The following is a 57,671-nucleotide window of genomic DNA, read 5'->3' on the forward strand; positions in this document are numbered from 1 at the left end:
CGTGCGGTACACCGGACTAACCGTAAGGCATGCCGCCGCACCTCCCGGGACTTGTCGGCGTCCCGCCCTACACTCGCGGTGCCCGGCAAACACGACGAGGGGAAGGCGGCGCTGAGATGCGATTCGTGCACACCGCCGACTGGCAGCTCGGCATGACGCGGTACTTCCTCAATGGTGAGGCGCAGCCCCGTTATTCGGCGGCGCGCCGCGACGCGGTGGTCGAATTGGGCCGGGTGGCCGCCGACGCGGGCGCGGAGTTCGTCGTCGTCGCCGGCGACGTCTTCGAGCACAACCAACTGGCACCGCGCGACGTCAGCCAGTCGCTCGAGGCCATGCGCGCCATCGGCGTTCCGGTCTACCTGCTGCCGGGCAACCACGACCCGCTGGACGCCTCGTCGGTCTACACCAGCCCACTGTTCGTCGCCGAGTGTCCCGGCAACGTGCGGGTGCTCGACCGCGCGGGGGTGCACGAGGTGCGGCCCGGCCTCGAGCTGGTCGCGGCGCCGTGGACCTCGAAGGCGCCGTCGTCGGACCCCGTGGCGGGCGTGCTCGAGGGTCTTTGCGCCGACGGGGTGACGCGGGTCGTCGTCGGCCACGGCGGTGTGGACATCTTCGTGCCGGACAAGGACCGGCCGTCGCTCATCCGGCTGGCGGCGCTGGAGGCGGCCGTCAACCGGGGCGCGGTGCACTATGTGGCATTGGGCGACAAGCACTCTCGCATGCAGGTGGGGTCCACCGGGCGGATCTGGTACTCCGGGTCGCCGGAGGTCACCAACTACGACGACATCGAGGTGGACCCGGGGCATGTGCTGATCGTCGACATCGACGAGGACGCCCCGGGGCGTCCGGTGACCGTGGAACCGCGGAAGGTGGGCCGCTGGCGGTTCGTCACGCTGCGCCGTGGGGTGGACAGCGACCGCGACGTCGCCGACCTGGACATCAACCTGGATCTGTTGCCGAACAAGGAACGTACCGTGGTCCGTCTCGCGTTGACCGGATCGCTGACGGTCACCGACAAGGCCGCGCTCGACGTCTGCCTGGACAAGTACGCCCGGCTCTTCGCCGCGTTGAGGGTGGACGAGAAGCAGAGCGACATCGCGGTCGTCCCCGCCGACGGTGAGTTCGACGACCTCGGTATCGGCGGCTTCGCCGCATCGGCCGTCGACGAACTCGTCGCGACCGCACGGTCGGACGGTGAGGCGGCCGACGACGCCCGGGCCGCCCTGGCGCTGCTCCTACGGCTGTCGGAACGAGGTGTGGCATGAAACTGCACCGGCTGGTCCTGACCAACTACCGCGGCATCACCCGCCGCGAGATCGAATTCCCCGACCATGGCGTGGTGATCGTCAGCGGCGCGAACGAGATCGGCAAGTCGTCGATGATCGAGGCGCTGGACCTGTTGATCGAGGCCAAAGACCGCTCGGCGAAGAAAGAGGTCAAAGAGGTCAAGCCGACACACGCCGACGTCGGCGCCGAGGTCGAGGCCGAGATCTCCACCGGCCCCTATCGTTTCGTGTACCGCAAGCGCTTCCACAAACGCTTCGAGACCGAACTGACGATCATGGAGCCGCGCCGCGAACAGCTCACCGGTGACGTGGCGCACGACCGGGTCCGGGCCATGCTCGACGAGACCGTCGACACCTGCCTGTGGCAGGCCCAGCGGGTGCTGCAGTCCGGGTCGACGGCGGCAGTCGACCTGTCCGGATGCGATGCGCTCTCACGTGCGCTCGACGTGGCTGCCGGTGAGGCCGTGCAGCTTTCGGGTGCCGAACCGCTGCTGGTCGACCGCGTCGAGGACGAATACCTGCGTTACTTCACCCGCACCGGCAGGCCCACCGGTGAATGGGCCGCTGCCACCACCCGGTTGCGCACGGCCGAGGAGGCGTTGGCCGAGGCGGCGGCCGCCGTTGCGCAGGTCGACGACGCGGTCCGCAGGCACGCCACGCTCACCGACGAACTGGCCCGGCTGACCGAACAGTGCACCGATGCGGCACGGCAGGTCGCCGTCGCGCAGCAGGCCGCCGAGGAGGTGGCCGCGTTGAAGGCACAGCTCAAGGAGGCGGAACTGGTTCTCGCGGCGGCGCAGGCCAACCACGACACGTCGCGCGCCGCGGTCGAGGAGCGCCGGCGCCTACGTGCCGACATCGAGCAGCGGGCCGCCGCGATGGCAGACCTCGAGGCCGAGGCCGTCAAGGCCGACGAGAACCAGGCGACGGCCGCCGAAGTCGCCGAACTCGCCGAGGCGGCAGCCGAGCAGGCACGAAAAGCGTTGGAGGGCACCCAGGCTCGCGTCGAAGCGGCGCGAAGTACCGTCCAACGGCTGGCCGATCGCGACGAGGCAGACCGCATCGCCGCGCAACTGTCGAAGGTCGAGACCGCCCAGCGTGACCTCGAACGCGTGCAGGGCGAACTCGCCGAGATCCGGGTGACCGGCGAGAAGATGCGGGCCATCGACGCCGCCAAGGCGACGGTCGACGCCGTGACGGCCCAGGTCGAACTGGCGTCGGCACACATCGAGCTCATCGCGTCGGCGGCCGTCGAGCTCCGCGTCGGGGGCCAGACGGTCACCCTCGGCGCCGGTCAGGCGTGGACGGCCAGCGTCAGCGCTGAAACCGCCATCGAGGTGCCCGATCTGCTGACCGCCCGGCTGGTGCCCGGCACGCCGGCATCGGAAACCCAAGCCAAACTCGATGCGGCACAGGATGTGCTGGCCACGGCACTGACGGCTTGCGGCGTCGACGACGTCGACGAGGCGCGCGCTCAGGACCAGCGTCGGCAACAGCTGGTCACCACCAGGGACCGGCTCAGCGCGACGGTCGAGGCGCTGACGGGCGACGAATCGGCCGACCGGCTCAGGGCGCGGCTGGCTGACCTCGAGGCCCGTCAACCAGAGGTGGCCGATCTGTTCGAGGTCGACGCCGGCGCCGCCCGTGCCGAGCTCGACGCCGCCACAACCGCGCACAAGCAGGCGATCGGCGACTGCGACAAGCAGCGCAAGGTCGCCGAAGAGGCCGCTAAGCGCCTAGGGGAGTGCGACATTCGGCTCACCGTGCTGCGCGAGAAGCTGGCCGGTGCGCGGTCCGAGCTCACCCTGGCCCGTGAACGGTTGCAGGGGCAGCGCGCCACCGTCGGTGACGACGAGTTGGCGCACCGGGCTCAGATGCACGCCGAGGAAGCGTTGCGGGCCACCAGCCTGGTCGAGGAGTTGAGCGAGGAAGTGAACCGCGCGGCGCCCGATGCCGTGGCCGGGGCCCTTCGGGAGGCAACGCAACGGGCCGACGCCGTGTCGGCCGGGCACCACCAGCTCGCTGAGGAATTGCGGGAGGTCGGCACGCAGCTGAAGGTGTACGGCACCGAAGGCCGCAAAGGCAAGCTCGACGAGGCGGAAACGGAGCGGGAGCACGCGCTCGCCGAGTACTCGAGGGTGCAGCGCCGCGCGCGGGCCGCCGAGCTCTTGCGGTCGGTGATCGCACGGCACCGTGACTCCACCCGGCAGCGTTATGTCGAGCCGTTCCGCGGCGAAGTGGAACGGTTGGGCCGCATGGTGTTCGGTGACAGCTTCGAGGTCGAGGTCGACAGCGCACTGCGGATCTGCGCCCGCACGCTGTCGGGGCGCACCGTGCCCTACGACTCGCTGTCCGGCGGGGCCAAGGAACAACTCGGCATCGTGGCGCGACTGGCCGGCGCGGCGCTGGTGGCCAAGGAGGACAGCGTGCCGGTCGTCATCGACGACGCGCTCGGGTTCACCGATCCCGACCGACTGGTCAAGATGGGGGCGGTGTTCAACGCGGTGGGCGGCGACGGGCAGGTGATCGTGCTGACGTGCAGCCCGCAGCGGTACGCGGCCGTCGACGGAGCCCAGCACATCGCGCTCACCGCATAGCCGCTCGCGGGCGCGGACAGCCGTCCGGCGACCACGACTTTCCGTGCGGGTTCGCGCACTTTCCGGGTTCGCGCGTCTCGGAAAATCTAGACTCCGGCGGATGGAAGCCGACTACATCGTCGTGGGAACGGGCTCGGCCGGGTCGGTGGTGGCCGCCCGGCTCAGCGACGATCCGTCTGTGCGGGTCGTCGCGCTCGAAGCCGGTCCGCATGACAAGGACAAGTTCATCCGCATCCCTGCCGGCTTCGTCAAGTTGTTCCGCGGGCCCATGGACTGGGACTACCTGACCGAACCGCAGAAGGAGCTCGACGGCCGCGAAATCTATTGGCCGCGAGGCAAGATGGTCGGCGGGTCGTCGTCGATGAACGCGATGATGTGGGTGCGCGGATTCGCTGCGGACTACGACGAGTGGGGGCAGGCCGCCGGCGAGCAGTGGGACTACGCGCATCTCGAGCCGTACCTGCGCCGCATCGAAGCCGGTCCGCTCTCCATCAGCCCGCAGCGCAGCCCGCGCAGCGCCACCGCCAAATGGCTTGCCGCCGCCGAGCAGTGCGGCTACCGCATCGAGAAGCCGAACCAGGCGGCGCCGGAAGGGTTCTGCGAGACGTTGGTGACCCAGCGCCGCGGTGCGCGGTGGAGCGCCGCCGACGCCTACCTGAAACCGGCCCTCAAGCGCGGCAACCTCACGCTCGAAACGGAGGCGTTGGCGACCAGGGTGGTGTTCGACGGACACCGCGCCGTCGGCGTCGAGATCGAGCAGAACGGCGCCCGCCGCATCATCAGGGCCCGGCGTGAAGTCGTGTTGTGCGGCGGCGCGATCAACAGCCCTCAGCTGTTGATGCTGTCGGGTATCGGTGACGGCGAACGGTTGGCCGAGCACGGCATCCACACGCTGGTCCACGCACCGAACGTGGGCGCCAATCTCCTCGACCACTTCATCGCGGCGCTCGGCTTCGACGTTCCCGACGACAGCCTGTTCGCCGCCGAGAAACCGCTTCAGCTGCTCAACTACCTGTTGCGACGTCGCGGCATGCTCACCTCCAACGTGGGAGAGGCCTACGGTTTCGTCCGCAGCCGACCCGACCTCGCGCTGCCCGATCTGGAGCTGATCTTCGCCCCGGCACCGTTCTTCGAAGAGGGCATCGGCGACCCCTACGACAAGCACGCCGTCGTACTGGGCGCGATCCTGCTCAAACCGTCCAGCACCGGCACCATCGAACTGCGCTCGCCCGACCCGGCGGACAAGCCGATCATCGACCCGCGCTATCTCAGCGACCCCGACGGCGCCGACCGAGCGGCGATGATGGCCGGGCTGCGCATCTGCGCGACGATCGCCCAGGCACCGGCGCTCGAGGGAGTCATCGGCAAGATCGCGCGACCTCTCGACTCGGGCGCCCTCGATGACGCGACGCTGGAACGCGCGCTGGCCACGTTCTCGCACACGCTCTACCACCCGGTCGGCACGTGCCGCATGGGTCGCGACGACGCGAGCGTGGTCGACCCGCACCTGCGCGTCCGCGGTGTCGAAGGGCTGCGGGTCGCCGACGCGTCGGTGATGCCGACCATCATCCGCGGGCACACCCACGCGCCCAGCGTGCTGATCGGGGAGAAGGCCGCCGAACTGCTCCGCGCCTGAGCAGTGCCAAGATGGGTTCCATGGCCGAGCGCGACCGCGACGACGCCGGGCGTCCGCGCAACACCCGCCCCCGCGATGCGCTGGGACGGCCGCTGCCCCACGGCAGCGAGGGGGTCGCGCGGATCCCCGACGACCTCGACCTGCCGCCGGCCGAAACCCTCGCCTATGCCCAGGAGCTCCTCGACAAGGGCATGGCGTTCCACGCGCACGAGGTGTTGGAGGCGGCGTGGAAGAACGGCCCGGACACCGAACGCACCCTCTGGCAGAGCCTCGCCCAGCTCGCGGTCGGCATCACCCACGTGCAACGCGGAAACACCAAGGGTGCGCTGGGGGTGTTGAGCCGCGCCCGCGCCGGCCTGGCCGACGTAACCTCGGTCGCCCACGGCGTCGACGTCACGGGGCTCGTCGCCTATGCCCAGACGCTCATCGACGACCTCGAAGCGGGAGCGCAGATCGACGCGCAGCGATTGCGCCCGCGCCTGTCGACCGGTTAGCTCGCAGACTGCAGCCGCTGCGCCGGCCCGAAGGTGACATCACCGAGCCCCAGGTGTTCGCGCAGCGTGTCGCCCGTGTACTCGGTGCGGAACAGGCCGCGCCGCTGCAGTTCGGGAACCACCGAGTCGACGAAGTCGTTGAAGGTGCCCGGTGTCTGCGCGGCCGACACCATGAACCCGTCGGCCTCGCCGGCGTTGAACGATTCCTCTATCTGGTCGGCGACCTGCTCTGCGGTACCGACGAATTGGGGCAGGAGCACACCCTGTGCGTACCACTTGCCGATGTCGCGCAGGGTCAGGTTGTCCCGGTTGGCGACCCGTCGCGCCGTGTCGAACAGGCCCTGCGTCCCGGTCACCTGGACATCTTCGACTGGAGCGTCGAGGTCGTAGACCGAGAAGTCGTGGTCGGTGTGTACGGACAACGTGATCAGACCGGAGATCGGATCGGCCAACTCGTTGTGGAACGCCGCCTTCTCCCGCGCGATCGACTCGGTCTCCCCGATGAACGGAATGAACGCAGGGAATATCAGCACCTTGTCGGGGTCACCGCGCCGATGCTGGCCGCGACGATCGACGGGTCCAGCGTCGCCGTCGCCTGGGTGCCGCGGCGCAGCGGCTCGGTGATGTCGTCACCGAAGCGGATCGGCGCGGCGAGCAGATCGGCGAAGAACACGAAGTCGAACTTGCCGCGCTCGAGGATGCGACCGATGCGGTGGTAGTACTCCGGCGTGGTGAACCCGGTGTCACTGGCGGGATGACGCCACGCCGCATGCGAATGGGTGACCTGTGAGGCGATCTGAAAACCGCCCAGGTGTAGTTGACGCGACATGGAGCACTCCTAGATGCGATTCGTGCGTGAAAACGTTCGCTGAGCGATCGAAATCACGCACAAATCGCTTGGGTGGGTGAGGGGTCAGAAGTAGGCGTTCGACGGAATCGGGGTGTCGTGCAGCAGGTTCTGGCCGATCACCCTGGCCTTGTAGACGACCGGGTTGTGCAACGTGATGGTGCGGATGTTGCGCCAGTGCCGGTCCAGATTGCGTTTGCGGCTGGCGGCGCTGGCCCCGCCGAGCTCGAGCAGTCGCGTGGCGGCCTCCGGCGCCACCGCGTCCAGATGCACCTTGACCTTGGCCACCTTCAGCTGGGCCTCCGCGGCGAGGTCGGCGTCGGGAACCCCGTCGACCTCCGAGGCCGTCGCGGCGCCGATGGCCGCCGCCGCATCGAGCACCGAGGCCCGGGCGATGTAGGCGGTACTGGCCAGCTCGCCGAGCAGCTTCTGGTACAGCGGATCGTCGCTGGGCCGCTCGGTCAGCGCGTGGCTGAAGCTGCGGTCACGGGACCGCAACAGCGCGACGCCGTCGTCGACGACGGACTCGAGGATGCCCGCCACGACCGCGTGGATGAACAGCTGCAGCGAGGCGTACTGGACCGTCGGCACCGGATCGGCGTCGTAGGGTGTGTCGCTGAGCACCTCGTCGGCGGCGACCGCGACATCGGTGAAGACGGTGGTGCCCGTGCCGGTGCGACGCTGACCGAAGCCGTCCCAGTCGTCGATGATGCGCACCCCCTCACGGTCGGCGGGCACCACCACGTTGGCGACCGAGTCGTGGTCGGTGGTGGCGGTCACCGTGAGGTAGTCGGAGAACAACGTTCCTGTGCTGTAGAACTTCTCGCCGTCCAACCGGTACGCCCCCTCATTGGTGGGGTCGGGTAGCAGACGCGTCTTGAACACCAGGCTGCCGACGGCCAACGAGCCCTTCTCGCTGAACGCGTTGCCGAAGATTTTGCCGGCGGCGACCTTCTCCAACCACGCCTTCGACGTCGGCAGATCGATCGTGCGCAGTCGTTCCTCGACGAACCAAAAGTGGGTGCGGAAGATGTGCGCGACAATCGGATCGGCGTGCGCGACGTCGATGACGGCAGAAAACAGTTGCGGGACGGTGAATCCTGCACCACCTGCCTCGACCGGCAGTCGAAGGGTGCCAAAGCCCGCGTGCTTGAGCGCGGCGACCGCGTCGAAGGGATTCTCGTCGTTGAGGTCGCGGTCGCTGGCGCCTTCGGCGATGCGGGCGAGCAGCTGCGTCCACTCCGGAGTTCCGGGAAGCGCGCGTGTGGGGATGTCGGCCGTTGTCATGGCGTTTGTTCTACCGACCGCCGACACCGCGAACACTGCTTTGGCTCACCGAGAGCCTAAGGCGCCGCGGTTCTCAGTCCGCCAGCGCCAGGACTTCGTCGAACCCCTCAACCATGCATGTATGGAAGAGGTCGTAGTCGGGGATCGCGCCGGTGTCGACGTTCAGGCCGAGATGACAGGTGTCGGTATAGGTCAACAGCGTCACGTTGACGGCCGCGCCGATCGTCGGTCCGAATGCGTACTGGGCGCTCACGCGGGCCCCACCGAGATACACGGTGACCGGGATCCCCGGCACGTCGCTGGCGACGAAATCCACGTGGCGCAGGATGGAGCCGATGTACCAGCGCGGCATGAGGTTGAGGACCCCGGCGATCGTCTGCGTATACGGAATCGAACGCTCATGACGAACATCGCTTGTGCGGGAACGGATTTCACGGATCCTCTTAGCCGGGTCGGGGAGCCCCGCGGGCACATCGAACCGCATCAGCGTTATCCGATTGCCGCCCATCTCCTCTCCGTCGGTCCGCAGGTTGATCGGCATGGTCAGGTGCAGGTCGCCGATGACGATGCCGTGCGCTTCGTGGTAACGACGCAAACCGCCGGCGACCCCGGCCACGAACGCGTCGTTAAGTGCGCAGTCACACCGGTGCGCCGCCTCGCGGAGTCCACGCAGCGAGACCTCGTGCACCCCGAGGCGACGGACCAGGCTGCGGCGGGTGATCAGTGGCGATCCGGTGCTGTTCACCGGGCGGACCGTGCGGTAGACCGACGCCGCCGTCGCCGTTGTCGCAGCCAACGCCTCGAGCGGATTGCGAATCCCTCGCTGCAGCCACTTCGGCGCCGACTTGGCCGCGATGCCCGCGGCGGCGCCGGCCAGTCCCGCGTTGTAGCGCAATGCATCACGGTAAGCACCGAGCCACGAGTCGGTCGTGGGTGCGGGCGGCGGTTCGGGCCAGGGCGGGTCGGCGTTCGGATGCGGTTCGAGGTCGAACAGGATCATGCCGATCTGGATGCCGCCGACGCCGTCGGTCAAGGCGTGGTGGAACCGGCACAGCACCGCGGCCGCCCCGTTCGGCAATCCGTCGATCAGCGTGACTTCCCAGAGCGGACGAGCCCGGTCGAAGTCGGCCATCTCCGCCACGCGCGCCATCTCCAGCACGGTGTCCACGGTGCCCGGAGTCGGAGCGGTCACCCGCCGCATGTGAAAGTCGAGGTCGAAGTCGGGTGCCGGCTCCCACCGCGGAGGTGCCGGCGGCGGCGACTGTACGACTCGCTGCCGCAACATCGGCAGCATGCGGCTCATCCGGTCGAACCGGCTGCGCACCGCGGTCCAGTCGGGTGCCTGCTCGAGCAGGATCACCGTCACCACGGTCGACCGCAACCGCGGGTCACTTTCCATCGCCCAGGTGAAGGCGTCTGTATTGCGCATGAATGCAGTCATCATCGGCTCCCGCACCCACGCTACGACGGCATGTGAGCTGGGCGAAGCTCCTGCTCCCACGAAAGGACCGAAGCCCCCGGAGGTGTCGACGAAGGTCCTCAGACCTGAGGGTCTTACGGCTTCATGAAGCCGATCTTGGTGTAGTCCGCGTCGGCCAGGCCGAACGCACCGAAGTTGGCCAGATTGCTTCGCACCGCGACGTTTCCGGGCGACTGGGTCAACGGCAGGCTGAACACCTCGTTGAACAGCATCTTGTCCAGCTCGTTGGCCAGGACACGGGCTTTGGCCGGATCGAGTTCACCGACGGTCTGCTCGATCTTCGCGTCGATCTCCGGGGTGCCGATCTGCCCGAAGTTGCTCTCGGCTCCGGTGCGGTAGATCTGTGTCAGGCTCGCGAGCGGGAAAGCGTCACCGCTCCAGGAGAATTGGGCGATGTCGAAGTTGCCGACGGTGACGTAGTCGGTGAAGAAGCCGGCGGCCGGGCGGACGTCCAGCTCCAGTTTCACGCCGATCTGGGCGAGGTTGTTCTGCGCGATCTGCCCGTACTGCCGGGTGCTGAGGGAGTCGAACAGCACGTCGCGGATCACGAGTTGGCGGCCGTCCTTCTCCCGGAACTGGCCGACCTGCCGCCAACCGAGCGCGTCGAGTTCCTGCTTGGCCTTCTCCGGGTCGAAGGCCAGCGCGCCGCTGTTGTCCTGGTAACCCTCTTGGCCCGCGACGAAGATGTGGTTGTTCAGCGGTGCGGGGTTGTCGGCGAGCCCGCGCTGAGTGACTTCGGCGATGGTCTTGCGGTCGATGCCCTTGGCGATGGCGCGTCGCAGCGCGGGGTCGGCCAGGATCGAACCCGGGGAGCCGTTGAACGTGAAGTGATACCAGGCCAGACCGGGCGCCCGCCGGATGGTCACCCCCTGCGTGCGTCGCGCGATCTCCATCTCGTCGAGCGTCGCCAGCCCGGTGGCGTCGATGGTGTTGTTCTGCAGCGCGGGGATACGCGCGGCGTCGTCGAGGACCAGGAAGGTGATGCTGTCCAGCAGCGGCTGCTCACCCCACCATTTGGGGTTGCGAGTCAACGTGATTCGCTTGGCACCACGATCGAGGTTGGAGACGATGAACGGTCCCGCCGACGGGCCGGGGCCGTTGAGCTGTCCCCTGTTGAAGACCTCCGGATCCTCCGTCGAGCTCTTGGGCAACAGCATGCTGGTGCCCGCGAACATGCCGCGCCAGTCCGACCACGGCTTGGCGAAGGTGACGACGGCCTGGCGGTCGTCGACGCCCCGCTCGACCTTCTCGACCCGGTCGCTGCCGTTGGTCGCCGCGATCGCGAACCGGTCGTCCCTGCCGCTGGTCGCGTTGATCTGCGACCGGATGTCCTCCCAGGTGATCGGTGCGCCGTCGCTCCACACCGCGTCCGGGTTGATCGTGTACGTGACGACCTGCGGGTCGGTGCTCGTCAGCTCCACATCGGTGAAGTAGTCGGTGTTGACGGTGGCCGAGCCGTCGGGACCGATCCGGAACGCGCGCGGCATCGTAGGTTTGAGGACCGAGTTGTTGTCCCCGGTGTTGCCGTCGATGTGCAGCGGGTTGAAGTTCGGCGAGAAGTCGTTGAGCGCCAGCCGGAGGTTGCCGCCTTGCTGCAGGTTGGCGACGTCCTGCGGGTTGACGTCGTTGGTGCTTCCCACCGTCGCCTCGCCGCCGGCGGAGGGGGCCTCCTCGGATCCGCCGGAGCAGGCGGTCAGGGTGAGCGCGGCGATCATGGCCACCGCAGCGAAGCGTCGGATATTCATGCGCTCCGACTTTAGCGGCGATTCACCTGCGGTTGCGGAACCGCGGCCAGCAACCGGCGGGTGTAGTCGTGCTGCGGGTCGGTGAACACCTGGTCACCGTCGCCCTGTTCGACGACGGTGCCCTTGTACATCACCGCCACCCGGTGGGCGAGGTGCCGCACCACCGAGAGGTCGTGCGAGACGAACAGATAGGAGAGCCCGAACCGCTGCTGCAGATCGAGCAGCAGGTTGATGATGCCGGCCTGGATGGAGACGTCCAGGGCCGACACCGGCTCGTCGAGCGCGAGGATCTTCGGCTGTAGCGCGAGCGCGCGCGCAATGCCGATGCGCTGCTTCTGCCCTCCGGAGAACTCGGCCGGATAGCGGGTGGCGTCTTCACGGCGCAGCCCGACAATGCCGAGCAACTCACCGACCCGTTCGTCGCGTTGCCGCCTGTCGAAGCCGTTGGCCTGCAACGGTTCAGCGAGCACTTCGAACACGGGCAGGCGTGGGTCCAGGGAGGCCACCGGGTCCTGGAACACCACCTGCAGGTCTCCTCGCAGCTCTCGGCGGGCGCGCCGGTCCAGCGTGGCCACATCCTTGCCGAGCACCTCGATGGAGCCGCCTTCCGGGGCGGTCAGCTGCAGGATCTGGTGCAGCGTCGTCGACTTGCCCGACCCGGACTCTCCGACGATGCCCAACGTGCGGCCCTGATGCAGTTCGAAGCTGATGCCGTCGACGGCGCGCACCTCACCGACCTGGCGGCGGAACACCACACCCTTGGTCAGTTTGTAGGTCTTGACCAGATCGTCGACGCGCAGCACCACCGGGGGTTCTGCCGTAGACGGCGCGTCGGGCGCGGCCGTCGATACGCCGTAGATCTCGGCGGCGCTGCGGCCGACGACGTGCTCGGTGCGGATGCACGCGGCCGAATGGCCCGACCCGGAATCCATGGGCAGCAACTCGGGCTCGGCGGCGCGGCAATCGTCGATGGCAAGCGGACAGCGCGGCGCGAAGGGGCACCCCGGCGGCAACGCGGCCATCGACGGCGGTGCCCCCGGGATGGGGATCAGGCGCGCGCCCTGGGCGGCGTCGAGGCGGGGAACGGAGCCCAGCAGACCCACGGTGTAGGGCATGCGCCGATCGCGGTAGAGCCGATCGACGCCGGCCACCTCGACCGCACGCCCCGCATACATCACCAGCGCGCGGTCGGCGAACTCGGCGACCACCCCGAGGTCGTGGGTGATGATCAGGACGCCGGCGCCGGTCACGTCGCGAGCGGTCTTGAGCACCTCGAGGATCTGCGCCTGCACGGTGACGTCCAGGGCGGTCGTCGGCTCGTCGCAGATGATCAGGTCGGGATCGTTGGCGATGGCGATCGCGATCACCACCCGTTGGCGTTCACCACCGGAGAGTTCATGCGGAAACGATTTGGCCCGCCGGTCGGGTTGGGCGATGCCGACCAGTTCGAGCAGTTCGACCGCGCGCTTCCTGGCGGCTTGTCGGCCGACGCCGCGCTGGTGGATCTCGATGGCTTCGGCGATCTGGTCGCCGACGGTGTAGACGGGGGTGAGCGCCGACATCGGGTCCTGGAACACGGTACCGATGGCCTTGCCGCGGATCGCCGACATCCGCTGATCGGACAGCCCGATCAGCTGGTCGCCGTGCAGCCGGATCGAACCCGACACCTCGGCGTACTCGGGGAGCAGGCCGACGACGGCCATCGCGCTGGCCGATTTACCCGCCCCGGATTCGCCGACCAGCGCCACGACCTCGCCCTTGCCGACGTCGAAGTTCATGCCGCGCACCGCTTTCACCGGTACCGAGTCCGTGGGGAACTCGACGGTGAGGTCACGGACCTCGAGCAGGCTCATCGCTTGCGCCCCCGGAGCTGACGGGCACTCGGATCGAGCGCGTCGCGCAAGCCGTCGCCGACGAGGTTGGCGCACAGAATGATCAGCACCAGCACACCGCCGGGGAACAGGAACAGCCACGGGAACGTCGTCGCCGACTTCGTGCCGTCGGCGATCAGCGTTCCGAGCGACACATCGGGTGGCTGGATGCCGAAACCCAGGAAGCTCAACCCTGTTTCGGCCAGCACCGCGACGCCGACGTTGAGCGCCGTGTCGATGATGATGATCGACGCGACGTTGGGCAGGATGTGGCGGATGATGATCCGCCAGTTGCTGACGCCCATATAGCGTGCGGCCGCGACGAATTCGCGGTCGCGCAGGCTCATCGTCATGCCGCGGACGATCCGGGAGCTGATCATCCAGCTGAACAACGACAGCAGCACGATCATCCAGAGAATGTCGCCTTTGGTGCGCTGCACGACGATCGAGATCAGCAGGAAGCTCGGCACCACCAGCATCAGGTCGACCAGCCACATCAGGGCCGGGTCTCGCCAGTCGGCGAAGTACCCCGAGATCGTGCCCACGGTCGCCGCGATGATCGTCGAGATGAACGCGACGCAGACACCGATCAGCATCGACTTCTGCATGCCCCGCAGCGTCTGGGCGAACAGGTCCTGTCCCAGCGCGTTGGTGCCGAACCAGTGGTCGGGGCTGGGCGGCTGCTGCAGCGCGAAGTAGTCGAGATCGTTGTAGCTGTAGGGCAACAGGGGAGGCAACGCGTAGCACCCGACGAACAGCACCAGCAGCAGCACCAGGGAGATGACAGCCGGCTTGTTGCGCAGGAAGCGGCGGAACACCAGCGACCGTCGCGACGCGAAACCGGCTGTGTCGAGACCGGACTGCGCGGTGGTCGAGGTTTCGTTCGTGGCCGGTTCGGTCATGACACCCGCACCCTCGGATCGAGCGCGGCGTAGACCACGTCGGACAGCAAGCCGGCCAACAGGATCATCGCCGCCGACAGCACGGTGATCGCCGCGACGATGTTGATGTCCTGGTTTCCGATGCCGGTGACGATCCATTCCCCGACGCCGTACCAGCCGAAGATCTTCTCGGTGAACACCGCGCCGGTCACCAATCCCGCGACGCTGTAGGCGAACAGCGTCGCCATCGGGATCAGCGCGGTGCGCAGGCCGTGTTTGACGAGCGCGCGCCGCCGCGTCAGGCCCTTGGCCCGCGCGGTGCGGATGAAGTCCTGCCCGAGGACGTCGAGCATCGCGTTGCGCTGGTAGCGGCTGTAGATCGCGATCGAGGAGATGGCCAGCGTCATGCTGGGCAACACCAGGTGCTGCAACCGGTCGACGAACTGATTCCACGCCCCCTCGATGGGGAATGGCGAAGTCTCGCCGGTGTATTCGAAGATCCGGACGCCGAACACGTTGTTCACTCCCAGCGCGGCCAGGATGAAGAGGTTGGCCAGCACGAACGTCGGCGTGCTGATCACCAGAAGGGACAGCACGGTCACGACGCGGTCGCTGAGCCGGTACTGCCTGATGGCGCCCCACGCCCCGGCGGCCACACCGATCACGGTCCCGACGACCGAGCCGATCACCAGTAGGCGGAGGCTGACGCCTACCCGTCGCCACAGCTCGTCGGTCACCGGCTGCCCGCCGATCGTCACCCCGAAGTCCCCGCGGATGGCGCCGGACGCCCAGTGGACGTACTGCTCGAGCACCGGCTTGTCGAGTCCGAGTTCGGCGCGCTTGGCGTCGATGACGGCCTGCGGCGGACGCGGGTTGCGGCTCTCCAAACTGTCGAGGGGGTCGAACTGCCACGACGCGAGCAGGAAAACCAGGAACGACGCCAGTGCCAGCAACACCAGGTAGTTGAGCAGTCGGCGCGTCAGGAACCGCGTCATGCGGGGGGTCTGTCGGTCGGCTGCATGCGCTCAGGTTAGGAGATGACGGCCCTGATGGCCGTGATGCGGGCCGTCGCAGCGCGCCGAGCTGGCCGTTTTGGCGAACTCTCACCGCGGTCGCAGCGGGTGTCCAGCAACCGCTGGTTCAGTCGGGGGGCGTCTGCGATTTCACCGGTGGCCGCGCCGACGGGGCGACTGGGCAACCACGAACGGAGAACTCAGATGACACGTCGCGGTGTGCGACCCGGTGCCGGAATGCGGGCAGTCGCGGCGGTGATCGGCGGCTGTGCGCTCGTGGCCATGGCCGCGCTCGGGTTGCTCGCAGCGCATTCGACCAGCCGCCCCGCGACCGCCACACCAACCATGACGGTCGGTGCGACGAGCAGAAACTCAACCCCGGCCACGGCTCCGGTCGTCGGAATCGCGAAGCCCACCATCAAGGGACCGGCGCCGTTGCCGTCGGAGGAGGAAGCCGCCAAGTAGCGCCTCCGTTCGTTTCGTCGGCCGCCCGTTCGGTTATCCACCACGCAAGGGTTCGACGACGAAGCCCTGTTTGCGCTGTTAGACGGGCCGCGACGGTGATCGCGCCCACCGGACAAACGGAGATCGAAGTGAACACGAAACAGGTGAAGTTGCTCTCGGCGGCGGTCGGGACGAGTGCGCTGCTCGCGATGGGGGCGTTCTCGGTCGCCTCCACGACGGCCGCGCAAGATGACGAACCTCCCGTGACCCCGGGGCCGGTGACGACGTCGGAGATCACCACCGGCGAGACGGTCACCGACAGCAAGGCTCCGGAAACCCCGACGACGTCGGTGGCCACGCCCCCGGTGACCGCGGAGCCCGCACCGACCGGCTAGCCAGGCCGTGTGTCCCCGGCGGCTTTCGTGCCGTCGCCGAGGATGTGACCATGCAGTCCCGCCGGATGTGCTCCGGGCATCTGCGGGAGGCAGCCGGGCAGACCGGGAGGTCCGTCGGGCGGCCCGTGAAATGCCGGCGGCCGGGAGGCCGACGTGCCGTCCGTGGCGGCGTAGATGGCCGCGCCGCCCAGACCGGCGATCACCATCGCGACGGCAAGCGCCAATACCGTTTCGCGCCGGCCCCATCGCGATGCCTGCGGGTCGGGGGCACCCCATCGGTCGTCCTGGTTGTCGATACTCACGCCTCAACACTGTCCGCGATCCATATGTGCGGGCTGTGCGTCGGCTCGGTCGTCGCTGTGCATCCATTCACAGCCGACGCATAGAAACGACACAGGAACCGCTCATGGCGGCTGCGGATAATGGGCCCGTGGCCAACTCCGTTCCCCCAGGCGTCAGCGAACAGGGATCCGGCCGCGTCGACATGCGCCGGACCGACGGCAAGCCGATTCACGTGCTGGTGGTCGACGACGAACCGGTGCTGGCCGAACTGGTGTCGATGGCGCTGCGGTACGAAGGCTGGGAGATCGCGACCGCGACCGACGGGGCGTCGGCCATCGCGTCGGCCCGCGAGACGCCGCCGGACGTCGTCGTACTCGACGTGATGCTGCCCGACATGAGCGGACTCGACGTGCTGCGCAAACTGCGTGAGGAGATACCCGGCCTGCCCCTGCTGCTCTTGACGGCCAAAGACTCGGTGGAGGACCGCATCGCCGGCCTGACCGCCGGCGGCGATGACTACGTCACCAAACCGTTCAGCATCGAGGAAGTGGTGCTGCGGCTGCGGGCGCTGCTGCGGCGCACCGGCGTGGCGAGCGAATCGGGCGGCGCGAAGATCGTGGTGGGCGATCTCGTCCTCGACGAGGACAGCCACGAGGTGACGCGCGGCGGGGAGCTGATCTCGTTGACCGCCACCGAGTTCGAGCTGCTGCGGTTCATGATGCGCAATTCGAAACGCGTGCTTTCCAAGGCGCAGATCCTCGACCGCGTATGGAGCTACGACTTCGGCGGCCGCTCGAACATCGTCGAGCTGTACGTCTCGTATCTGAGGAAGAAGATCGACAGCGGGCGCGAGCCGATGATCCACACCTTGCGCGGAGCCGGGTATGTCCTCAAGCCCGCGCGCTGACGGGCCCGTAGCCGGGCCGTCGACGCGGATCCGTTCGGCGCGGACGTGGTCGCTGCGGGCCCGCCTGCTCGCCTCGCAGGTCGTGCTACTCGCACTGGTGTGTGCGGCGGTCGGGGTCGGCACAGTCCTTGCACTGCAACACTTTCTCACCGACCAGCTGGACGAGCGTCTGCTCGAGACGGGTCGGCGCTCGGCGGGACTGTTCGAGTTCGGCCCGCCACCTCCACCGCCCGGCTTTCCGAGGCCCGGGTTCCGCGAACGCATGATCTTCCGGCAGGACTCCGGGCCGGGACCCGCCTTCCTCAACGCGCCGGGACAGGCCGCCCGCACGCTGGGCGCTGTGATCTCGCACGGCGAACCGGTCGACGCGGGAGTCATCACCGCCGACGGGACCCGCAGCGAGATCAGTGTCGCGGCTGCACAACAACTCGCGCGGGTGGCACAGGGTTCGCCCGCGACGGTCGACCTTGACGGGCTCGGCCGCTACCGGGTGCTCGCGCTATCGGTCCATCGGCCCGGCGAGGCGATCGTGACCGGGCTTCCGCTGTCCGATGTCGATGACACGTTGCTGACCGTCGCCGTCATCTTCGGAGCGGTCGGCGCTGTCGCGCTGGTCGGGGCGACAACCGCCGGGTTCCTCATCATCCGGCGCCAACTCGCGCCGCTGGCAAGGGTTTCCGATGCGGCCCGACAGGTCGCCGACCTGGAACTCGAACGGGGTGAGGTGCGTCTGCCCACGCCGATCGTCAGAGTCGATCCAGCGGGCGCACACACCGAGATCGGTCAGCTCGGCTCGGCGCTGAACCGGATGCTCGACCGGATCGCGTCAGCGCTGTCGGCGCGCCACGCGAGTGAGACCCGTATCCGCCAGTTCGTCGCCGACGCCAGCCACGAGCTGCGCACCCCACTGGCCGCCATCCGCGGTTATACCGAGCTGGCGCAGCGCAAACGCGGCGACGTCCCCGACGACGTCGCCCACGCGATGAGCCGCGTGGAGTCCGAAACCGCGCGCATGACGCAGCTCGTCGAGGACATGCTGCTGCTGGCGCGGCTCGACACCGGACGACCGCTCGAGCGAGAGTCGGTGGACCTGTCGCGGCTGATCGTCGACGCGGTCAGCGACGCCCACATCGCCGGACCCGAACATCAATGGGCGCTGGACCTTCCGGAGGAGCCGGTGGTGGTTCCCGGCGACGAGGCACGTCTGCATCAAGTGCTGGCGAACCTGCTCGCCAACGCGCGCACCCACACTCCGCCGGGCACCTCGGTGACCACGTCGCTGACCGTGGAGGCGGACGGTCGTGCGGTGCTGACGGTGGCCGACGACGGTCCCGGGATCCCGGTCTGGTTGCAGCCCGAGATCTTCGAGAGGTTCGCCCGCGGCGATTCGTCGCGCTCCCGGCGCGAGGGCAGCACCGGCCTTGGTCTCGCGATCGTCGCGGCCGTCGTCAAGGCACACCGCGGCACCATCGATGTGCACAGCACACCCGGCGACACCCGCTTCGTGGTCACCTTCCCCGGCGATTCACAGCTCGCCCACAGCGGGGGCAATACCGGCACGTAGCCTGTGCGGCCACACTTGACCCGGTGACCGTCCTCGTGACCGTGCGTGAGCAGGCGTACGCCGTCCCGGCGCGGCGGAGACTGCGACGATTTCGCGACCGCTCGCGCCTTGGGCTGCCCATACTGTTGGCGGCGACGGCGCTGCTGTACCTCTGGAACCTGTCGGCCAGCGGGTGGGCCAATGCTTTCTATTCCGCTGCGGCGCAGGCCGGTGCGAGCGACTGGACCGCGATGCTGTTCGGGTCCAGCGATGCGGCGAACGCGATCACCGTCGACAAGACGCCCGCGGCGCTGTGGGTCATCGACATCTCGGTGCGACTGTTCGGGCTCAGTCCGGTCAGTGTGTTGGTGCCGCAGGCGCTCGAGGGAGTCGCTGCCGTGGCGGTGTTGTACGCCGCGGTCTGCCGGGTGGCCGGCCGCGGCGCGGGACTGCTCGCGGGTGCGGTTTTGGCGCTGACACCGGTGGCGGCGTTGATCTTTCGCTACAACAATCCCGACGCGCTGCTGGTGCTCCTGTTGGTGGTCGCGGCCTATTGTGTGCAACGCGCATGCGAGCAAGACGCCAGCCGGTGGTGGCTGATCGGTGCGGGCGCCGCGGTGGGATTCGGTTTCCTCGCCAAGATGCTGCAAGCGTTCCTCGTGTTGCCGGCTTTCGTCCTCGCGTACCTGGTCGGGGGCCATCGGCCGTGGCCGCGACGGTTGGCCGACCTGCTTGCCGCCACGGCGGCCGTGGTGGTCTCGGGCGGCTGGTACCTGCTGCTCGTGGAGATGTGGCCGGCGTCGTCGCGACCGTACATCGGTGGTTCGCAGCACAACAGCATCACCGAATTGACGTTGGGCTACAACGGGTTCGGACGCATCACCGGAGACGAGCCCGGAGGTCTGGGCAACCTCGACCACGATGTCGGCTGGGGCAGACTCTTCGACACCGGGATGGGCCAGGACATCGCCTGGCTGCTGCCGGCGGCGCTCGTGTGCCTGGCGGCGGGTCTCATCCTCCTCAGGCGCTGTCCGCGCACCGACCGGAAGCGCACTGCGCTGATTTTGTGGGGCGGCTGGTTGATCGTCACGGCCGCGGTGTTCAGCTTCGCCGGCGGCATCATCCACTCCTACTACACCGTGGCGCTCGCACCCGCTATCGCGGGATGCATCGGTATCGGAGCAAACCTGGTGTGGCAGAACCGTTTCGACGTCCGTGCGGCGACAGCGATGGCGGTCACGGTCGTAGTGACGGTGAGCCTCGCGGCGGTGCTGCTGTCTCGCGACGCCGATTGGGTGCCGTGGATACGCGCGGCGGTCGCCGTAGGGGGAGTCGGCGCGGCCGTACTGCTGCTCGTCGCCGGCAATTTCGCTGCGCCGGCGGCACGGTGGGTGGCGCTGTTGGCGGTCACATCGTGTCTGGCCCCACCGGCCGCGTTCTCGGTGGCCACCGCCGCAACCCCGCACAGCGGTGCGATCCCCACGGTCGGTCCTTCGGGCCGTGGTTTCGCCGGTCCGCCAGGATTACTCGACGCGCCGAAGCCGGGACCCAAACTGACCGCGGCCTTGCGGGCGGACTCCGGGCGATACACGTGGGTGGCGGCGGTCGTCGGCTCGAACAACGCCGCGGGCTATCAACTGGCGGCGGGTGCCCCGGTGATGGCGGTCGGTGGGTTCAACGGCACGGATCCCGCGCCGACGCTCGAGCAGTTCCGTGTGCTGGTCGCCGAGCGGCGCATTCACTACTTCCTCGGCGGTCGCATGATGACGTTCGGTCGCCACACGGCGAGCGGTAGCCGCGATGCCGCGGACATCGCCGACTACGTCACTACCCATTACTCGCCGGTGACCATCGACGGCGTGGATGTCTACGACCTCACCCACCTGCCTAGCAACTCATAGCTCAGGCACAGGTTGGGCCAACGCGGGACACAACATGCGCCTCGACCATGAGTGCCATGACAGACATCGCCCTCGAGTGTGACACCCCCGAACGGATGCGATTCGACTCCCGGCCGAACGCCGCGACCCTGGCCCGCGAAGCCTGCGTCCCGGTTCTGGACGTCGTGATCCCGGTGTACAACGAGCAGGACGACCTAGGCCCCTCGGTGCACCGGCTGCACAGGCACCTGCGCGAGCACTTCCCGTTCCCCGCACGGATCACGATCGCTGACAACGCCAGCTGCGACGACACACCGCGGGTCGCAACCGAACTGGCCGCCGAGCTAAGCGATGTGCGGGTGGTACGGCTCGAAGAGAAGGGACGGGGTCGCGCACTGCGCGCCGTGTGGTCGGAATCGGACGCGTCGGTGCTGGCCTACATGGACGTCGACCTGTCGACCGATCTCAATGCCCTGGCCCCGTTGGTGGCGCCGCTGATCTCCGGGCACTCCGATTTGGCGATCGGGACACGCCTGAGCCGCGGTGCCCGGGTCGTGCGCGGCGCCAAGCGCGAAGTCATCTCGCGTTGCTACAACTTGATCCTGAAGTCCACTCTGGCGTCGAAGTTCTCCGACGCACAGTGCGGTTTCAAAGCGATCCGCGCCGACGTCGCGCGTCTGCTGCTGCCACATGTCGCCGACACCGGATGGTTCTTCGACACCGAACTGCTGGTGCTCGCCGAGCGCAGCGGGCTGCGCATCCACGAGGTGCCCGTCGACTGGGTGGACGACCCGGACAGCCGCGTCGACATCATCGCCTCCGCCACCGCCGACCTGAGAGGAATCCGACGATTGCTGCGGGGATTCGCCAACGGCTCGATTCCGGTGCACGACATCGCCGCCCAACTCGGCTCGAGGAGATCCGCGGTCCCGGGGTCGCTGTTTCGTCAAGTCGTGCGCTTCGGCGCGGTCGGCATCGTCTCGACCGCGGCGTACGTCGTGCTGTTCATGCTCATGCAGGGCTGGCTCGGGGCGCAGGCGGCGAACCTGATCGCGCTGCTGACCACCGCCGTAGCCAACACGGCGGCCAATCGCCGGTTCACCTTCGGTATCGGAGGGTTCACGAACGTGACCCGACACCACCTCGAGGGGTTGATCGTGTTCGGGATCGCGCTCGGTATCACCAGCGGATCCCTCGCCGCGTTGCACCTGCTGGTCGCCCATCCCCACCATTTGGTGGAGTTGGCAGTGTTGGTGCTGGCCAACCTGGTGGCCACCGCGGCGCGGTTTGTGTTGCTGCGCGGTTGGGTGTTCCATCCCAACAGGGGCCGAAAGATGCGAAAGAGCGGCAACAGCAAGGAAACCCGGCGATGACGATCACGCAGACATTCCCGCGGCTGGCCTCGACGTCCGAGGTAGCGGCAGATCGGGGCGAGCCGCGCTGGACCCGCCCGGCACTGATTGCGCTGCTGCTGGCCAGCGCGGTGCTGTACCTGTGGGGCCTCGGTGCGAACGGATGGGCCAACGACTATTACGCGGCGGCGGCCCAAGCCGGCACGCAGGACTGGAAAGCCTGGCTGTTCGGTTCGCTGGACTCGGGTAACGCCATCACGGTGGACAAGCCGCCGGCTGCGCTGTGGGTGATGGCGTTGTCCGGGAGGCTGTTCGGTTTCAGCGCGTTCACCATGCTGCTACCGCAAGCATTGATGGGCGTCGGTTCGGTCGCGGTGCTGTACGCCGCCGTGCGCAGAGCAAGTGATCCCGTCGCGGGCGTGATCGCCGCCGCCGCACTGGCGGTCACGCCCGTCGCGGCGCTGATGTTCCGCTTCAACAATCCGGACGCGCTGCTGGTGCTGCTGATGGTGGTGGCCGCCTACTGCGTGGTGCGGGCGACCGAGACCGCGAGCACTCGGTGGATGGCGTTGGCGGGCTGCGCACTCGGGTTCGCGTTCCTGACCAAGATGCTGCAGGCGTTCCTCGTCGTGCCGGGTCTGGCGCTGGCGTTTGTGATCGCCGCGCCGGTCGGGATGTGGCGGCGCATCGGCAAGCTCGCAATCGGTGCGCTCGCGATGGTGGTCTCCGCCGGGTGGTACATCGCGCTGGTCGAATTGTGGCCGGCCCGGTCACGGCCCTACATCGGCGGGTCCACCGACAACAGCCTGTTGCAGCTCGCGTTGGGATACAACGGAATCGAACGCATCGCCGGCGGCGGCGGCCCGGGTGGCCCACCGCCGGCACCCGGTCCCGGGGGACCCGGCTTCGGGCACAACCTGCTCTTCGGTGGGGAACCGGGCGTCGGGAGGATGTTCGGTGAAGCCATGGGCGCCCAGGCCTCGTGGCTGCTGCCCGCGGCGCTGATCGGGTTGCTGGCCGGACTGTGGTTCACCCGCCACAGCCCGCGAACGTCGCCCCTGCGGGCCGCGCTCGTGATGTGGGGCGGCTGGCTGCTCGTCACCGGCGCCGTATTCAGCTTCATGGATGGCATCATCCACCCCTACTACACCGTCGCGCTGGCACCGGCGGTGGCGGCGCTAGTCGGCCTAGCGGCCAGCGAATTGTGGCGCGGCAAAGAGTTTCTCGCATCGCGCATGGTGTTGGGTGTTATGTCGGCAGTCACCGGTGTGTGGGTCTTCATCCTCCTGGACAGGACACCGCAGTGGTGGCCCGCGCTGTGCTGGGTGGTGCTCGTGGTCTCCGTCGTCGCCGCGGCGATGATGGTGGTCGGGGCACACCGGCTGGGACGGGCGGCCAAGGTCCTCGCGATCACCGCAGTGGTGGCCGGCCTGGCCGGCCCGGCCGCGTACACGCTTGCCACCGTCGGCAATACCCAGGCAGGGCCCATCCCCGTCGCCGGTCCGAGCGGCGGCCACGGGCCCGGCGCGGGCTTTGACGGACCGCGCGGTGCCCACGGCCCGCCCGGCGCGGCCGACGACAACCCCGCACTCGAGAACCTCCTGCGGACCGCTGGAACGCGGTGGGCGGCCGCGACCGTCGGCTCGATGTCTGCGGGCAGCCTCGAACTGGAGACGGGGGCATCGGTGATGTCCATCGGCGGTTTCAGCGGGTCCGACAACTCGCCGACGCTCGCGCAGTTCCAGGCGTACGTCGCGCGGGGGGAGGTCCGCTACTTCATCCCGGACGGCCACGGCGGCCCACCCCGCGGACACAACGAGAGCGCCACCGCGATCGCCACGTGGGTGCAGAAGACGTTCACCCCCATTGCCGTGGGCGGAACCACGGTCTACGACCTGTACGTGCCGGTGGACTGAGGAAGATGTATCCGGCCGACGGCCGCCCTGTGCCCCTGGACGGGGCGGCCGTCCATATTTGATCGGCGTGATTTTCTTGCCGCGCGAACCACGCCGGGTTGGCTATGGTCGACGGCGTGTCCGTGACCGACGAATATCTGAAGAACAACGAGGAGTACGCGAAGACGTTCTCCGGTCCGCTGCCGCTGCCGCCGAGCAAGCACGTCGCGGTGGTGGCGTGCATGGACGCCCGTCTCGACGTCTACCGGATTCTCGGTCTGGGCGACGGCGAGGCGCACGTCATCCGCAACGCCGGCGGCGTCATCACCGACGACGAGATCCGCTCCTTGGCGATCAGCCAGCGACTGCTCGGCACCAAGGAGATCATCCTGATTCACCACACCGACTGCGGCATGCTGACCTTCACCGACGACGGGTTCAAGCAGCAGATCCAGGATGAGATCGGCATCAAACCCGAGTGGGCGGCCGAGTCGTTCATCGACTTGGAGGTGGACGTGCGGCAGTCGCTGCGGCGGATCGAGGCGAGCCCGTTCGTCACCAAGCACGAGTCGCTGCGGGGCTTCATCTTCGACGTCGCCACCGGCCGGCTGACCGAGGTCACCCCGTAACCCCCTTGTGGCGCGAGCGCGCGTGTCTGCGCACGACGCGCCGCGAAATTCCGACACTTTGCGCGCGCTCGACGCCCGCGAGTGTGCGCTAACCGACTTTGTAGGTTGCGATCGCCTTCGCCACGGCATCACCGTCGGCGGCCACGACGTCGACCTCGCAGTTCACCAACGTCCTGCCACGGCGCAGCACCCGCCCGATCGCGACCAGGTCACACGCACGGGCGGGTGCCAGGAACTGCATGGACATCGACGTGGTGACCCCGCGCAGTGACTCCGGCACTGCGGCCCCCGACCACGCCGCGGCCATCACCGCGACGTCCGCCAACGCCGCGATCGCACCGCCGTGCACCATGTCGCCGACCGTCACGTTCGACGCATCCCACGGCAGGCGCAACCGGACCTCGTCGCCGTCGAGTCGCTCGGCGACGATGCCGAGTTTGGCGACGAATGGGGACTGCGGGATGAACTGCGCCATGACATCGGCACCCGTTCGGGGCGGGGAAGTGGTGGTCATGGGTCGAGTATCGGCACGGCGCGACATGAGGCAACTACCTCGCGGGTAAGTGCTGAGCGCACGTTCGCGGCGCCTCGAGCGTGCGCAAGCCGTCGAATTCTGGCGGCATGTCGTGTGCAAACACGCACCGTCGCGCAGAAAGCGACGGGCGTTGACACCCCGGGCGACAGCGGTGTCTAATACCGGGTAATGATCGTAAATATGGTCATTCCTACCAACTTTACGAGGAAATGATGACGGCCACCACCGAACAAGTCCATGCCGGGCGCTACGAACTCAGCCATCTGAGGTCCCTGGAAGCCGAGGCCATTCACATCATCCGCGAGGTCGCCGCGGAGTTCGAGCGGCCCGTGCTGCTGTTCTCCGGCGGCAAGGACTCCATCGTGATGCTGCATCTGGCGCTCAAGGCGTTCCGCCCGGGCCGGCTGCCATTCCCGGTGATGCACGTCGACACGGGCCACAACTTCGACGAGGTTCTGCAGACCCGTGACGAGCTCGTCGAGGAGTTCGGCGTCCGGCTGGTCGTGGCCAAGGTGCAGGACGACATCGACGCCGGGCGCGTGGTCGAGACGATCCCGTCGCGCAACCCGCTGCAGACGGTGACCCTGCTGCGCGCGATCCGCGAGAACAAGTTCGACGCCGCGTTCGGCGGTGCTCGCCGCGACGAGGAGAAGGCACGCGCCAAGGAACGGGTGTTCTCCTTCCGCGACGAGTTCGGCCAATGGGATCCGAAGGCCCAGCGGCCCGAACTGTGGAACCTCTACAACGGCCGCCACCACAAGGGCGAGCACATCCGCGTGTTCCCGCTGTCGAACTGGACCGAATTCGACATCTGGTCCTACATCGGCGCCGAGAAGATCAAGTTGCCGTCGATCTACTACGCCCACCGCCGCAAGGTGTTCGAGCGCGACGGCATGCTGCTGGCCGTACACAAGTACCTACAGCCGCGCAAGGACGAGCAGATCATCGAGAAGACCGTGCGGTTCCGCACCGTCGGCGACGTCACCTGCACCGGCTGCGTGGAGTCGCACGCCGCAACGGTTTCCGAGGTGATCGCCGAGACGGCGGTCTCGCGGCTCACCGAACGCGGCGCCACCCGCGCCGACGACCGCATCTCCGAGGCCGGCATGGAAGACCGCAAGCGGGAGGGGTATTTCTGATGACTCGCACCGCCGAACGCGGCGCCACCACCCGGCCCGCCGCGACGCTGCTGCGGATCGCCACCGCGGGATCGGTCGACGACGGCAAGTCCACCCTGATCGGGCGGCTGCTCTTCGACTCCAAGGCCGTCATGGAAGACCAACTGGCTTCCGTCGAGCGGACTTCCAAGGAACGCGGTCACGACTACACGGATCTGGCGTTGGTGACCGACGGCCTGCGGGCCGAGCGTGAACAGGGCATCACGATCGACGTCGCGTACCGCTACTTCGCAACGCCCAAGCGCAAATTCATCATCGCCGACACTCCCGGCCACATTCAGTACACCCGCAACATGGTGACGGGAACCTCCACCGCGCAATTGGCGATCGTCCTGGTCGACGCGCGCCACGGGTTGCTCGAGCAGTCCCGCCGCCACGCGTTCCTGGCGTCGCTGCTCGGCATCCGGCACATCGTGCTCGCCGTCAACAAGATGGACCTGATCGGCTGGGACAGAGAGCGGTTCGAGAAGATCCGCGACGATTTCCACGACTTCGCCGCGCGCCTGGACATCCACGACGTGACGACGATTCCGCTGTCGGCGCTCAACGGCGACAACGTCGTCACCAAATCCGACAAGACGCCGTGGTACGAAGGTCCGCCGCTGCTGAGCCATCTCGAAGAGGTGTACATCGCCGGTGACCGCAACCTCGTCGACGTGCGGTTCCCGGTCCAGTATGTGATCCGCCCGCAGTCGCTGGAGCATCATGACCATCGCAGCTATGCGGGCACGGTCGCCAGCGGAGTGATGAAGGTCGGCGACGACGTCGTCGTGCTGCCCACCGGCCTGACGTCACGGATCGCGGCGATCGAGGGGCCCAGCGGACCGATCGATGAGGCATTCCCGCCGATGGCGGTGGCGATCAGCCTCACCGACGACATCGACATCTCGCGCGGCGATCTCATCGCCCGGCCGAACAACCAACCGCGGGTGGCCCAGGAGTTCGACGCCACCGTCTGCTGGATGGCCGACGGCTCCGCCCTCGAACCCGGCCGCGACTACGTCATCAAGCACACCACCCGCACCACGCGGACGCGGGTCACGGCGTTGGACTACCGCCTCGACGTCAACACGCTGCACCGGGACAAGGAAGTCACCGCGCTCAAACTCAATGAGCTGGGCCGTATCTCGCTGCGCACACAACAACCGTTGCTGCTCGACGAGTACAGCCGCAACGCCACCACCGGCTCGTTCATCCTGATCGACCCGAACACCAACGGCACGGTCGCCGCGGGCATGATCCTGCCGCAGGTGACCGCCCGCACCTCGAGCCCCAACACCGTCAGACACGAGTCGCTGTGCAAGGCCGAGGACCGGCTGAGCAAGGGCCGGACGGTGTGGTTCACCGGCCTGTCGGGCTCGGGCAAGTCGTCGGTGGCGATGCTCGTCGAGCAGAAGCTGATCGAAAAAGGCGTTCCCGCTTACGTTCTCGACGGCGACAACCTGCGTCACGGCCTCAACGCCGACCTCGGATTTTCGATGGCCGACCGCGCCGAGAACCAGCGCAGGCTCGCTCATGTGGCCGCGATCCTCGCCGATTCCGGGCAGGTTGTGCTGGTGCCCGCGATCAGCCCGCTCGAGGAACACCGTGCCCTCGCGCGACAAGTGACCACCGAGGCCGGGCTCGACTTCTTCGAGGTGTTCTGCGACACCCCGCTGGAGGACTGCGAGCGACGCGATCCGAAAGGCTTGTACGCCAAGGCGCGCGCCGGGAAGATCACCCACTTCACCGGTATCGACAGCCCCTATCAACGGCCCAAGAACCCCGACCTGAGGTTGACGCCCGACCGCGATCCCGAGGAGCTGGCTCAGATGGTGATCGATCTGCTGGAACGCGGGCAGTGAGCGATCACGAGCTCGCCGCGCGGCTGGCGACGGCGGCCGGAAGGCTCCTGCTCGACATCCGGCAAGAGCTCGCGGATGCCACACCACAGGAGCGAAAGGCTGCCGGGGACAAGCGGTCCCACGACTTGCTGACCGAGGCGCTGGCGGCTGAGCGGCCGGACGATGCGGTGCTGTCAGAGGAGGGCGCCGACGACCCTGTGCGCTTGACCGCCGAACGTGTCTGGATCGTCGACCCCCTCGACGGTACCCGGGAATTCTCCGAACTCGGACGCGACGACTGGGCGGTGCACGTTGCGCTCTGGGCAGCAGGAGACCTGGTCGCCGGGGCGGTCGCGCTACCGGCGCAGGGCATCACGCTGGCCACCCCCACGGTCACGCCTCCGCCGCCGCAACCCGAAACCCCGCGAATCGTCGTGTCCCGCACCCGGCCGCCGGCGATCGCGCTCGCGGTGCGCGACGCGCTGGGTGGCACGTTGGTGGAGATGGGCTCGGCCGGAGCGAAGGTCGCCTCCGTCGTGCAGGGTCTCTCGGATGTGTACGTGCACGCCGGAGGCCAGTACGAGTGGGACTCGGCGGCCCCGGTCGCCGTCGCCCGCGCCGCCGGACTGCACACCTCCCGCATCGACGGCTCGCCGCTGCGCTACAACCGGCCCGATCCGCTGTTGCCCGACGTGGTGGTGTGCCGGCCCGAACTGGCCGAGGCCGTGCTCGCCGTCACGCGTGATTGACTGAATCCATGCGCATGTCGGCCAAAGCGGAGTACGCCGTCCGCGCGATGGTGCAACTGGCCACCGCCGCCGACGGCGTCCTCGTCACCACCGACGACCTCGCCAAAGCACAGGGCATTCCGCCGCAATTCCTCGTCGACATCCTGTCTGCGCTACGCACCGACCGCCTCGTGCGCAGCCACCGCGGCCGCGAGGGCGGCTACGAGTTGGCCCGCCCGGCGAAGGACATCAGCATCGCCGACGTGCTGCGCTGCATCGACGGACCCCTTGCCAGCGTCCGTGACATCGGTCTGGGGGACCTGCCCTATACGGGCCCGACGACCCCGCTGACCGACGTCTGGCGTGCGCTGCGCGCGAGCATGCGAGCGGTTCTCGAACAGACCAGCGTCGCCGACGTGGCCGCCGATGCGCTGCCCAAGCACGTCCGCAAGCTCGCCGACGACTACCGCGATCAGGAGACCAAGCGCGGCCACTCACTCGACTGACGTCGCGGGTCAGTCCGCGCCGGATCCGTAGGGGCGGGTGATGATCTCGAGGTAGTGGCCCGACGGATCCCGGAAGTAGACTCCGCGACCCCCGTCGTTGTGGTTGATCTCGCCGGGGCGCATGCCGCGCGGGTCGGCCCAGTGCTGCAGGCCTCGCGCCACGATGCGGTCATGGATCTCGGAGAACTCGTCTTCGGACACCAGGAATGCGTAGTGCTGCGGGCGGATCTCCTCATCCGGGCCGACTTGGGCGTAATCGAGGCTGGCATCGTGCGCCAGGTCCACGACCAGAAAATGGCCGAACTCGCGGGCAGGGGGCAAACCGAACAACTCGGTGAAGAACCGGGCCGACTCCTCGCGGTCCTTGGTGGCCACGATGGTGTGGTTGAACGTGATGGCCATACCGATTCAGTCAACCACCGCGGTGGCGACCCGACAACGATGCACGATGGACCCGTGACGTTCGACTTCTCAGACCTCGAACATCCCGTCATCGTGGCCCCGATGGCCGGTGGCCCCTCCACCCCGGAACTCGCCGCCGCCGGCGCCGATGCGGGCGGCCTGGGTTTCGTCGCCGCCGGTTACCTGACCGCCGAGGCGTTCGGCGAACGCCTCACGGCGGCGCAGCGCCTGACAACCGGTCCGGTGGGCGCCAATCTGTTCGCATCGCAACCCAGCGCGGCCGATCCCGAGGCCATCGCGCGTTATGCGCAGGCGCTCACCCGCGACGCCGAACGTTACGGCGCCACACTCGGGGAACCCCGGTTCGACGACGACGCCTGGGCGGCCAAGATCGACGTCCTGCTCGACCTGCGACCCGCGGTGGCGTCGTTCACCTTCGGCCTGCCCAGCGCCGAGGAGATCCAGCGGTTGCGCGGGGCCGGCATCACCACGGTGGGCACCGTGACCACGCTCGCCGAAGCGCAGCAGGCGGTCGCCCGCGGCGTCGATGCGGTGGCCGCGCAGGGCCCCGGCGCCGGAGGTCACCGCGGCACCTTCGACCCGACCGCCCGGCCGTCAGAGGTCCCGCTGGACGACCTGCTGGCATCGGTGATGGCCAACGTCGACGTGCCCGTCGTCGCGGCGGGAGGTCTTATGACCGCCGAGGACGTCGCGCGGGTCCGGCACGTGGGCGCGGTGGCCGCACAACTGGGCACCGCGTTCCTGCTCGCCGACGAGGCGGGCAGCAGCGCCGTGCACCGTGCGGCGTTGCAGGATGGTGAGTTCACCGAAACCGTTGTGACGAAGGCGTTCTCGGGTCGTTACGCGCGCGGCTTGCGGAACCGGTTCGTCGACGATCACGAAGACGAGGCGCCGTTGGGATATCCCGAGGTGCACTACCTGACCAGCCCGTTGCGGGCGGCGGCGGTACGGGCGGGCGATCCGCACGGGGTGAATGTGTGGGCGGGCACCGGATTTCGCGCGGCCGCACCGGGTTCGGCGGCCGACATCATCAGCAGGCTCACCTGAGGCGTCACTTCGGGGCGGTCAACTCCAACGCGATGTTGTCCGGATCGCGGAATTCGAGGATGTACATCGGCCCGATGTCCTTGATCGGCTCATGCTCGACGCCGAGAGAATCGAGATGGCTTTCCGCGGAGTCGAGTTCGTCTTTGCTGGTCAACCTGAACGCGACGTGGTCGAGACCCGTGCGGTTCTCGTCGAAGGCGTCGGTGCTCATGGCCGCCGGTCGCAAGCCCACAAGCACACCACCGAGGTCGTAGATGACGCCGCCGTACAGGAAGCTGAGCGCCTGGCGGGTTGCCGCGTCGGCGCCCTCGGGAAGTTCGATGAACACGCTCCAGCCGAACACGGCCTCGTAGAACTCGCGCGACCGCTCGATGTCGGTCACGGTCAGCCGGATGTGCGCGACGGACGTGGTGGTGATCGCCATGTCCCCATGCTGCCAGCCGTGCCAGAATCGCCGTCGTGCAAATCGGGATGACGCTGCCTGTCATGGAAGCCGACCTTGATGCCGAGACGCTCCAGGGGTGGGCTCGGGTGATCGACGGCGGGCCCTTCTCGTCGCTGTGCTGGGGTGAGCGCATCGCGTTCGACAACCCGCACTCACTGACGTTGCTCGGCGCGGTTGCCGCATGGACGGAGCGGGTTCGCCTCGTGACCACCGTGGTGGTCCCGCAGCTGCACGACCCCGTGATGCTGGCCAAAGCGCTGGCCACCGGCGACATGCTCTGCGGCGGCCGGTTGACGGTCGGTCTCGGTGTCGGCGGCAGGGAGGAGGACTACCGCGCGGTCGGCGCGGACCCGGCCGGGCAGACCATGCGCGGGATGGCCGATCGCGTCGCGGTGATGCGCAGGGTCTGGGCGGGTGAGAAGGTCACCGAATCCGTCCTGCCGGTGGGCCCGACGCCGGTGCAGCCCGGCGGCCCGAGGTTGTTGGTCGGCACGATCGGACCCAAGACGGTGCGCAGCGCCGCACAGTGGGCCGACGGGCTGGCGGGTACGACGCTCGATCTGGACGTCGACAGGCAGAACGAGCTGTTCGATGTCGCCCGCGCCGCCTGGGCCGACGCCGGTAAGCCCGCACCGCACCTGGCCACCTCGTTCTGGTTCGCGATCGGCGAGGGTGACCAACCGCGCGAGCAGGTACACCGGCATCTGCGGCGCTACATGAACTGGATCCCCGCCGACCTGGTCGATGCGATGGCGCCCGCGACCGGGTGGGCGGGCACTGAACGAGAACTGCTCGACGTCTTGCGCCGGTTCCACGACATCGGCACCGACGAGATTCATCTGATTCCAACCAGTTCAGATGTCGACCAGGTGCGCAGGGTCGCTGACGTCGTCAACGAATTCGCGCCGTAGGGCGATTGGCGGCCGCACTCGCCGCAGTGGCAGGATGGGACCGTCGGGGAAGTCGTGAGGGCCCGGTCGCGTTGGAACGCACTATCGAGCGTCCGTTGCGGCGGAGGGCAGACAGCCGAGAGGAATCACGATGACGATGACAGTCAGGAAAAAGATCGCGACCACAGCCGTGATGGCCGGCGCGTTCGCATTCGCGTCCGTCGGTGTGGGCGCGGGCCAGGCGATGGCCCACGACGACTGGTGGTGGGAACCGCCGGGCCCGGTGCATGTCCACGTTCCGAAGGTCCCGCCGGTGCACATCCACGTTCCGAAGCCGCCGCCGCCCGGACACATCGCCCACATACCCGGTGTCCCGCCGCCAGGGCACTGGAACAAGCCGTGGAAGTGGTGAAGCCCGGCCGCCTCTAGAACTTGAGGTGGTGGCTGGTGTCGCCGACCTGGTCGACGAACATGGTGCGACTGTCGAACCACCATGTGCCGTCGACGCGGTGGAAGGTGTCGCGGTAGCGGCCGGTCACGATGACCTGCAGTGGCAGATCGGGTGTGGCCTGTGTGACGCAGTAGTAGGCGCTACCGCGGCCCGTTCCGGCGTCCTCGTCGACGTGAACCGTCACATTCGTGGTGAAGTGCTTGGTCTTGGGAGTGCCGTCGCCGTACAGACGCACCGCCATCTCGAACATCTGCCGCACCCGGGTCGCGCCCTCGAAAACCGTGTCCGGCGGCCCGTTCTCGACGGCGTGGATCCGACCGTGGGTGAACAGTGCGCCGACACCGTCGAAATCGCCGGAATCGATTCGCTCGGCGTAGGCGTAGACGAGATTCTCGATCTCGCGGGCGGAGTCGCTCATCGGCGAGAAGACAACCAGCGCCGATGCGTGGTGTCAACGAACATGAGGCTCGGCCGCATCGCCTAACCTCACACGGTGGCTACGAATTGGTCGCCGAGCCGGCTCGGCAATCTGAGCGGAAAACGGATCATCGTCACGGGGGCCACCAACGGAGTCGGCCTGGCGACGGCACGTGCGCTGGTCGGTGCCGGCGCGCACGTGATCCTGGCGGTGCGCAACCCCGAGTTGGGCGCACAACGAGCCGCTGAGATGGGCGGCGCAACGACGGTGATCAAACTCGACCTGGCCGATCAGTCGTCGGTGCACGCCTTCCCCGATCTGCTCGAGGGTGGCGTCGACATCCTCATCAACAACGCGGGCCTCGTCGCGCAGAACCGAGGCCAAACCGTGGACGGCTTCGAGACGACGCTCGGCACCAACTTCCTGGGACCGTTCGCGTTGACCAACCTGCTCTTCGGGCGGGTGCGCTCGAAGATCATCAACGTGGGCTCGGATGCGCACAAATCGGCGAGCATCAACTTCGACGACCCGCACCTGCGCTCCAGCAAATGGTCGGCGTTCCCGGCGTACGCCCGCTCGAAGCTGGCCGTGATGCTGTGGGGCCTCGAACTCGACCGCCGGCTGCGTGAGGCCGGCTCGCCGATCACCAGCTTCCTGACGCACCCGGGCTGGGTCGCGTCGAATCTGTCGAACGTCTCCGAGAAACCGGCGATGGCCGCATTCCACGCAGTGGTCAAGGCGGCGGCCCGGGTGCTCGCCAACGACCTCGACGCGGGCGCGGCACCGACGCTGTACTGCATCACCGAGCCGATTCCGCCCGGCAGTTACGTCGGCATCGACAGCAGGTACGGCTTGAAGGGTGCGCCGACGTTGAGCGGCCGGGGTGCGGTCGCCTGCGATTACGACGACGCCAGAAGGCTCTGGGAGTTCGCCGAGAAGGAAACCGGTACGAGCCTGCCGGTGTGAGCCGGCTAAGGGATCTTCCGATACCAGTGCACGACGTAGGCGACCATCGACGATACGAGCGCGACGAGGACCCACAACACCAGAAGCTGATCGACCCAGGCGCCCGGCGGGGGAGCGCCCGGCAAGATGTTGCGCAGCGGAACAACCGCGAAAAGCATTGCCGCATACCAGGTGAGCAGCGGCAGCTGAAACTCTTTTCGCCCGGTCACCACTTGGAACGTCGTGAACACCGCCAGGGTCGGTAGTGCGATCAACACGAGGCAGATCCCGATGTCGAACGTCAGCGGTCCGAGCGCCCGTTTCAGGGTGATCTTCACCGAGTCCCCGCCGCCCACCGAATCCGCCGACGGCGGTCCATCGGTGCGTGTGAGCGACCAGCCGTCGACCCAGCCCTCGAATTCCACTCGCGCCGGCACGAATTCACGTTCATCTCCGGCGCCGACCATCACATCGGCACTGATGAACTCGGTGCTGTACGTGTCGAACGGCCAGATATCGGATTCGCCGCTGAGGTCGAGACTGGTGGTCTCCTCACCGGGGGACTCTCCGGCCGGCCAACGAAGATCACCCGAGGTGTTGAACGGGAAGATGCGCACCGTGATGTCGGTGTTCAACACGTCCAGACGCGAATCGACCAGAGAGTCCTGCGGAATCACCGAGACCTTCACGTCAAGCTTGCGGTCGACGGTTTTCAGTGACTGCACGCTGAAGAGCACCACCGTCTCCGACCGGTTCTGCAAGTCCGGCGGCTCCAGCTCCTGCGAGGAAGCCGACAACCACCAGTAGGCGAACGCTGTGCCGAGATAGGCGATCAGAAACACCGCGACGACCACGACTCCGGTCGCAATGCGCCGGCCATTTGCCGGCTTCTTGGAATGTGAAGGGGTTGTCGGTTGCACCCGGGAAGAGTAACGGCGGCTGTTCATTTCTGCCGATGTTTCGAATGAACGTATCCCAGCGGAACCGCCCGATTCTGCGCGGCTTTTCTCGCGCTCGATCACCCAGCAAACATACTGTTCAGGATGGTCAGCACTCGTTCCGAACCCGCGTCACGCGCCGGAAATCTCACATACTTTTCTTTACAACATCGTGTACGCGGGCCCCGGCCACAAGCATTCGTAATCCGGACAATAGATCCGCCCATTTTCTGTCTTTGTGAAGCTGCTTTTGTTATGCAGTTAGCGTGCAGATCGCCTCGCCCGGATCCGGCATCGCTTCAGTCGCACCGCCGAAGGGCGCGCCGCGGGTCGTCGAACGCTGCAGGGCCCTCGTGGCCAACCCGGCGTTCGATCTCGCGATCACCGCGGTCATCCTCATCAATGCGGCGGTACTCGGACTCGAGACCTTCGAAAGCGTCGTGGCGGGATACCACGGAATGTTCAGCGTCGCCTACGACGTCATCCTCGCCATCTATGTCGTAGAGATCCTGATCCGCTTCACGGCGGCGGGGTGGAACGTCCGTACGTACGTGGCGGACAAGTGGAACATCTTCGACTTCCTCGTGGTGGCCGCTTCCTTCATTCCGTGGTTGCGTCAGTCCGCATTGCTGTTGCGGTTGGTGCGGGTCCTGCGGATCGTGCGCATCGTGCGGTTCCTGCCGGACCTGCGCGTGATCATGGGTGCGGTCGGCAGAAGCGTTCCCGGTGTGGCGTCGCTGGCGGTGGCCACAGCGCTGATGGTCTTCCTGTACGGGATGCTCGGTTGGGTCCTGTTCGCGAATCACGATCCGGAGCACTACGGCAACATCGGGCAAGCGATGTTGACGATGTTCGTCATGTTGACGTTGGAGAACCTGCCCGACAACATCGCGATGGGGCAGGAGGTCTCGCAGTGGACGATCGTGTTCTTCGTCAGCTACGCCGTGACCATGAGCTTCCTGATCTTCAACCTGTTCATCGGCATTGTGCTCGGGTCGATGGAGGAGGCGCGGGCGGTCGACCGAGCTCAGCACGAGACCGATGACCTTCTCGAGCGGTTGCGGTCCGCGCGCGCCGCACTCGAGGAGGCCGAGCGCGAACTACAACGGAGCCACCGCGACGATCGCGCATCAAGCGGTTAACCGAGAATCCGGTCTGCTTCGCGTATTCCGCTGAGATAGGCGCCGTGGACGGTGCCGAAGAACTCCGGGTTCGTGGCTTCGCCGGCGAACAGGAGTCGTTCGCCGACGGGCTCACCGAGAGCGCTCATGTCATCCGGACTCGATCCGACCGCGATGAAGCTGTACGAACCGAGGCTGTAGGGGTCTGTGCCCCAACGGGTGACAATCGATCCCGTCGGCTCGGGGGCATCCAGTGCGTTGATGACCTGCGCGACCGCATTGCCGTCCGACAGCGCCTCGCGTGACCATGCGGCTTGCCCCGAGCGCAACCCGATCAGGATCGGCTTGTCCGACAGCAGCAGACCGTTGACCAGGTCGCTGACGGGTTGGTCTGGGCCGACGAGTCCGATCATCGGACGTGTGCGAGGCCAGAACGGTTGGTCGAACGCGAGCACCACCTTGTTCAGCAGCCCGAAGCCCAGGCGACCGATGGCGTCGCGTTTCGGTTGTGGCAGTGGGGGATCGAATGCGATGGCATCGGCTTTGAGGACGCCGAGAGGTACGGTCACGATGACGCGGTCGGCGGTCACCGGACCGGCGGAGGTGTCGATGTGTACCTCGCGGTCGTCGTGGGTTATTCGTCGAACAACGGTGTTCTGCCGAACCTCGAGTCCGCGGGCAAGGTGTTGTGACAGTTGTGTGTAACCGCCAGGGAGCAGCACGTCGGGACCGTCCATCTCGCCTTCGCTGCCAAACCATCGCAGCGACAACTGAACTGGGTCAGCGGCATACTCGCCGGTGATCTGGGACGCCACGATCCATGAGATCAGTGGATCGTTCATGTCGGCGACCTCGGCCAGCCCATCGGCGACCGAGGCGCTGCCGGCGGCGTTCGCGCTGAGTTCGTCGAGACCGGCGGCGATCCTGTCCCACTCGGTCAACAGGCCTGCCGTGGCATCGGACGTGACCTCGCGGCCATTGTCGAACAACGCGAAGTCATCGAAGTCGGTGTCGACGGTTCCGGCTCCGATGGCGTCGGCGAGTTCGGTGATCGGATTCCCTTGTGTGCCATGGATCCACGACGCGCCGATGTCGACCGGTACGCCCAGTGAAGCGTCTGTTCTGGTGCGCCCGCCGATCCGGTCGCGCGCTTCGAGCACGGTGACGCGTACGCCGGCATCCGCCAGTCGGCGTGCGGCCGCGAGTCCTGCGAATCCCGCGCCGACGATCGCGACATGTTCGCCGTCCGCTCGGTTTCCCTCACCGCACGCGGACAGCAACGTGGCCGCTGTGATCAAGCCTGCGCCGCAGATGAACTCGCGGCGGCCGACGATCATGATCGTGACGATATCCGCGCAACCCACGTGCGGTCGTCGAATCGCGGACGCAGGTGTCGGGCGGGTGGTGTCGCGTTTTGCCAGCTAACACCGAACCTCACCGGCCGTCTTCACCGACGCGACGCAGCTTTCACGCGAGTGGTTTGAAGCCGCGAAGAAGTGGGTAGGCCGGCTGAATTAACGATCTTGACAATAGCGGTGTTCGGTGAAGTAGGTTGAAGGGACTGGTCAGATGACTGGCAACCACCGGAACATGGGTCGCCCCTCGAAGTTCGCCGTCGCCGGCGCCGCCACTGTCGCGGCGACGGCCCTGACTGTCGCCATCGCCGCACCCAAACCCCCTGTCAACGCGGATGTCGCGCTTGCCGCATCCACCGGTCCCTACACCGAGGCCGTCACGGGCGGGGCGCGGGCCATGGACAGCGCCCTGGTCTTCGCGGGCGCCTTCGGCGGCGCCGCCGCGGCGTTCTGGAACCCGATCGCGGGATGGTCGGGCGGCTGGCTGCCCACCTTCACCGCACGCACCACGCAGAAAGATCTGACCACCACCGAAGGTCTACTGGCGGCCTCGTCCTCGGCGACCGGCCTGGACGTCGTGCCGGGCATCTCGGGGGATGCCACGGTGATGGTCATCGCCGCCACCGCTGAAACGCTGAGCCCGGGCGCCGGAGACGAGGTGGAGGCCGTGGCCGACACCGTGTTGTTGCCGCTCGCGAGCATCAAGAGCGTCATCGACGCGCTCAACGCCCTCAACCAGGCGCCGGGGGTGGGCCGACAGATCGCCGGTGTCCCGACAGTTGAAGACGTGCTCGACGTGATCGGCTTGACGGCGACACAGACCGAGTTCGTGACGACCTTCAACTGGCCACTGTTTGCAGCCAGCGGCAAGACCAGTCTCGGCAGCACGTTCATCCAGCTGCCCAGCCACACCGCAGCCGGTCTGGTCAACCGGATCAGCGACCGGATCACCGTTGCCGGCGTCTCGCTTTCGGATGCGCCTCCGGAGGTGCAGAAGCTCGTCGGTGACACCCTTGCGCCGCTCGACGACGTCGTCTCCACGCCGACGTTGACCGCGTGGATTCCCGCCGGATCAGGTTCGTACCGTGCGCTGGGCGGGTCGCTCGGGTTGCTGGCCGCGGCGCCGATCGTGGTCGTCGGACCGGTTGATGCATTGTCGAAAGTTCCGCTGCCGGCGGGCCTGCCCAACCTCGGATCCGAGACTGTGGTCGCCGTTCCGATCGCCGCCGAAGGTGCGGAACTGCCGTACGGCATCTCGTCGTTCGGAGTCGTCGCCATGCCGGCGGTGATCACTCCTGCAGGGGCGGTGGTGAGCCCGCCGATCCTGGCGTCGTACACGCGCCAGAGCACTCCGTCGACAACTTATGTCGGAACGGACGGCATCGCTTACAACAGCGGGAGCACCGTCGGCCTGCTGTTGACGTCGCTGGGGCCCGTCCCCGTCGTGTACTCGCTCGGTTCGGTCAATGCGGGCACTTCGGGAGCAGGGCTCACCGGCCCGTCCTTGTTCGGTGTCTCGACGGTGCCGACGACCCAGGTGGGCACCCCGCCGGGGGGACAATCGCTCGACGGTCCGGTCAGCGAAGCCCTCACGAACCTGGGCGTCGCCAACAACCGCACGCCGGTGAGCACCGCTCTGCGCGCTCCGCTCAGCAGCACCCTCGGGCCGTTGAACGCCCAGATCGAAAAGGCGCTCAACGGTGTCTTCGGCCCGGCCGCCAAAGAGCTTGCGCAGCAGATGGTCGCATTGAATGAACTGCTGACGCAGACCTCGCAAGCGGTCGAAGAGGCGACACAACCGGTCGAGGATTTGGGCAAGCCGCTGCCGCCTGCCACGCCGGCGTCACCTGCGCCCGCACCGGCCCTTCCGGGCAACCTGCTCGCGGCCCCGGCGCCGGTCGTGTCGAACACCACCGCCGCCGTGACGGGTGTCGCGGAGAATCTGAACCTTCCGCCGGCCGATTCGGCACCACGGACGCGTCCGCGGTTGAACGTCATCACCGGCACGGGGAACCCGGGTGGGCCGACGACGATCGGAAACGGCCGCACGTCCGGTGGCCCCGGTGGCGCGAACGCACCGGGTGATCTCCGCTCGACGGTCCAGAACACGACGGGCGGGCTGCGCTCGACCGTCCAGGATGCGCCGAAGAAGGTCACCGACGCGGTGAGCGGCACCGTCAAGTCGGTGACCGACAAGGTCAGCGACGCGGTGAGCGGCACCGTCGGCGGCCTCGGCAAGCTGGGGAAGAAAGACAGCGACGACGGCTGAGCCGCCGGCACACCTCAAATCCGTTGTCTGGCTCGTCGACTGGTGCACCACGGTCGACGGCCGCCGCAAACTCCCCATAATGGAAACGCCTCGGGCGCCCACGCGCGGCCCGGCGAGGCATCAGTTCGTCGCGGCCGGCACAGGCTCCCGCCGCAGGACGACCGCGGTCACGTCATCGCGGTCGAGATCACCGTTGGCCCGCGCGCAGAGCGCGTCGACCAGCGTCTGAGGACTGCTGCCGTGCGTCCGGGCGCACTCGGCCACGGCGTCCGAGAGCTTCTCCACCGAGCCGCCCCACAGATCCATCACCCCGTCGCTGACCAGAAGGATCGCGTCACCGGGCTGCAGCGCGCCGTGCTTCTCGTCCCAACCGCTGTCCAGGCCGACCGGCAGATCGCCGGACGTCGCGCGTTCCACCGTGTTGGAGCCGGTCCGCACGACGAAATGCAGACCGTGGCCGGCGTCGGCGAAGCGGAAGTCGCCGGTGACCAGGTCGACGAGCACGTAGGTCAGCGTGACGAATGCGCTGGTGCGTTGCAGATCGCGGTCGATGACGTCTGCGGCGCGGCTGACGGCGGCGGATGGGCTGAGCCGGGTGTCGTTGGCGCGCAACGCGGCCCGAGTGGCGGCCGCCAGCATGCCGGCGCCCATGCCCTTGCCCATCACGTCGCCGAGGCTCAGCACGGCGTGCGGGACGTCGACGCGAATGTCGTAGAAGTCCCCGCCGACCTGCCGGGCCGGCACCGAGGCGGCGCCCGAACTCCAGCCCGGGGTATCGGGGAACCGGCCCGGTAGCAGGGCCCGCTGCACTTCGGCGGCGCGTTCGAGCTCTTCCTGTTCGAGCCGTCGGGCTCGCATCGCCTCGGTGATGTCGTAGAACTGCAGGGCCACAGTCCTGCGGTCGTCGTTCTCGTCAATGAGCGCGATGCTGAGGTTGAGAACCTGTTCGCTGCTCGTGGTCAGCGTCAGGCGGGCGTTGCCCTCGGTGAGCGCGTCGGCTTCGGCGGACAGGGCGGCGGCGGCCCGTTCGCCGAGTAGCGCGGGGAGCCGCGGTGACGGACCGGCGAGCCCGGGGAGGATGTCGATCGCAGAGGTGTTGGAGCGCAATATGTTCCAGCCGTTCACGTCCCGGGCAGCGATTATCATCCCCGCGACGGAGGTGTCGAAGATCTTCCGGAACAACTCCTCGCTCTCGTTGAGGCGCTGCGCCGTCGCCCGCTCCTGGCCCACCGCGAGCGAGAGCGACAGGAACACCACCACCATCGACAGCTCGAAGACCTGCAGGACGAGGGTCCCGGTGTCTGGGGCCAGGAGGTTGAACGCGAAGGGTCCCGTGTTGTAGGTGCTGCCGGCCGACGCGATCACCGCGATTGCCAGCATCACCGCGATCAACTCGTGCGTCGTCAGGCGCATCGCCACCCACACCAGCGGCATGAACGGAAGGAACGACAGCGGCATTCCGGGGTTGAACGCGAAGACGTAGGTGACCAGGCCGAGCGTGACGACCACCTGCGCCACCGTCTCGACCGGACTGGCCTGGCGGGGCCGCTTGGGCAGGCGCATGAACAGCGGGACGAACAACAGCATGCCGGCGGCATGCTTGGGGGCCGACGTCACCAGTCGCGACCACGCCTCGGAGGAATCGACGAGCAGCAGTGTCGCGGCCGCCCCGACCAGGTCGTAGATGACGGTCGATGCGGCGACCGCGACCAGCAGTCGACCCAGGTCGCGCGGGGCGGCCAGTACCGGCAGAGAGTCCTGACGGCCGCGCAGGATGACGGTCGCGACCACCATCTCCAGTCCGACGGTCACCGCCAACGCCATGGCCAGGGCGGTGGGTCGCCCGGCCCACAACAGCAGAGGGAAGGTGATCGCCGCGACCGCTGCCGCCAGAGGCCAGAGGTACCGGCGGGGGAAGCGGATCCCCAATCCGACGGCGATGCCGGCGACGGGCCACCACGCGGTGGACGCCAACGCGGTCGGCTGCGTGACCAGGGACAGCCAGCCGACGACGAGAAGCGCCACCAGACAACCGATGATGAAGGTGGCGTTCGCCCTGGTCGAGCGAACGCGCTGATCTTGCGATGAATCCCGTTCAGCGCTCACAGCCACATGCTTCCATGCTGATCGTGGGAAAACTGGGGACTCATCAAGCTGGTCGGCGCTGACTGGCCAGCTAACCGGCGGTTTCGGAGATTGTGGAGGCCGACCCAGCGGGACATCAGGAGTTGCCGCCGTGATCGAGTTCCGGGATAGTCGGCCGCATCGGCTTATCACCGTGGGTGGCCGATGTTTTGGAGTTGTGCCCCCGGCAGGATTCGAACCTGCGGCCTTCTGCTCCGGAGGCAGACGCTCTATCCCCTGAGCTACGGGGGCGCGTGAGAAAACAGCGCCGATGGGCTTCGACAGCCTAACGCATTGAGCTCATCGGAAACGGATTCGGGGCCTGACCACCCGAGACCATAGGATGGACCCCCGTGACCCCCGCCGACCTGGCCGACCTGCTCAAGACCACCGCCGCCGCGGTGCTGGCCCAGCATGGGCTCGACGCGTCAGCGCTGCCGGAGACCGTCACCGTCGAGCGTCCGCGCAATCCCGAGCACGGCGACTATGCCACCAACTTGGCTCTTCAGCTGGGCAAGAAGGTCGGCGCCAACCCGCGGGAACTGGCCGGCTGGCTGGCCGCGGCCCTGGCCGACAAAGCCGGGATCACCGCCGCGGACGTCGCGGGCCCCGGCTTCGTCAACCTGCGCCTCGAGGCGTCAGCGCAAAACGTCATCATCACCGACGTCCTGACCGCCGGGACGGCCTACGGTCACTCCGAGGCGCTCGCAGGACAGAACATCAACCTCGAGTTCGTCTCCGCCAACCCCACTGGGCCGATCCACATCGGCGGCACCCGGTGGGCGGCCGTCGGCGACGCGCTCGGCCGGCTGCTGTCGACCCAAGGCGCCGCGGTCACCCGCGAGTACTACTTCAACGACCACGGCGCCCAGATCGACCGGTTCACCACCTCCCTGATCGCCGCGGCAAAGGGCGAACCGACCCCCGACGACGGATACGCGGGCGATTACATCAAGGACATCGCCGCCCAGGTGCTCGCCAAGGAACCCGATGCGCTGGGTCTGCCCGACGCCGAGATGCGCGAGACGTTTCGCGCCATCGGCGTGGACCTGATGTTTGCCCACATCAAACAGTCCCTGCACGACTTCGGCACCGACTTCGACGTCTACACCCACGAAGATTCGATGCACACGTCCGGACGCGTCGAGCATGCGATCGCGCGGCTCCGTGACGCCGGCAGCATCTACGAAAAGGACGGCGCAACCTGGTTGCGCACAACCGATTACGGCGACGACAAGGACCGCGTCGTCATCAAGAGTGATGGTGCGCCGGCCTACGTCGCCGCTGACATCGCCTACTACCTGGACAAGCGCGAACGCGGATTCGACCTGTGCATCTACATGCTCGGCGCCGATCACCACGGCTACATCGCCCGGCTCAAGGCGGTGGCGGCCGCGCTGGGGGAGGACCCGGCCACCGTCGAGGTGCTGATCGGGCAGATGGTCAACCTGGTGCGCGAGGGCCAACCGGTCCGGATGAGCAAGCGGGCCGGCACCGTGATCACCCTCGACGACCTGGTCGAGGCGATCGGCGTCGACGCCGCCCGCTACTCGCTGATCCGGTCCTCGGTCGACAGCCCGATCGACATCGACCTCGAGCTGTGGTCGTCGGCGTCCAACGAAAACCCGGTCTACTACGTGCAATACGCGCATGCGCGCCTTTCGGCCCTGGCCCGCAACGCCGCCGAACTGGGTGTCGTGCCCAGCACCGAGAACCTGCAACTGCTCGACCACGACAAGGAAGGCACGCTGATCCGCAACATCGGCGAATTCCCTCGCGTGCTGAAAACGGCTGCGGCACTGCGCGAACCACACCGTGTCTCGCGGTACCTCGAGGATCTGGCCGGCGACTACCACCGGTTCTATGACTCCTGCCGCGTGCTGCCGCAAGGCGACGAGACGCCCAACGAACTGCACGGTGCGCGTCTTGCACTGTGTCAGGCCACCCGTCAGGTGATCGCGAACGGTCTCGGCATCCTCGGCGTCACCGCTCCGGAGCGCATGTGATCGCCCATCCCGCCGGCCCCCGGCACGCCGAAGAGATCCACCACGGTGGTGCTCCGCCGCGCCCACAGTCGCCGTCCGAACTCCTGCTGCTGGCACCGAACGTCTGGCCCCGCAGCACCGTTCGCGATGACGCCGGCGTGGTGTCGATCGGCGGTGTGCCGGTCACCGACATCGCCGCACAGTTCGGGACGCCGACCTTCGTGGTGGACGAGGACGACTTCCGGACGCGCTGTCGTGAGATCGCCGCGGCGTTCGGCGGGGGCGACAACGTCCGCTACGCCGCCAAGGCGTTCATGTGCACCGAGGTCGCCCGTTGGATCGCCGAAGAAGGTCTCTCGCTCGACGTGGCCAGCGGGGGAGAGATGGCCGTCGCGCTGGCCGGTGGATTCCCGGCCGAGCGGATCGCGTTGCACGGCAACAACAAATCGGTTGCCGAGCTGACCGCAGCCGTCAAGGCCGGTATCGAGCACGTGGTGGTCGACTCGATGGTCGAGATCGACCGGCTCGACGAGATCGCCGGTGCCGCAGGCGTGGTCCAGGACGTGCTGGTCCGCGTGACGGTCGGCGTCGAGGCGCACACCCACGAGTTCATCTCGACCGCGCACGAGGACCAGAAGTTCGGGCTCTCGCTGGCTTCGGGTGCCGCCATGGACGCCGTCCGCCGGGTTTTCGAGACCGATCACCTGCGCCTCAAGGGTTTGCACAGCCACATCGGGTCTCAGATCTTCGACGTCGCGGGCTTCGAGATCGCCGCGCACCGGGTGATCGGACTCCTCCGCGACGTGGTCGCCGAGTTCGGGGTCGACAAGACCTCACAGATGTCGATCGTCGACCTGGGTGGGGGCTTGGGCATCTCGTATCTGCCCCAGGACGATCCGCCCCCGATCGCCGACCTGGCCGCCAAGCTGACCGCGATCGTGCGCGAGGAGTCGGCTGCCGTCGGGTTACCGGCTCCGCGGTTGGTGGTCGAACCGGGACGGGCCATCGCGGGTCCCGGGACCATCACGCTCTACGAGGTCGGCACCGTCAAGGATGTCGCCGTCAGCCCGACCGCTCACCGCCGCTACGTCAGCGTGGACGGCGGTATGAGCGACAACATCCGCACGTCGCTCTACGGTGCGGAATACGACGCACGGCTGATTTCCCGACGTAGCGACGCCGCGTCGACGATCGGTCGGATCGTCGGGAAGCATTGTGAGAGCGGCGATATCGTCGTCCGCGACACGTGGGTGCCCGACGACATCCGGCCCGGTGACTTGCTGGGAGTCGCGGCGACCGGCGCCTACTGCTATTCCATGTCGAGCCGTTACAACCTGATCGGCCGCCCCGCCGTGGTGGCTGTGCGCGACGGGCGAGCCCGTCTGATCCTGCGCCGGGAGACGGTCGACGATCTGCTGAGTCTGGAAGTGAGGTAACGATGACTGACTCCGAAAAGCCCATCGGCGTAGCGGTCCTCGGCTTTGGAAACGTCGGTAGCCAGGTGGTGCGCATCATCGAGCAGAGCGCCGACGACCTGGCCGCACGCATCGGTGCGCCGTTGGTGCTGCGCGGCGTCGGCGTCCGTCGCGTCGCCGACGACCGCGGAATCTCCGTCGACAAGCTCACCGACAACGTCGAGGAGCTCGTCTCCCGCGACGACGTCGACATCGTCGTCGAGTTGATGGGGCCCGTGGAACCCGCGCGCAAAGCGATCCTGGCCGCGCTGGAACAGGGCAAGTCCGTGGTCACCGCCAACAAGGCGCTGATGGCCGTCTCCACCGGCGAGTTGGCCCAGGCGGCCGAAAACGCCCGGGTGGACCTGTATTTCGAGGCTTCCGTCGCCGGTGCGATCCCCGTCATCCGCCCCCTGACCCAGTCGCTGGCGGGGGACTCGGTCGTCCGGGTGGCCGGCATCGTCAACGGCACCACCAACTACATCCTCTCGGAGATGGACAGCACGGGCGCCGATTACGCCAGCGCGCTTGCCGATGCGAGTGCCCTCGGTTACGCCGAGGCCGACCCGACGGCCGACGTCGAGGGATACGACGCCGCGGCGAAGGCGGCGATCCTGGCCTCGATCGCCTTTCACACGCGGGTCAGCTCAAAGGACGTGTACCGCGAGGGCATCACGAAGGTCAGCAGCGCCGACTTCGAATCCGCCAAGGCGCTCGGCTGCACGATCAAACTCCTGGCGATCTGCGAGCGGCTCATCGGTGACGAGGGGCAGGAGCGGGTTTCGGCGCGCGTGTACCCAGCCCTGGTGCCGTTGGACCATCCGCTGGCCGCGGTCAACGGAGCGTTCAACGCGGTGGTGGTCGAGGCCGAAGCCGCGGGCCGCCTGATGTTCTACGGGCAGGGCGCGGGCGGTGCGCCCACGGCCTCCGCGGTGATGGGTGACCTCGTGATGGCGGCTCGCAACCGCGTGCAGGGTGGCCGGGGCCCGCGCGAGTCGAGGTACGCCAAGTTGCCGATCGCGCCGATCGGCTTTATCCCGACTCGCTACTACGTGAACATGAACGTCGCCGATCGAGCCGGCGTGTTGTCCGCAGTGGCAGCGGAATTCGGTAAACGTGACGTCAGCATCGCCGAGGTGCGCCAGGAGGGCATGGTCGACGAGGAGGGTCAGCGGTGCGGTGCGCGCATCGTGGTGGTGACCCATCAGGCCACGGACGCGGCACTGTCGGAGACGGTGGCCGCACTGGCCGACCTCGATGTCGTGCAGAGCATCAACAGCGTGCTGCGCATGGAAGGAACCACCGAATGAGCACCTCAGCGCGGACCGTTCACCAGCCGTGGCCCGGGCTGATCGCCGCGTACCGCGACCGGTTGCCGGTCGACGACAGCTGGACGCCGATCACCTTGCGTGAGGGTGGTACTCCGCTGCTACCCGCGCAGCGGCTGTCCGAACTCACCGGCTGCACAGTGCATCTCAAGGTCGAGGGGCTCAACCCGACCGGCTCGTTCAAGGACCGCGGCATGACCATGGCGGTGACCGAGGCCGTGGCGCGCGGCCAGCAGGCGGTGCTGTGCGCATCGACCGGGAACACGTCAGCATCGGCAGCGGCCTATGCGGCCAGGGCGGGCATCACCTGTGCAGTGCTGGTGCCACAGGGCAAGATCGCGATGGGCAAGCTGGCCCAGGCCGTCATGCACGGCGCGAAGATCATCCAGGTCGACGGCAACTTCGACGACTGCCTGGAACTCGCGCGCAAGCTGACCGCCGACTTTCCGACCATATCGCTCGTCAACTCCGTCAACCCGTACCGGATCGAAGGGCAGAAGACCGCAGCCTTCGAGATCGTCGACGCACTGGGCGTCGCACCCGATGTGCATTCGTTGCCGGTCGGCAACGCCGGCAACATCACCGCCTATTGGAAGGGCTACACCGAGTACCACCGCGACGGCGTCTCGGATCGTCTTCCCCGCATGCTCGGCACGCAGGCCGCCGGTGCCGCGCCGCTGGTGCACGGGGAACCGGTCAAGAATCCGGAGACCATCGCGACGGCCATCCGAATCGGCTCGCCCGCGTCGTGGACCACCGCCGTCGAGGCCGCGCAGCAGTCCGACGGTCGATTCCTGGCCGCCACCGACGACGAGATCCTCGAGGCCTACCACCTGGTGGCCAGCAGCGAGGGCGTGTTCGTCGAGCCCGCATCGGCGGCCAGCATCGCCGGTCTGCTCAAATCGGTCGAAGACGGTTGGGTGGCCAAGGGTTCGACGGTCGTGTGCACGGTGACGGGCAATGGACTCAAGGACCCGGACACCGCGTTGAAGGGCATGCCGTCGGTCATCGCGGTACCCGTCGATCCGGTGGCCGTCGTCGAGCAGCTGGGGCTGGGATAGCCGGTGACTCACGTACTGCCGCCGGGACTGAGGGCCACCTCCGTGGTGGCGGCGTCCAGCGCGAACCTCGGCCCGGGTTTCGACAGTCTGGGCATCGCGCTGAGCCTCTACGACGAGATCGTCGTCGAGACAACGGATTCCGGCCTGACCGTCGAGGTCGAAGGTGAGGGCGCCGGCCAGGTGCCGCTGGATGACACCCATCTCGTGGTGCAGGCCATCCGGCGAGGGCTCCAGGCGCTGAACATCAGCGTTCCCGGGATGACGGTGCGCTGCCGCAACGACATTCCACACTCGCGCGGCCTCGGGTCGTCGGCAGCAGCGGTGGTCAGCGGACTCTCGGTGGTCAACGGCCTTGCGGCGCAGACTTCTTCGGAGATCCTCTCGGAACACGTCCTCATCCAGTTGTCCTCGGAGTTCGAAGGGCACCCCGATAACGCCTCGGCGGCCGTGCTGGGTGGCGGTGTGGTGTCCTGGACCGAAGAACAGCAGTCGGGGACTCGATTCGAGGCGGCGCCGATCCGGGTACACCCCGACATCCGCCTGTTTGTCGCGATACCGGACGAGCGATCGTCGACCGCCGAGACGCGCGTGCTCCTGCCGGAGAAGGTCAGCCACGCCGACGCGCGTTTCAACGTGAGCAGGGCCGCGCTGATGGTGGTCGCATTGACGGAACGGCCCGACCTGTTGGTGTCGGCCACCGAGGATGTCCTGCATCAGCCGCAACGGGCCTCGGCGATGCCTGCTTCCGCGGAATACCTGAAGGTCCTGCGGCGTTGCGGAATAGCAGCGGTGCTCTCGGGAGCGGGTCCTTCGGTGCTTGCACTGTGCACGTCAGCGGAGTTGCCCACACAAGCTGTGGAGTACGGCACCGCGAACGGGTTCACCGTCAAAGCCATGACCATCGGTGACGGCGCCAAGTGGACGTCGGGCGCGCCAGTACGACGCTGACCGCGGCCAAAACAGGAATCACAGGAGCAACACGACACCCATGTCTTTCTTGCTTCCCGTCCCGATGCGGGATATTCTCGCTGTCGTCAGGCAATCGCAGCGTCTCTACCTGCGCCGACACTAGGACACCACCCATTTTCCCCGTGATTTGCGCGCGGATTGACGGTTCGTCGAATACCGGCGAGGCCCGCCCATCACCGTTGCAGGGGCAATGGTGGAGCCCATGCGTTCAGTGGATTGACTGATCGCACCGAACCCCCGCACGACTCGATCTGCGAGGGAAAGAAAGGAAATCCGTGACTGAAACGGACCTGATCACGGCTGGGGGCAGCAGCGAAACCAGTGAGCTGCCAAACGCCGTGAGTTCAGACACCTCAACTTCTACGGCGGCCGACGCGCCGAACGCGACGCCGACCGCGGAAACTGCACCGACCGCCGAGGTCGCTTCCGGCAACCGCGGCGGCTCGCTGTCGACCATGGTGTTGCCCGAACTGCGTGCCTTGGCCAAGGAAATCGGCGTCGAGGGCGCATCCGGTATGCGCAAGGGCGAACTGGTCGCCGCCATCCGTGAGCGGCGCGGCGACTCGAACGGCCGCGGAAAGACATCCGCCGGTGGTGAGGCTCCGACCAGCGAGGCCAAGACCGCCGAACCCGCCAAAGATGCTCCGAACGCCGAGTCGGGCGCCCAGAGTGGCGACGACAGCGGTTCCAACACCGACGCCGAGCAACAGCCCCGTCGCCGTGAGCGTCGTGGCGCGTCGCGAGGAACCGGCGCACCCGACGCTTCGGGCGACCAGCCGGACAACGCCCCTTCCGACGCCAAGACCGGCGATCGCCAGAGCGACCAGTCCAACAAGGGCGAGCAGTCCAACAAGTCGGATACCAAGTCCGACGGTGATCAGCAGCAGGGCGGCGACCAGCAGGGTGGCCAGAACCGCGGCGGCGGCAACAACGACGACGACGGCGAGGGCCGTGGCGGTCGTCGCGGTCGCCGGTTCCGGGACCGCAGGCGCCGTGAGCGCGGCGGCGGTGACGGCGGCGGCGGTGACCGCGATACCGAACTGCGTGAGGACGACGTCGTTCAGCCCGTCGCCGGCATCCTCGACGTTCTCGACAACTACGCGTTTGTCCGCACCTCCGGTTATCTGGCCGGCCCGAACGACGTGTACGTCTCGATGAACATGGTGCGCAAGAACGGCTTGCGTCGCGGTGACGCCGTGACCGGTGCCGTGCGGGTGCCCCGAGACGGAGAAGGCGGCGACAAGAACCCGCGGCAGAAGTTCAATCCGCTGGTGCGCCTGGACACCGTCAACGGCAAGCCGGTGGAGGAGGCCAAGAAGCGGCCGGAGTTCAACAAGCTCACGCCGCTCTACCCGAATGAGCGGCTGCGCCTGGAGACCAACACCGAGAAGCTGACCACCCGCGTCATCGACCTGATCATGCCGATCGGCAAGGGTCAGCGCGCGCTGATCGTGTCGCCGCCCAAGGCCGGTAAGACCACGATCCTCCAGGACATCGCCAACGCGATCACCACCAACAATCCGGAATGCCACCTGATGGTGGTGCTCGTCGACGAGCGTCCGGAAGAGGTGACCGACATGCAGCGCTCGGTCAAGGGCGAGGTCATCGCCTCGACGTTCGACCGGCCGCCGTCCGATCACACCCAGGCCGCGGAGCTGGCGATCGAGCGGGCCAAGCGGCTCGTCGAGCAGGGCAAGGACGTCGTCGTACTACTGGACTCGATCACCCGCCTCGGCCGCGCGTACAACAACGCGTCGCCGGCCTCGGGTCGCATCCTGTCCGGTGGTGTCGACTCGACCGCGCTGTATCCCCCGAAGCGGTTCCTCGGCGCGGCCCGAAACATCGAAGAGGGCGGCTCGCTGACCATCGTCGCCACCGCGATGGTGGAGACCGGGTCGACCGGTGACACGGTGATCTTCGAGGAGTTCAAGGGCACCGGTAACGCCGAGCTCAAGCTCGATCGCAAGATCGCCGAGCGGCGCGTCTTCCCGGCCGTCGACGTCAACCCGTCCGGCACCCGCAAGGATGAGCTGCTGCTGTCGCCCGACGAGTTCGCGATCGTGCACAAGCTGCGTCGGGTGTTGTCCGGGTTGGATCCGCACCAGGCCATCGACCTGTTGATGAGCCAGCTGCGCAAGACCAAGAACAACTACGAGTTCCTGGTGCAGGTCTCCAAGACCGCTCCGGGCTCGATGGACGCCGACTAGCCGGAACCACTCATCGATAGGGGTCGGTGATCTCGCGCAGCGCCGTCAGCGCGTCGCGAAGCTGTTGAAACCGGCGGTCGCCGAGGAAACGTCGCCACTCGTCTTCGAGCTTGGCGATCTCGGCGCCCGCGGTCCGGCACACCGCCATGCCCTTGTCGCTCAATGTGACCAGCCGGGCGCGCGCATCCGTGGGGTCCGCCGTGCGCACGACATAGCCGGACCGTTCCAGTTGGTCGATCAGTGCGCCGGCAGTCTGCTTGGTGACGCGTGCCTGCTCGGCCAGATCGGTGAGCCGCATCCCGTTCGAATTCACCTGCCGCAGATCGAGGCGCTGCATGAGCCTCGACTGCGCAAGGGTGATGTCGTCGGCACCGGCAGCGGCCAATGCCTCCATGACGCGCGCCTCGGCGGCGCGATGGCCGATGAACATCAACGTCGCCGTGCTCACCCAGTCGCTCACCCCATTGACCTTAGTACGGATACCTGACTATATTCGTCAGGACACCTGACTAACCGGAGGGGTGGCCGTGGATTCCGACACCGTTTGGCGGCATATCGATGAGCAGCGTGCGAGCCTTGCCGACATGCTCGATGGTCTCGAGCCCGCACAGTGGTCGACACCGACCCTGTGCGAGGGGTGGACCGTTCGCCACGTGGCCGCGCACATCACGCACTCCGCATCCGGCAAGCCGAGGTTGCTGTTCGAACTGCTGCGATCCGGCTTCCGGTTCAACGCGATGATCTATCGAGTAGCGTTGCAGGACAAGCGAACTCCTGCCGAGCTGACAGCGGCGCTGCGCGCCATGCGGGGATCACGTAAGCATCCGCCGGGAACCTCCGAACTGGACCCGTTGATGGATGTACTGGTGCACACCCAGGACATCGCGGTGCCACTCGGGATCGACCGTCCCATGCCCGTCGACGCGGCGGTCGCGGCGGCCGAACGGGTGTGGACGATGGGCTTTCCGTTCAAGGCGCAGCAACGCTTTCGTGGCGTGCAACTCGCCGCGACGGACGCCGAATTCCAGGCCGGCGAGGGCCGACGAGTCGAGGCGCCGATCCGTGACATCCTCATGACGCTTGTCGGCCGGCCCGCGATCACCATCGACGTCGCGTAGACGAATCAGGCGCCGGGACCGGCTCGCAGGCCCGGCATGACATAGCGGCGCAGGTGCCGCAGCACCGCGTCTCCGTCGCTGGGGTCGAGCGTCTTGCCGGGGACGGTGGCAAACGAAATCAGCACGCGGGCAAGCCATTCCGATGCCTCAGCGATATCCGTGTCGGGGTGGATCTCGTCCGACTCGCGCGCGGAGATCAGGTAGCGCGACCAGAAGTCGGCCAGGTCGGGCACCAGCCCCTGCACACCGGCGCCCGCGCAGGCGGCGAACTCCTCGGGCTCGTCGATGCGCAGTTTCATCAACAACGTGCCGGGGTCGTCATAGGCCGTTCGTCCGTGCAGGACCCCGGCGGCGAGTTGCCGGTCGAGGCCCTCGACGCGCTCGAGCATCTCGTGCGCCTCGGACCAGTAGGCCTCGTTGAGCCGCACGATCGCCGCACCGAGCAGCGAGACCTTGTCGGGGAAGTGACGGTACAGCCAGCCGCGGGAGACGCCGGCCACCTCGGCGACTTCGGACACCGTGGTCGAGCGGATTCCCTTGGCGCGCAGGCAGACCTCGGCCGCGTCGATCAGTCGATCGCGGACGGTTTTGGTGGCGGCGCCGCTCGTCACCAGGTGGGCTCCTCCGTTAACCTCGCCCTCGAGTGGGCCGATCGGAGCATTGTGTCATGGTAGACAGAATCGCGAATCTGTTCACTGTCGGAAGGTGAGCCATGGCGGACACGCTCCAGCAGCTGCTCAACGAGCGCGCCGACCGCGACACCGTCGCCATCCGGCACGAGGACCGCACCTGGACCTACCGCCAATACGTCGCGGAGGCCAAGGCTCAGGCCGCTGCGCTCATCGGCGCCGCCGACCCGGACCGTCCCCTGCACGTCGGGGTCCTGCTCGGCAACACCCCCGACATGCTGATCGCGCTCGCGGCGGCCGGCCTCGGGGGCTATGTGGTGTGCGGTATCAACACCACGCGCCGCGGTGAGGCCCTGGCACGCGACGTCACCAAGGTGCACTGCCAGTTCCTGATCACCGACGCCGAACACCGTCCGCTGCTCGACGGCCTGGACCTGCCGGGCGTCACGGTGCTGGACACGTCGAGCACCGCCTGGACGGACTTCCTGGCCACCGCGACGACGTTCACTCCGGACCGCGAAGCCGCCGTCGACGACACGTTCATGATGATCTTCACCTCGGGCACCAGCGGTGACCCCAAAGCCGTCCAGGTTGCCAACCTCATGGTGCTGTTCGCCGGCAACGCCCTGGCCGAGAAGTTCGAACTCACCGAGAACGACGTCTGCTATCTCTCGATGCCGATGTTCCATTCGAACGCCGTGGTGGGCGGCTGGGCGCCCGCGCTCGTCGCCGGGGCCGCGATGGTGCCCGCCAAGTTCTCGGCGTCCAGGTTCCTGGCCGACATCCGACGCCACGGCGTGACCTACATGAACTATGTGGGCAAACCGCTGGCCTACGTTCTGGCCACTCCCGAGCAGCCCGACGATCGCGACAACCCGCTGCGCGTCGCATTCGGCAACGAGGCCACCGACCGCGACATCGAGCAGTTCAGCCGGCGTTTCGACGTCACCGTCGACGACGGCTTCGGTTCGACTGAGAACGCCGTGATCATCACCCGCACCCCCGACACGCCGAAAGGTTCGATCGGACAAGGCTTTCCAGGCGTGGCGATCTACAACAGCGACACGGTCACCGAGTGCCCGGTGGCGGAGTTCGACGAGAACGGCGCGTTGACCAACGCCGACGTGGCGATCGGCGAACTCGTCAACACCGACGGCAGTGGCCTGTTCCGCGGCTACTACAACGACCCGGACGCCACCGACGAGCGGATGCGCCACGGCATGTACTGGTCGGGCGATCTGGCGTACCGCGACGCCGACGGCTACATCTACCTGGCCGGACGCACCGCCGACTGGATGCGGGTCGACGGCGAGAACCTCGCGACCGCGCCCATCGAGCGGATCCTGCTGCGGCTGCCGGCCATCAACCGCGTCGCGGTCTATCCGGTGCCCGACGAGCTCGTCGGCGACCAGGTGATGGCCGCCCTGGTGCTGCAGGACGACGCCGAACTCGATCCGCAGACGTTCGAGCAGTTCCTGGCGGCTCAGCGAGACCTCTCGCCGAAGGCCTGGCCGCGCTACGTGTGGGTCGCCGACGAGCTGCCGAGCACCGCGACCAACAAGATCCTCAAGCGTGAGCTGGTCGCGCGAGGTGTCGCACCCGACGGCAGGACGCTGTGGCGGCGCGACGGCAGCAGGTTCCAGCCTGTCTAGCCGCGAGCCGTCTAGCCGTCTAGCCGTCTAGCCGTCTAGCCGCGTAGCCGCCTAGCCGCGAGTGTGGGGTTATGTCACGCCAAACCGCCGCGCCGCGTGCGGGTAACCCACGTTCGGCCCCAGAGGTGGAATAGCGCGACGGTCGAGGCGGCAGCGGAATACCGCCCGGTGCGCACGCGTTTAGGCACTTGGCGGCCCTAGCTGGCATAATGGACCGCCGACCCTGAAGTTCCGGTTCACGCCCGTCACCTCCAGCACGGAGGGGCGACCCGGGGCACGATCGAAGAGGAAACCATGAAAACGGGTATTCACCCCGATTACGTAGAGACCACCGTGCACTGCGGTTGTGGCAACACGTTCACCACCCGGAGCACCAAGCAGAGCGGACAGATCCACGTCGAGGTCTGCTCGCAATGCCACCCCTTCTACACCGGCAAGCAGAAGATCCTCGACAGCGGCGGCCGGGTGGCGCGCTTCGAGAAGCGCTACGGCAAGCGCAAGGACAAGGCTGCCGACAAGTAGCTTCCGTTCCGGCGCCCGTTCTGCCGCATCAGCGGCCAGGCCGGGCGCCGGTTTGCGTTCGCGAGTAGCTACGGAGAGGAGGTCGACATGGCTCGCGCGGAAACCCCGGCTCAGCCCGGAGGCGCGATCGACACGCTGCTGGCCGAGCATGCCGACCTCGAACGCCAACTCAGCGATCCGGACCTGCATGCCGACGCCGCTCGCGCCCGCAAGGTGGGCAGGCGGTTCGCGCAGGTGTCGCCCATCGTCGCGACGTACCGCAAGCTCGAGGCCGCCCGCGGCGACCTGGAGGCCGCACGGGAGCTGGCGGCCGACGACCCGTCGTTCGCGGCCGAGGTCGACGAGCTGGTGGCCACCGTCGAGCAACTCGACACCCAGCTGACCGACCTGCTGGCGCCCCGCGACCCGCACGACGCCGACGACATCGTCCTGGAGGTCAAGTCGGGGGAGGGCGGCGAGGAATCCGCGCTGTTCGCCGCCGACCTCGCCCGCATGTACATCCGTTACGCCGAGCGCCACGGTTGGACCGTCACCGTGCTCGACGAGACCTTCTCCGATCTCGGCGGCTATAAGGACGCCACACTGTCCATCCGCAGCAAGGGCGACTCCGCCGACGGCGTGTGGTCGCGGCTGAAATTCGAAGGCGGCGTGCATCGCGTCCAGCGGGTCCCCGTCACCGAGTCCCAGGGCCGCGTGCACACCTCCGCGGCCGGCGTGCTCGTTTATCCCGAGCCCGAAGAGGTCGAAGAGGTGCAGATCGACGAATCGGATCTGCGCGTCGACGTCTATCGGTCGTCGGGCAAGGGCGGCCAGGGCGTCAACACCACCGACTCCGCCGTGCGCATCACCCACCTGCCCACGGGCATCGTCGTCACCTGTCAGAACGAGCGGTCGCAGCTGCAGAACAAGGCCCGTGCGATGCAGGTGCTCGCGGCGCGCTTGCAGGCGGTGGCCGAGGAGCAGGCGCAGGCAGACGCTTCGGCCGACCGCGCCAGCCAGATTCGTACGGTCGACCGCAGCGAACGCATCCGCACCTACAACTTCCCGGAGAACCGGATCGCCGACCACCGGATCAACTTCAAGGCGCACAACCTCGACCAGGTGCTCGACGGCGAGCTCGACGACCTGTTCGACGCGCTGGCCGCCGCCGACAAGCAAGCGAGACTGCAGGCCACATGATCCGGCCCAGCCCGGCGCCGGCACCCACCACGCTGAGCCAGACCATCGACGCCGCTGCGACGGCGCTGGCCGAAGCGGGTGTCGCCGCACCGCGCGTCGACGCCGAACTGCTGGCCGCGCACGTGTTGGGGGTGGACCGGGGCCGTCTGCGGTTCACCGAGGCCGGCCCGGAGTTCGCCGAACGATACGACAGCCTCATCGCGCGGCGCGCCCAACGCATCCCGCTGCAGCACCTGGTCGGCACCGCCGCGTTCGGACCGGTCGACGTGCACGTCGGCCCCGGCGTGTTCATCCCGCGTCCTGAGACCGAAGCCCTGCTGGAATGGGCTCTGGCACAACGGTTGCCCGACGCCCCGGTGATCGTCGACCTGTGCACAGGCAGCGGTGCGCTGTCACTCGCGCTGTGGAAGGGCCGGCCCGACGCGCGCATCATCGCCGTCGAGGACTCCGACGCGGCGCTCGAATACGCGCGACGCAATTTGGCCGGCACGGCCGTCGAGATCGTCTGCGCCGACGTGACCGAACCCGCACTGCTGCCCGAACTCGACCGTGCGGTCGACCTCGTCGTCGCGAACCCGCCCTACATTCCCGACGGTGCGCAGCTCGAACCCGAAGTGGCCGAACACGATCCGGCCCACGCATTGTTCGGGGGACCCGACGGGATGCGGGTGATCGAGGCGATCTCCGGTCTCGCGGGTCGGTGGCTGCGCACCGGCGGGCTCGTGGCCGTCGAACACGACGACACGACCTCGGAAAGCACCGTCGAATGTTTCCGCCGATCACCGCGTTTCGATGACATCACCGCGCGGCGCGATCTCGCCGGGCGGCCGCGGTTCGTGACCGCACGAAGGACTTCCGAAGGAGGATCCGCGGCATGAGTCAGTTGTTCGACTGCTCCGACGCCGACCAGCGTGACACCGGAATCGCGTCGGCGATCAGCGCGCTCAAGGGCGGCCGCCTGGTCGTGTTGCCGACGGACACCGTGTACGGCGTCGGCGCCGACGCATTCGACGGAGAAGCCGTCGCCGCCCTGCTCGCCGCCAAAGGGCGCGGCCGCGACATGCCGGTGCCCGTCCTCGTCGGCTCATGGCACACGATCGAAGGCCTGGTCTACAACGTGCCCGCCAGCGCACGCGAGCTCATCCGCGCCTTCTGGCCGGGGGCACTGAGCTTGGTGGTGCGCCAGGCGCCGTCGCTGCATTGGGACCTCGGCGACGCACACGGAACCGTGATGCTGCGTATGCCGTTGCATCCGGTGGCCATCGAACTGCTACGCGCGGTCGGACCGATGGCGGTCTCGAGTGCCAACGTCTCCGGACGCCCCCCGGCCGTCACCGCGGAAGCGGCGCGCGAACAACTGGGCGAGCAGGTCGAGGTGTATCTGGAAGCCGGGCCATCCGAGCGGCAGGCGGCGTCGACGATCGTCGACCTCACCGGCGCGCATCCGCGCGTGTTACGCGAAGGCCCGGTCGATGTCGAGGCGATCGCGACGGTGCTGGGTGTCGAGCCGACGACTTTGACGGACTGAGATTGGCTTTCGTGCAGTACGGTTCATCGGTGGTCTATGCCACCGACACGCTGCTGGCACTCAACGATCGCGGTGCGGGCGTACCGATCCGGGAGCTCGCGCTGGTCGGACTGACGGCGGCAATCATCACCTACTTCGCGACCGGATGGGTGAGGGTCCTGGCGCGTCGCTTCGGGGCCGTCGCGATCCCGCGCGACCGAGATGTGCACGCGCAACCGATCCCGCGAATGGGTGGGCTTGCGATGTACATCGGCGTCGCGTTCGCGGTCCTGCTGGCCTCCCAACTGCCGGCGCTGACGCGGGGGTTCGTCTACTCGACGGGCATGCCCGCGGTCGTCGTCGCCGGTGGCCTGATCATGGTCGTCGGCCTGATCGACGA

General features: G+C 67.6%; 52 protein-coding genes, 1 tRNA gene and 1 pseudogene (2 of these 54 cut by a window edge). 35 read left to right on the top strand and 19 right to left on the bottom strand.

Translation table 11 applies throughout. The features are described from left to right. A protein-coding gene (locus tag AU072_RS09425) for a SixA phosphatase family protein (RefSeq protein WP_064413544.1) crosses the window boundary here: on the bottom strand, positions 1-12 show its 5' portion. Its footprint begins 498 nt before the window's first position; the window shows 12 of its 510 coding nt (coding positions 1-12); the start codon lies at positions 10-12; its stop codon lies off the left edge, out of view. 104 nt (positions 13-116) lie between these two features. On the opposite strand from AU072_RS09425, the gene AU072_RS09430 reads away from it, so the two are divergent. The 4 genes from AU072_RS09430 (at position 117) to AU072_RS09445 (ending at position 6,013) form a co-directional block, all read left to right on the top strand. Beyond that, positions 117-1,265, top strand: a complete 1,149-nt coding sequence (locus AU072_RS09430) for a metallophosphoesterase family protein (protein WP_064413545.1) — start codon at positions 117-119, stop codon at positions 1,263-1,265. Beyond that, the gene (locus tag AU072_RS09435) at positions 1,262-3,883 is read left to right on the top strand and encodes an AAA family ATPase (RefSeq protein ID WP_064413546.1); all 2,622 of its coding nucleotides are present in this window, start codon (positions 1,262-1,264) and stop codon (positions 3,881-3,883) included. Before AU072_RS09430 ends, AU072_RS09435 begins: the two co-directional genes overlap by 4 nt. A 100-nt stretch (positions 3,884-3,983) precedes the next feature. Then, positions 3,984-5,519 carry a GMC family oxidoreductase gene (locus AU072_RS09440; protein WP_064413547.1) on the top strand — a complete coding sequence of 512 codons (1,536 nt, stop codon included), beginning with the start codon at positions 3,984-3,986 and terminating at the stop codon, positions 5,517-5,519. A 20-nt stretch (positions 5,520-5,539) separates the two neighbouring features. Further along, positions 5,540-6,013: a DUF309 domain-containing protein gene (locus tag AU072_RS09445; protein WP_064413596.1), complete on the top strand. Its 474-nt coding sequence runs from the start codon at positions 5,540-5,542 to the stop codon at positions 6,011-6,013. On the opposite strand, the pseudogene AU072_RS09450 reads toward AU072_RS09445, so the two are convergent. The 7 genes and pseudogenes from AU072_RS09450 to AU072_RS09480 all read right to left on the bottom strand — a co-directional run bounded on the left by AU072_RS09450 (position 6,010) and on the right by AU072_RS09480 (position 15,119). Further along, a pseudogene (locus tag AU072_RS09450) lies at positions 6,010-6,842 on the bottom strand (hypothetical protein). The gene AU072_RS09445 and the pseudogene AU072_RS09450 sit on opposite strands and share 4 nt — an antisense overlap. Positions 6,843-6,926: 84 nt before the next feature. After that, positions 6,927-8,147: an acyl-CoA dehydrogenase family protein gene (locus AU072_RS09455; RefSeq protein WP_064413548.1), complete on the bottom strand. Its 1,221-nt coding sequence runs from the start codon at positions 8,145-8,147 to the stop codon at positions 6,927-6,929. A 73-nt stretch (positions 8,148-8,220) separates the two neighbouring features. Further along, a complete protein-coding gene (locus AU072_RS09460; RefSeq protein WP_064413597.1) occupies positions 8,221-9,588 on the bottom strand; it encodes a wax ester/triacylglycerol synthase domain-containing protein in 1,368 nt (455 codons plus the stop codon). Positions 9,589-9,701: 113 nt separating this feature from the next. Further along, positions 9,702-11,372 (bottom strand): oligopeptide ABC transporter substrate-binding protein OppA, encoded by a 1,671-nt coding sequence (locus tag AU072_RS09465; protein ID WP_064413549.1) that lies wholly within the window; start codon positions 11,370-11,372, stop codon positions 9,702-9,704. A gap of 11 nt (positions 11,373-11,383) precedes the next feature. Beyond that, on the bottom strand, positions 11,384-13,225 hold the full coding sequence (locus AU072_RS09470; RefSeq protein ID WP_064413550.1) for an oligopeptide ABC transporter ATP-binding protein OppD: 1,842 nt from the start codon (positions 13,223-13,225) through the stop codon (positions 11,384-11,386). Continuing rightward, a complete protein-coding gene (locus AU072_RS09475) occupies positions 13,222-14,145 on the bottom strand; it encodes an oligopeptide ABC transporter permease OppC (RefSeq protein ID WP_064413551.1) in 924 nt (307 codons plus the stop codon). The genes AU072_RS09470 and AU072_RS09475 overlap by 4 nt, the downstream gene beginning before the upstream one ends. Next, positions 14,142-15,119: an oligopeptide ABC transporter permease OppB gene (locus AU072_RS09480; RefSeq protein WP_064413552.1), complete on the bottom strand. Its 978-nt coding sequence runs from the start codon at positions 15,117-15,119 to the stop codon at positions 14,142-14,144. The genes AU072_RS09475 and AU072_RS09480 overlap by 4 nt, the downstream gene beginning before the upstream one ends. A 222-nt stretch (positions 15,120-15,341) precedes the next feature. Here AU072_RS09480 and AU072_RS28280 point away from each other — a divergent pair, with 222 nt between their 5' ends. Beyond that, complete coding sequence (locus AU072_RS28280; protein WP_064413553.1) at positions 15,342-15,602, top strand: hypothetical protein; 261 nt, start codon at positions 15,342-15,344, stop codon at positions 15,600-15,602. A 128-nt stretch (positions 15,603-15,730) separates the two neighbouring features. Beyond that, positions 15,731-15,976, top strand: a complete 246-nt coding sequence (locus tag AU072_RS09490; RefSeq protein ID WP_064347061.1) for a hypothetical protein — start codon at positions 15,731-15,733, stop codon at positions 15,974-15,976. On the opposite strand, the gene AU072_RS09495 is transcribed toward AU072_RS09490, so the two are convergent. Continuing rightward, a complete protein-coding gene (locus AU072_RS09495; protein ID WP_067394714.1) occupies positions 15,973-16,278 on the bottom strand; it encodes a hypothetical protein in 306 nt (101 codons plus the stop codon). The genes AU072_RS09490 and AU072_RS09495 overlap by 4 nt on opposite strands. A 182-nt stretch (positions 16,279-16,460) precedes the next feature. Between AU072_RS09495 and AU072_RS09500 the strand changes: the two genes are divergently transcribed. The 6 genes from AU072_RS09500 to AU072_RS09525 all read left to right on the top strand — a co-directional run bounded on the left by AU072_RS09500 (position 16,461) and on the right by AU072_RS09525 (position 24,464). Beyond that, a complete protein-coding gene (locus AU072_RS09500; protein WP_064413554.1) occupies positions 16,461-17,165 on the top strand; it encodes a response regulator transcription factor in 705 nt (234 codons plus the stop codon). Then, positions 17,143-18,729, top strand: a complete 1,587-nt coding sequence (locus AU072_RS09505) for a sensor histidine kinase (RefSeq protein WP_064413555.1) — start codon at positions 17,143-17,145, stop codon at positions 18,727-18,729. The genes AU072_RS09500 and AU072_RS09505 overlap by 23 nt, the downstream gene beginning before the upstream one ends. Positions 18,730-18,752: 23 nt before the next feature. After that, complete coding sequence (locus AU072_RS09510) at positions 18,753-20,609, top strand: glycosyltransferase family 39 protein (RefSeq protein WP_082680743.1); 1,857 nt, start codon at positions 18,753-18,755, stop codon at positions 20,607-20,609. A 47-nt stretch (positions 20,610-20,656) separates the two neighbouring features. Beyond that, on the top strand, positions 20,657-21,961 hold the full coding sequence (locus tag AU072_RS09515; RefSeq protein WP_064413556.1) for a bifunctional glycosyltransferase family 2/GtrA family protein: 1,305 nt from the start codon (positions 20,657-20,659) through the stop codon (positions 21,959-21,961). Beyond that, positions 21,958-23,856 (top strand): ArnT family glycosyltransferase, encoded by a 1,899-nt coding sequence (locus AU072_RS09520; protein ID WP_064413557.1) that lies wholly within the window; start codon positions 21,958-21,960, stop codon positions 23,854-23,856. Before AU072_RS09515 ends, AU072_RS09520 begins: the two co-directional genes overlap by 4 nt. Positions 23,857-23,972: 116 nt before the next feature. Beyond that, positions 23,973-24,464, top strand: coding sequence for a beta-class carbonic anhydrase (locus tag AU072_RS09525; RefSeq protein ID WP_064347063.1), 492 nt, complete (start codon positions 23,973-23,975; stop codon positions 24,462-24,464). 88 nt (positions 24,465-24,552) lie between these two features. Here AU072_RS09525 and AU072_RS09530 read toward each other — a convergent pair whose 3' ends face one another. After that, on the bottom strand, positions 24,553-24,978 hold the full coding sequence (locus AU072_RS09530; protein WP_064413558.1) for a PaaI family thioesterase: 426 nt from the start codon (positions 24,976-24,978) through the stop codon (positions 24,553-24,555). A gap of 233 nt (positions 24,979-25,211) precedes the next feature. On the opposite strand from AU072_RS09530, the gene cysD reads away from it, so the two are divergent. From cysD to AU072_RS09550, 4 genes are read left to right on the top strand one after another with little or no spacing between them, the layout of a single operon-like run. Continuing rightward, a complete protein-coding gene (gene cysD / locus AU072_RS09535; RefSeq protein WP_064347167.1) occupies positions 25,212-26,138 on the top strand; it encodes a sulfate adenylyltransferase subunit CysD in 927 nt (308 codons plus the stop codon). After that, positions 26,138-28,021, top strand: coding sequence for a sulfate adenylyltransferase subunit CysN (gene cysN / locus AU072_RS09540; protein ID WP_064413559.1), 1,884 nt, complete (start codon positions 26,138-26,140; stop codon positions 28,019-28,021). The genes cysD and cysN overlap by 1 nt, the downstream gene beginning before the upstream one ends. Beyond that, positions 28,018-28,749 carry a 3'(2'),5'-bisphosphate nucleotidase CysQ gene (locus AU072_RS09545; RefSeq protein WP_064413560.1) on the top strand — a complete coding sequence of 244 codons (732 nt, stop codon included), beginning with the start codon at positions 28,018-28,020 and terminating at the stop codon, positions 28,747-28,749. Before cysN ends, AU072_RS09545 begins: the two co-directional genes overlap by 4 nt. An 8-nt stretch (positions 28,750-28,757) precedes the next feature. Continuing rightward, positions 28,758-29,234: an Rrf2 family transcriptional regulator gene (locus tag AU072_RS09550; protein ID WP_064413561.1), complete on the top strand. Its 477-nt coding sequence runs from the start codon at positions 28,758-28,760 to the stop codon at positions 29,232-29,234. 9 nt (positions 29,235-29,243) lie between these two features. Here AU072_RS09550 and AU072_RS09555 read toward each other — a convergent pair whose 3' ends face one another. Then, on the bottom strand, positions 29,244-29,636 hold the full coding sequence (locus tag AU072_RS09555; protein ID WP_064413562.1) for a VOC family protein: 393 nt from the start codon (positions 29,634-29,636) through the stop codon (positions 29,244-29,246). A 39-nt stretch (positions 29,637-29,675) separates the two neighbouring features. Here AU072_RS09555 and AU072_RS09560 point away from each other — a divergent pair, with 39 nt between their 5' ends. Further along, complete coding sequence (locus AU072_RS09560) at positions 29,676-30,704, top strand: nitronate monooxygenase (RefSeq protein WP_064413563.1); 1,029 nt, start codon at positions 29,676-29,678, stop codon at positions 30,702-30,704. Positions 30,705-30,708: 4 nt separating this feature from the next. Here AU072_RS09560 and AU072_RS09565 read toward each other — a convergent pair whose 3' ends face one another. Continuing rightward, positions 30,709-31,128 (bottom strand): VOC family protein, encoded by a 420-nt coding sequence (locus tag AU072_RS09565; RefSeq protein WP_064413564.1) that lies wholly within the window; start codon positions 31,126-31,128, stop codon positions 30,709-30,711. Positions 31,129-31,175: 47 nt separating this feature from the next. On the opposite strand from AU072_RS09565, the gene AU072_RS09570 reads away from it, so the two are divergent. Further along, a complete protein-coding gene (locus AU072_RS09570) occupies positions 31,176-32,060 on the top strand; it encodes an LLM class flavin-dependent oxidoreductase (protein WP_064413565.1) in 885 nt (294 codons plus the stop codon). A gap of 136 nt (positions 32,061-32,196) precedes the next feature. Next, complete coding sequence (locus tag AU072_RS09575) at positions 32,197-32,451, top strand: hypothetical protein (protein WP_064347169.1); 255 nt, start codon at positions 32,197-32,199, stop codon at positions 32,449-32,451. A 13-nt stretch (positions 32,452-32,464) separates the two neighbouring features. Here the strand turns inward: AU072_RS09575 and AU072_RS09580 are convergent, their stop codons facing one another. Beyond that, positions 32,465-32,908, bottom strand: coding sequence for a nuclear transport factor 2 family protein (locus AU072_RS09580; RefSeq protein WP_064413567.1), 444 nt, complete (start codon positions 32,906-32,908; stop codon positions 32,465-32,467). Between the two features lie 75 nt (positions 32,909-32,983). Between AU072_RS09580 and AU072_RS09585 the strand changes: the two genes are divergently transcribed. Beyond that, entirely contained in the window at positions 32,984-33,874 is an 891-nt protein-coding gene (locus tag AU072_RS09585; protein WP_064413568.1) for an SDR family NAD(P)-dependent oxidoreductase, read from the top strand. Positions 33,875-33,879: 5 nt separating this feature from the next. Here AU072_RS09585 and AU072_RS09590 read toward each other — a convergent pair whose 3' ends face one another. After that, a complete protein-coding gene (locus AU072_RS09590) occupies positions 33,880-34,773 on the bottom strand; it encodes a DUF4436 domain-containing protein (protein ID WP_235629831.1) in 894 nt (297 codons plus the stop codon). A 284-nt stretch (positions 34,774-35,057) separates the two neighbouring features. Between AU072_RS09590 and AU072_RS09595 the strand changes: the two genes are divergently transcribed. Continuing rightward, on the top strand, positions 35,058-35,933 hold the full coding sequence (locus tag AU072_RS09595; RefSeq protein WP_235629830.1) for an ion transporter: 876 nt from the start codon (positions 35,058-35,060) through the stop codon (positions 35,931-35,933). On the opposite strand, the gene AU072_RS09600 is transcribed toward AU072_RS09595, so the two are convergent. Further along, positions 35,930-37,249 (bottom strand): flavin monoamine oxidase family protein, encoded by a 1,320-nt coding sequence (locus AU072_RS09600; RefSeq protein WP_064413600.1) that lies wholly within the window; start codon positions 37,247-37,249, stop codon positions 35,930-35,932. The genes AU072_RS09595 and AU072_RS09600 overlap by 4 nt on opposite strands. A gap of 232 nt (positions 37,250-37,481) precedes the next feature. Between AU072_RS09600 and AU072_RS09605 the strand changes: the two genes are divergently transcribed. Continuing rightward, a complete protein-coding gene (locus tag AU072_RS09605) occupies positions 37,482-39,536 on the top strand; it encodes a hypothetical protein (protein WP_133147274.1) in 2,055 nt (684 codons plus the stop codon). A 120-nt stretch (positions 39,537-39,656) separates the two neighbouring features. Here AU072_RS09605 and AU072_RS09610 read toward each other — a convergent pair whose 3' ends face one another. Both AU072_RS09610 and AU072_RS09615 read right to left on the bottom strand, forming a co-directional pair. After that, entirely contained in the window at positions 39,657-41,642 is a 1,986-nt protein-coding gene (locus AU072_RS09610) for a SpoIIE family protein phosphatase (protein WP_064413571.1), read from the bottom strand. Between the two features lie 197 nt (positions 41,643-41,839). Next, a tRNA-Arg gene (locus AU072_RS09615) sits at positions 41,840-41,912 on the bottom strand. A 101-nt stretch (positions 41,913-42,013) separates the two neighbouring features. Here AU072_RS09615 and argS point away from each other — a divergent pair. The 6 genes from argS to rho all read left to right on the top strand — a co-directional run bounded on the left by argS (position 42,014) and on the right by rho (position 50,664). Continuing rightward, positions 42,014-43,666: an arginine--tRNA ligase gene (gene argS / locus AU072_RS09620; protein ID WP_064413572.1), complete on the top strand. Its 1,653-nt coding sequence runs from the start codon at positions 42,014-42,016 to the stop codon at positions 43,664-43,666. Beyond that, on the top strand, positions 43,663-45,081 hold the full coding sequence (gene lysA / locus AU072_RS09625; RefSeq protein WP_064413573.1) for a diaminopimelate decarboxylase: 1,419 nt from the start codon (positions 43,663-43,665) through the stop codon (positions 45,079-45,081). Before argS ends, lysA begins: the two co-directional genes overlap by 4 nt. A gap of 2 nt (positions 45,082-45,083) precedes the next feature. After that, positions 45,084-46,409: a homoserine dehydrogenase gene (locus AU072_RS09630; protein WP_064413574.1), complete on the top strand. Its 1,326-nt coding sequence runs from the start codon at positions 45,084-45,086 to the stop codon at positions 46,407-46,409. Further along, positions 46,406-47,488 (top strand): threonine synthase, encoded by a 1,083-nt coding sequence (gene thrC / locus AU072_RS09635; protein ID WP_064413575.1) that lies wholly within the window; start codon positions 46,406-46,408, stop codon positions 47,486-47,488. Before AU072_RS09630 ends, thrC begins: the two co-directional genes overlap by 4 nt. A 3-nt stretch (positions 47,489-47,491) precedes the next feature. After that, on the top strand, positions 47,492-48,436 hold the full coding sequence (gene thrB, locus AU072_RS09640) for a homoserine kinase (RefSeq protein ID WP_064413576.1): 945 nt from the start codon (positions 47,492-47,494) through the stop codon (positions 48,434-48,436). 296 nt (positions 48,437-48,732) lie between these two features. Then, positions 48,733-50,664 (top strand): transcription termination factor Rho, encoded by a 1,932-nt coding sequence (gene rho, locus AU072_RS09645; protein WP_064413577.1) that lies wholly within the window; start codon positions 48,733-48,735, stop codon positions 50,662-50,664. A 10-nt stretch (positions 50,665-50,674) separates the two neighbouring features. Here rho and AU072_RS09650 read toward each other — a convergent pair whose 3' ends face one another. Then, positions 50,675-51,124, bottom strand: a complete 450-nt coding sequence (locus tag AU072_RS09650) for a MarR family winged helix-turn-helix transcriptional regulator (protein WP_064413578.1) — start codon at positions 51,122-51,124, stop codon at positions 50,675-50,677. Positions 51,125-51,191: 67 nt separating this feature from the next. Between AU072_RS09650 and AU072_RS09655 the strand changes: the two genes are divergently transcribed. After that, positions 51,192-51,782, top strand: coding sequence for a maleylpyruvate isomerase family mycothiol-dependent enzyme (locus AU072_RS09655; protein ID WP_064413601.1), 591 nt, complete (start codon positions 51,192-51,194; stop codon positions 51,780-51,782). Between the two features lie 5 nt (positions 51,783-51,787). Here the strand turns inward: AU072_RS09655 and AU072_RS09660 are convergent, their stop codons facing one another. Next, positions 51,788-52,393, bottom strand: coding sequence for a TetR/AcrR family transcriptional regulator (locus tag AU072_RS09660; RefSeq protein WP_064413579.1), 606 nt, complete (start codon positions 52,391-52,393; stop codon positions 51,788-51,790). A gap of 101 nt (positions 52,394-52,494) precedes the next feature. Between AU072_RS09660 and fadD1 the strand changes: the two genes are divergently transcribed. The 6 genes from fadD1 to AU072_RS09690 all read left to right on the top strand — a co-directional run. Beyond that, on the top strand, positions 52,495-54,063 hold the full coding sequence (gene fadD1 / locus AU072_RS09665; protein WP_064413580.1) for a fatty-acid--CoA ligase FadD1: 1,569 nt from the start codon (positions 52,495-52,497) through the stop codon (positions 54,061-54,063). Between the two features lie 294 nt (positions 54,064-54,357). Further along, entirely contained in the window at positions 54,358-54,585 is a 228-nt protein-coding gene (gene rpmE, locus AU072_RS09670; RefSeq protein WP_064347106.1) for a 50S ribosomal protein L31, read from the top strand. Positions 54,586-54,672: 87 nt separating this feature from the next. Further along, positions 54,673-55,764, top strand: coding sequence for a peptide chain release factor 1 (gene prfA / locus AU072_RS09675; protein ID WP_064413581.1), 1,092 nt, complete (start codon positions 54,673-54,675; stop codon positions 55,762-55,764). After that, a complete protein-coding gene (gene prmC, locus AU072_RS09680) occupies positions 55,761-56,642 on the top strand; it encodes a peptide chain release factor N(5)-glutamine methyltransferase (protein ID WP_064413582.1) in 882 nt (293 codons plus the stop codon). Before prfA ends, prmC begins: the two co-directional genes overlap by 4 nt. Then, on the top strand, positions 56,639-57,292 hold the full coding sequence (locus tag AU072_RS09685; protein WP_064413583.1) for an L-threonylcarbamoyladenylate synthase: 654 nt from the start codon (positions 56,639-56,641) through the stop codon (positions 57,290-57,292). Before prmC ends, AU072_RS09685 begins: the two co-directional genes overlap by 4 nt. Before the next feature lie 11 nt (positions 57,293-57,303). Then, a protein-coding gene (locus tag AU072_RS09690) for a glycosyltransferase family 4 protein (RefSeq protein ID WP_064413602.1) crosses the window boundary here: on the top strand, positions 57,304-57,671 show its 5' end (the start). Its footprint extends 841 nt past the window's final position; 368 of the gene's 1,209 nt are visible here — the first part of the coding sequence; its start codon is at positions 57,304-57,306; the stop codon falls past the right edge of the window.

Origin of the sequence: Mycolicibacterium novocastrense (assembly GCF_001499835.1) — a bacterium.
In the GTDB taxonomy this organism is placed as follows: domain Bacteria; phylum Actinomycetota; class Actinomycetes; order Mycobacteriales; family Mycobacteriaceae; genus Mycobacterium; species Mycobacterium novocastrense.

Bases quoted from the DNA above. Each gene is read 5' to 3' on its own strand.
- AU072_RS09430 (WP_064413545.1), top strand. From the start codon at position 117: ATGCGATTCGTGCACACCGCCGACTGGCAGCTCGGCATGACGCGGTAC.
- AU072_RS09435 (WP_064413546.1), top strand. From the start codon at position 1,262: ATGAAACTGCACCGGCTGGTCCTGACCAACTACCGCGGCATCACCCGC.
- AU072_RS09440 (WP_064413547.1), top strand. From the start codon at position 3,984: ATGGAAGCCGACTACATCGTCGTGGGAACGGGCTCGGCCGGGTCGGTG.
- AU072_RS09445 (WP_064413596.1), top strand. From the start codon at position 5,540: ATGGCCGAGCGCGACCGCGACGACGCCGGGCGTCCGCGCAACACCCGC.
- AU072_RS09455 (WP_064413548.1), bottom strand. From the start codon at position 8,147: ATGACAACGGCCGACATCCCCACACGCGCGCTTCCCGGAACTCCGGAG.
- AU072_RS09460 (WP_064413597.1), bottom strand. From the start codon at position 9,588: ATGACTGCATTCATGCGCAATACAGACGCCTTCACCTGGGCGATGGAA.
- AU072_RS09465 (WP_064413549.1), bottom strand. From the start codon at position 11,372: ATGAATATCCGACGCTTCGCTGCGGTGGCCATGATCGCCGCGCTCACC.
- AU072_RS09470 (WP_064413550.1), bottom strand. From the start codon at position 13,225: ATGAGCCTGCTCGAGGTCCGTGACCTCACCGTCGAGTTCCCCACGGAC.
- AU072_RS09475 (WP_064413551.1), bottom strand. From the start codon at position 14,145: ATGACCGAACCGGCCACGAACGAAACCTCGACCACCGCGCAGTCCGGT.
- AU072_RS09480 (WP_064413552.1), bottom strand. From the start codon at position 15,119: ATGACGCGGTTCCTGACGCGCCGACTGCTCAACTACCTGGTGTTGCTG.
- AU072_RS28280 (WP_064413553.1), top strand. From the start codon at position 15,342: ATGACACGTCGCGGTGTGCGACCCGGTGCCGGAATGCGGGCAGTCGCG.
- AU072_RS09500 (WP_064413554.1), top strand. From the start codon at position 16,461: ATGCGCCGGACCGACGGCAAGCCGATTCACGTGCTGGTGGTCGACGAC.
- AU072_RS09505 (WP_064413555.1), top strand. From the start codon at position 17,143: ATGTCCTCAAGCCCGCGCGCTGACGGGCCCGTAGCCGGGCCGTCGACG.
- AU072_RS09515 (WP_064413556.1), top strand. From the start codon at position 20,657: ATGAGTGCCATGACAGACATCGCCCTCGAGTGTGACACCCCCGAACGG.
- AU072_RS09520 (WP_064413557.1), top strand. From the start codon at position 21,958: ATGACGATCACGCAGACATTCCCGCGGCTGGCCTCGACGTCCGAGGTA.
- AU072_RS09530 (WP_064413558.1), bottom strand. From the start codon at position 24,978: ATGACCACCACTTCCCCGCCCCGAACGGGTGCCGATGTCATGGCGCAG.
- cysD (WP_064347167.1), top strand. From the start codon at position 25,212: ATGACGGCCACCACCGAACAAGTCCATGCCGGGCGCTACGAACTCAGC.
- cysN (WP_064413559.1), top strand. From the start codon at position 26,138: ATGACTCGCACCGCCGAACGCGGCGCCACCACCCGGCCCGCCGCGACG.
- AU072_RS09550 (WP_064413561.1), top strand. From the start codon at position 28,758: ATGCGCATGTCGGCCAAAGCGGAGTACGCCGTCCGCGCGATGGTGCAA.
- AU072_RS09555 (WP_064413562.1), bottom strand. From the start codon at position 29,636: ATGGCCATCACGTTCAACCACACCATCGTGGCCACCAAGGACCGCGAG.
- AU072_RS09560 (WP_064413563.1), top strand. From the start codon at position 29,676: ATGCACGATGGACCCGTGACGTTCGACTTCTCAGACCTCGAACATCCC.
- AU072_RS09565 (WP_064413564.1), bottom strand. From the start codon at position 31,128: ATGGCGATCACCACCACGTCCGTCGCGCACATCCGGCTGACCGTGACC.
- AU072_RS09570 (WP_064413565.1), top strand. From the start codon at position 31,176: ATGACGCTGCCTGTCATGGAAGCCGACCTTGATGCCGAGACGCTCCAG.
- AU072_RS09575 (WP_064347169.1), top strand. From the start codon at position 32,197: ATGACAGTCAGGAAAAAGATCGCGACCACAGCCGTGATGGCCGGCGCG.
- AU072_RS09580 (WP_064413567.1), bottom strand. From the start codon at position 32,908: ATGAGCGACTCCGCCCGCGAGATCGAGAATCTCGTCTACGCCTACGCC.
- AU072_RS09600 (WP_064413600.1), bottom strand. From the start codon at position 37,249: ATGATCGTCGGCCGCCGCGAGTTCATCTGCGGCGCAGGCTTGATCACA.
- AU072_RS09605 (WP_133147274.1), top strand. From the start codon at position 37,482: ATGACTGGCAACCACCGGAACATGGGTCGCCCCTCGAAGTTCGCCGTC.
- AU072_RS09630 (WP_064413574.1), top strand. From the start codon at position 45,084: ATGACTGACTCCGAAAAGCCCATCGGCGTAGCGGTCCTCGGCTTTGGA.
- thrC (WP_064413575.1), top strand. From the start codon at position 46,406: ATGAGCACCTCAGCGCGGACCGTTCACCAGCCGTGGCCCGGGCTGATC.
- fadD1 (WP_064413580.1), top strand. From the start codon at position 52,495: ATGGCGGACACGCTCCAGCAGCTGCTCAACGAGCGCGCCGACCGCGAC.
- rpmE (WP_064347106.1), top strand. From the start codon at position 54,358: ATGAAAACGGGTATTCACCCCGATTACGTAGAGACCACCGTGCACTGC.
- prfA (WP_064413581.1), top strand. From the start codon at position 54,673: ATGGCTCGCGCGGAAACCCCGGCTCAGCCCGGAGGCGCGATCGACACG.
- prmC (WP_064413582.1), top strand. From the start codon at position 55,761: ATGATCCGGCCCAGCCCGGCGCCGGCACCCACCACGCTGAGCCAGACC.
- AU072_RS09685 (WP_064413583.1), top strand. From the start codon at position 56,639: ATGAGTCAGTTGTTCGACTGCTCCGACGCCGACCAGCGTGACACCGGA.